Source organism: Metabacillus litoralis (genome assembly GCF_003667825.1).
Taxonomy (GTDB): Bacteria; Bacillota; Bacilli; order Bacillales; family Bacillaceae; genus Metabacillus; species Metabacillus litoralis_B.
This window is the reverse complement of the sequence record NZ_CP033043.1, coordinates 2,201,376-2,259,046: the sequence shown is the minus strand read 5'-3', so window position 1 is coordinate 2,259,046 and position 57,671 is coordinate 2,201,376. Positions and strand designations below refer to the sequence as shown.

Annotated in this window: 65 protein-coding genes (2 of these 65 cut by a window edge); 56 read left to right on the top strand and 9 right to left on the bottom strand. The window is 35.2% G+C overall.

Features of this window, described 5'->3' with window-relative positions; translation table 11 throughout:
* From der to ypjB, 34 genes are all read left to right on the top strand, one after another.
* Positions 1-916, top strand: partial view of a ribosome biogenesis GTPase Der gene (der, locus tag D9842_RS11185; RefSeq protein WP_121662606.1) — the 3' portion only. 395 nt of this gene lie to the left of the window's left edge; only the last 916 of its 1,311 coding nucleotides appear in the window; the start codon falls outside the window, past its left edge; its stop codon occupies positions 914-916.
* A gap of 104 nt (positions 917-1,020) precedes the next feature.
* A complete protein-coding gene (locus D9842_RS11180; RefSeq protein WP_121662605.1) occupies positions 1,021-2,052 on the top strand; it encodes an NAD(P)H-dependent glycerol-3-phosphate dehydrogenase in 1,032 nt (343 codons plus the stop codon).
* Between the two features lie 465 nt (positions 2,053-2,517).
* The gene (locus D9842_RS11175; protein ID WP_121662604.1) at positions 2,518-2,718 is read left to right on the top strand and encodes a DUF2768 domain-containing protein; all 201 of its coding nucleotides are present in this window, start codon (positions 2,518-2,520) and stop codon (positions 2,716-2,718) included.
* Between the two features lie 26 nt (positions 2,719-2,744).
* Entirely contained in the window at positions 2,745-3,467 is a 723-nt protein-coding gene (locus D9842_RS11170) for a hypothetical protein (protein WP_121662603.1), read from the top strand.
* A gap of 225 nt (positions 3,468-3,692) precedes the next feature.
* Complete coding sequence (gene spoIVA, locus D9842_RS11165) at positions 3,693-5,171, top strand: stage IV sporulation protein A (protein ID WP_121662602.1); 1,479 nt, start codon at positions 3,693-3,695, stop codon at positions 5,169-5,171.
* Between the two features lie 480 nt (positions 5,172-5,651).
* Positions 5,652-5,930, top strand: coding sequence for a non-specific DNA-binding protein Hbs (gene hbs / locus D9842_RS11160; protein WP_034332307.1), 279 nt, complete (start codon positions 5,652-5,654; stop codon positions 5,928-5,930).
* 169 nt (positions 5,931-6,099) lie between these two features.
* A complete protein-coding gene (folE, locus tag D9842_RS11155) occupies positions 6,100-6,666 on the top strand; it encodes a GTP cyclohydrolase I FolE (protein ID WP_121662601.1) in 567 nt (188 codons plus the stop codon).
* A 104-nt stretch (positions 6,667-6,770) separates the two neighbouring features.
* Entirely contained in the window at positions 6,771-6,995 is a 225-nt protein-coding gene (mtrB, locus tag D9842_RS11150; protein ID WP_121662600.1) for a trp RNA-binding attenuation protein MtrB, read from the top strand.
* A gap of 282 nt (positions 6,996-7,277) precedes the next feature.
* Positions 7,278-8,063 (top strand): heptaprenyl diphosphate synthase component 1, encoded by a 786-nt coding sequence (locus tag D9842_RS11145; protein ID WP_121662599.1) that lies wholly within the window; start codon positions 7,278-7,280, stop codon positions 8,061-8,063.
* Positions 8,064-8,066: 3 nt separating this feature from the next.
* Positions 8,067-8,783 (top strand): demethylmenaquinone methyltransferase, encoded by a 717-nt coding sequence (locus tag D9842_RS11140; RefSeq protein WP_121662598.1) that lies wholly within the window; start codon positions 8,067-8,069, stop codon positions 8,781-8,783.
* A 142-nt stretch (positions 8,784-8,925) separates the two neighbouring features.
* Positions 8,926-9,888 carry a heptaprenyl diphosphate synthase component II gene (hepT, locus tag D9842_RS11135; RefSeq protein WP_121662597.1) on the top strand — a complete coding sequence of 321 codons (963 nt, stop codon included), beginning with the start codon at positions 8,926-8,928 and terminating at the stop codon, positions 9,886-9,888.
* Positions 9,889-9,998: 110 nt separating this feature from the next.
* Positions 9,999-10,445, top strand: a complete 447-nt coding sequence (gene ndk / locus D9842_RS11130; RefSeq protein WP_121662596.1) for a nucleoside-diphosphate kinase — start codon at positions 9,999-10,001, stop codon at positions 10,443-10,445.
* Between the two features lie 283 nt (positions 10,446-10,728).
* Positions 10,729-11,505, top strand: coding sequence for a CheR family methyltransferase (locus D9842_RS11125; RefSeq protein ID WP_121662595.1), 777 nt, complete (start codon positions 10,729-10,731; stop codon positions 11,503-11,505).
* 78 nt (positions 11,506-11,583) lie between these two features.
* Positions 11,584-12,756 carry a chorismate synthase gene (gene aroC, locus D9842_RS11120; RefSeq protein ID WP_121662594.1) on the top strand — a complete coding sequence of 391 codons (1,173 nt, stop codon included), beginning with the start codon at positions 11,584-11,586 and terminating at the stop codon, positions 12,754-12,756.
* Positions 12,756-13,847 carry a 3-dehydroquinate synthase gene (gene aroB, locus D9842_RS11115; protein ID WP_121662593.1) on the top strand — a complete coding sequence of 364 codons (1,092 nt, stop codon included), beginning with the start codon at positions 12,756-12,758 and terminating at the stop codon, positions 13,845-13,847. The genes aroC and aroB overlap by 1 nt, the downstream gene beginning before the upstream one ends.
* Positions 13,844-14,209, top strand: a complete 366-nt coding sequence (gene aroH, locus D9842_RS11110; protein WP_121662592.1) for a chorismate mutase — start codon at positions 13,844-13,846, stop codon at positions 14,207-14,209. The genes aroB and aroH overlap by 4 nt, the downstream gene beginning before the upstream one ends.
* Positions 14,210-14,594: 385 nt before the next feature.
* On the top strand, positions 14,595-16,136 hold the full coding sequence (gene trpE, locus D9842_RS11105) for an anthranilate synthase component I (RefSeq protein WP_121662591.1): 1,542 nt from the start codon (positions 14,595-14,597) through the stop codon (positions 16,134-16,136).
* Positions 16,105-17,124, top strand: a complete 1,020-nt coding sequence (gene trpD, locus D9842_RS11100) for an anthranilate phosphoribosyltransferase (RefSeq protein ID WP_121662590.1) — start codon at positions 16,105-16,107, stop codon at positions 17,122-17,124. Before trpE ends, trpD begins: the two co-directional genes overlap by 32 nt.
* Positions 17,117-17,881: an indole-3-glycerol phosphate synthase TrpC gene (gene trpC, locus D9842_RS11095; RefSeq protein ID WP_121662589.1), complete on the top strand. Its 765-nt coding sequence runs from the start codon at positions 17,117-17,119 to the stop codon at positions 17,879-17,881. Before trpD ends, trpC begins: the two co-directional genes overlap by 8 nt.
* Positions 17,874-18,524, top strand: coding sequence for a phosphoribosylanthranilate isomerase (locus tag D9842_RS11090; RefSeq protein ID WP_121662588.1), 651 nt, complete (start codon positions 17,874-17,876; stop codon positions 18,522-18,524). Before trpC ends, D9842_RS11090 begins: the two co-directional genes overlap by 8 nt.
* The gene (gene trpB, locus D9842_RS11085; protein ID WP_121662587.1) at positions 18,508-19,704 is read left to right on the top strand and encodes a tryptophan synthase subunit beta; all 1,197 of its coding nucleotides are present in this window, start codon (positions 18,508-18,510) and stop codon (positions 19,702-19,704) included. The genes D9842_RS11090 and trpB overlap by 17 nt, the downstream gene beginning before the upstream one ends.
* Positions 19,701-20,495, top strand: coding sequence for a tryptophan synthase subunit alpha (trpA, locus tag D9842_RS11080; protein ID WP_121662586.1), 795 nt, complete (start codon positions 19,701-19,703; stop codon positions 20,493-20,495). Before trpB ends, trpA begins: the two co-directional genes overlap by 4 nt.
* Positions 20,496-20,661: 166 nt before the next feature.
* On the top strand, positions 20,662-21,744 hold the full coding sequence (hisC, locus tag D9842_RS11075) for a histidinol-phosphate transaminase (RefSeq protein ID WP_121662585.1): 1,083 nt from the start codon (positions 20,662-20,664) through the stop codon (positions 21,742-21,744).
* A gap of 118 nt (positions 21,745-21,862) precedes the next feature.
* On the top strand, positions 21,863-22,966 hold the full coding sequence (locus tag D9842_RS11070; RefSeq protein WP_121662584.1) for a prephenate dehydrogenase: 1,104 nt from the start codon (positions 21,863-21,865) through the stop codon (positions 22,964-22,966).
* 113 nt (positions 22,967-23,079) lie between these two features.
* Positions 23,080-24,375 (top strand): 3-phosphoshikimate 1-carboxyvinyltransferase, encoded by a 1,296-nt coding sequence (gene aroA / locus D9842_RS11065; RefSeq protein WP_121662583.1) that lies wholly within the window; start codon positions 23,080-23,082, stop codon positions 24,373-24,375.
* A gap of 254 nt (positions 24,376-24,629) precedes the next feature.
* The gene (locus D9842_RS11060; RefSeq protein ID WP_162987405.1) at positions 24,630-25,547 is read left to right on the top strand and encodes a hypothetical protein; all 918 of its coding nucleotides are present in this window, start codon (positions 24,630-24,632) and stop codon (positions 25,545-25,547) included.
* A 62-nt stretch (positions 25,548-25,609) separates the two neighbouring features.
* On the top strand, positions 25,610-26,878 hold the full coding sequence (locus tag D9842_RS11055) for a tetratricopeptide repeat protein (protein ID WP_121662581.1): 1,269 nt from the start codon (positions 25,610-25,612) through the stop codon (positions 26,876-26,878).
* Between the two features lie 79 nt (positions 26,879-26,957).
* A complete protein-coding gene (locus tag D9842_RS11050; protein WP_121662580.1) occupies positions 26,958-27,503 on the top strand; it encodes a ReoY family proteolytic degradation factor in 546 nt (181 codons plus the stop codon).
* Between the two features lie 126 nt (positions 27,504-27,629).
* The gene (locus tag D9842_RS11045; RefSeq protein WP_121662579.1) at positions 27,630-28,085 is read left to right on the top strand and encodes a YpiF family protein; all 456 of its coding nucleotides are present in this window, start codon (positions 27,630-27,632) and stop codon (positions 28,083-28,085) included.
* A 141-nt stretch (positions 28,086-28,226) separates the two neighbouring features.
* Positions 28,227-28,733 carry a Rieske (2Fe-2S) protein gene (locus tag D9842_RS11040; protein ID WP_121662578.1) on the top strand — a complete coding sequence of 169 codons (507 nt, stop codon included), beginning with the start codon at positions 28,227-28,229 and terminating at the stop codon, positions 28,731-28,733.
* 4 nt (positions 28,734-28,737) lie between these two features.
* Entirely contained in the window at positions 28,738-29,412 is a 675-nt protein-coding gene (gene qcrB, locus D9842_RS11035) for a menaquinol-cytochrome c reductase cytochrome b subunit (protein ID WP_072579407.1), read from the top strand.
* 64 nt (positions 29,413-29,476) lie between these two features.
* Positions 29,477-30,244 carry a menaquinol-cytochrome c reductase cytochrome b/c subunit gene (locus D9842_RS11030; protein WP_098796136.1) on the top strand — a complete coding sequence of 256 codons (768 nt, stop codon included), beginning with the start codon at positions 29,477-29,479 and terminating at the stop codon, positions 30,242-30,244.
* Positions 30,245-30,351: 107 nt separating this feature from the next.
* A complete protein-coding gene (locus D9842_RS11025) occupies positions 30,352-30,942 on the top strand; it encodes a lipoprotein heptaprenylglyceryl N-acetyltransferase LhaT (RefSeq protein ID WP_121662577.1) in 591 nt (196 codons plus the stop codon).
* Between the two features lie 274 nt (positions 30,943-31,216).
* The gene (gene ypjB / locus D9842_RS11020; protein WP_121662576.1) at positions 31,217-32,008 is read left to right on the top strand and encodes a sporulation protein YpjB; all 792 of its coding nucleotides are present in this window, start codon (positions 31,217-31,219) and stop codon (positions 32,006-32,008) included.
* Positions 32,009-32,054: 46 nt separating this feature from the next.
* Here ypjB and D9842_RS11015 read toward each other — a convergent pair whose 3' ends face one another.
* Entirely contained in the window at positions 32,055-32,927 is an 873-nt protein-coding gene (locus D9842_RS11015; protein WP_121662575.1) for a YitT family protein, read from the bottom strand.
* 143 nt (positions 32,928-33,070) lie between these two features.
* Here D9842_RS11015 and D9842_RS11010 point away from each other — a divergent pair, with 143 nt between their 5' ends.
* From D9842_RS11010 to D9842_RS10930, 17 genes are all read left to right on the top strand, one after another.
* Positions 33,071-33,400: a nucleotide pyrophosphohydrolase gene (locus D9842_RS11010; protein WP_121662574.1), complete on the top strand. Its 330-nt coding sequence runs from the start codon at positions 33,071-33,073 to the stop codon at positions 33,398-33,400.
* A 13-nt stretch (positions 33,401-33,413) separates the two neighbouring features.
* Positions 33,414-34,211, top strand: coding sequence for a 4-hydroxy-tetrahydrodipicolinate reductase (gene dapB / locus D9842_RS11005; RefSeq protein WP_121662573.1), 798 nt, complete (start codon positions 33,414-33,416; stop codon positions 34,209-34,211).
* 14 nt (positions 34,212-34,225) lie between these two features.
* Positions 34,226-34,630 carry a methylglyoxal synthase gene (gene mgsA / locus D9842_RS11000; RefSeq protein WP_121662572.1) on the top strand — a complete coding sequence of 135 codons (405 nt, stop codon included), beginning with the start codon at positions 34,226-34,228 and terminating at the stop codon, positions 34,628-34,630.
* A 62-nt stretch (positions 34,631-34,692) separates the two neighbouring features.
* On the top strand, positions 34,693-35,406 hold the full coding sequence (bshB1, locus tag D9842_RS10995; RefSeq protein WP_121662571.1) for a bacillithiol biosynthesis deacetylase BshB1: 714 nt from the start codon (positions 34,693-34,695) through the stop codon (positions 35,404-35,406).
* Positions 35,403-36,563, top strand: coding sequence for an N-acetyl-alpha-D-glucosaminyl L-malate synthase BshA (bshA, locus tag D9842_RS10990; RefSeq protein WP_121662570.1), 1,161 nt, complete (start codon positions 35,403-35,405; stop codon positions 36,561-36,563). Before bshB1 ends, bshA begins: the two co-directional genes overlap by 4 nt.
* On the top strand, positions 36,544-37,761 hold the full coding sequence (locus tag D9842_RS10985; RefSeq protein WP_121662569.1) for a CCA tRNA nucleotidyltransferase: 1,218 nt from the start codon (positions 36,544-36,546) through the stop codon (positions 37,759-37,761). Before bshA ends, D9842_RS10985 begins: the two co-directional genes overlap by 20 nt.
* A complete protein-coding gene (locus D9842_RS10980; protein ID WP_121662568.1) occupies positions 37,731-38,711 on the top strand; it encodes a biotin--[acetyl-CoA-carboxylase] ligase in 981 nt (326 codons plus the stop codon). The genes D9842_RS10985 and D9842_RS10980 overlap by 31 nt, the downstream gene beginning before the upstream one ends.
* A gap of 429 nt (positions 38,712-39,140) precedes the next feature.
* Positions 39,141-39,980: a 3-methyl-2-oxobutanoate hydroxymethyltransferase gene (panB, locus tag D9842_RS10975; protein WP_121662567.1), complete on the top strand. Its 840-nt coding sequence runs from the start codon at positions 39,141-39,143 to the stop codon at positions 39,978-39,980.
* A complete protein-coding gene (gene panC, locus D9842_RS10970; RefSeq protein WP_121662566.1) occupies positions 39,977-40,822 on the top strand; it encodes a pantoate--beta-alanine ligase in 846 nt (281 codons plus the stop codon). Before panB ends, panC begins: the two co-directional genes overlap by 4 nt.
* Before the next feature lie 69 nt (positions 40,823-40,891).
* Entirely contained in the window at positions 40,892-41,275 is a 384-nt protein-coding gene (gene panD / locus D9842_RS10965) for an aspartate 1-decarboxylase (RefSeq protein ID WP_121662565.1), read from the top strand.
* Between the two features lie 450 nt (positions 41,276-41,725).
* Positions 41,726-44,554 carry an ATP-dependent DNA helicase DinG gene (dinG, locus tag D9842_RS10960; protein WP_121662564.1) on the top strand — a complete coding sequence of 943 codons (2,829 nt, stop codon included), beginning with the start codon at positions 41,726-41,728 and terminating at the stop codon, positions 44,552-44,554.
* A gap of 183 nt (positions 44,555-44,737) precedes the next feature.
* Positions 44,738-44,908 carry a YpmA family protein gene (locus D9842_RS10955; protein WP_121662563.1) on the top strand — a complete coding sequence of 57 codons (171 nt, stop codon included), beginning with the start codon at positions 44,738-44,740 and terminating at the stop codon, positions 44,906-44,908.
* Positions 44,909-44,921: 13 nt separating this feature from the next.
* On the top strand, positions 44,922-45,428 hold the full coding sequence (locus tag D9842_RS10950; RefSeq protein ID WP_121662562.1) for a cell wall elongation regulator TseB-like domain-containing protein: 507 nt from the start codon (positions 44,922-44,924) through the stop codon (positions 45,426-45,428).
* 136 nt (positions 45,429-45,564) lie between these two features.
* Positions 45,565-46,857: an asparagine--tRNA ligase gene (asnS, locus tag D9842_RS10945; RefSeq protein ID WP_121662561.1), complete on the top strand. Its 1,293-nt coding sequence runs from the start codon at positions 45,565-45,567 to the stop codon at positions 46,855-46,857.
* A gap of 168 nt (positions 46,858-47,025) precedes the next feature.
* Complete coding sequence (locus tag D9842_RS10940; protein ID WP_121662560.1) at positions 47,026-47,730, top strand: DnaD domain-containing protein; 705 nt, start codon at positions 47,026-47,028, stop codon at positions 47,728-47,730.
* A 73-nt stretch (positions 47,731-47,803) separates the two neighbouring features.
* Complete coding sequence (nth, locus tag D9842_RS10935; protein WP_121662559.1) at positions 47,804-48,469, top strand: endonuclease III; 666 nt, start codon at positions 47,804-47,806, stop codon at positions 48,467-48,469.
* Entirely contained in the window at positions 48,459-48,986 is a 528-nt protein-coding gene (locus D9842_RS10930; protein ID WP_121662558.1) for a YpoC family protein, read from the top strand. The genes nth and D9842_RS10930 overlap by 11 nt, the downstream gene beginning before the upstream one ends.
* Before the next feature lie 92 nt (positions 48,987-49,078).
* On the opposite strand, the gene D9842_RS10925 is transcribed toward D9842_RS10930, so the two are convergent.
* Entirely contained in the window at positions 49,079-51,712 is a 2,634-nt protein-coding gene (locus D9842_RS10925; protein WP_121662557.1) for a penicillin-binding protein 1A, read from the bottom strand.
* 77 nt (positions 51,713-51,789) lie between these two features.
* Entirely contained in the window at positions 51,790-52,380 is a 591-nt protein-coding gene (recU, locus tag D9842_RS10920; protein WP_121665033.1) for a Holliday junction resolvase RecU, read from the bottom strand.
* Between the two features lie 168 nt (positions 52,381-52,548).
* On the opposite strand from recU, the gene D9842_RS10915 reads away from it, so the two are divergent.
* Positions 52,549-53,505 (top strand): DUF2515 domain-containing protein, encoded by a 957-nt coding sequence (locus D9842_RS10915; RefSeq protein WP_121665032.1) that lies wholly within the window; start codon positions 52,549-52,551, stop codon positions 53,503-53,505.
* Positions 53,506-53,574: 69 nt separating this feature from the next.
* Here D9842_RS10915 and D9842_RS26120 read toward each other — a convergent pair whose 3' ends face one another.
* The gene (locus D9842_RS26120) at positions 53,575-53,673 is read right to left on the bottom strand and encodes a spore protein (RefSeq protein WP_218975609.1); all 99 of its coding nucleotides are present in this window, start codon (positions 53,671-53,673) and stop codon (positions 53,575-53,577) included.
* 174 nt (positions 53,674-53,847) lie between these two features.
* On the opposite strand from D9842_RS26120, the gene D9842_RS10910 reads away from it, so the two are divergent.
* Together D9842_RS10910 and D9842_RS10905 are read left to right on the top strand one after the other, a co-directional pair.
* Positions 53,848-54,102 carry a hypothetical protein gene (locus D9842_RS10910; protein ID WP_121662556.1) on the top strand — a complete coding sequence of 85 codons (255 nt, stop codon included), beginning with the start codon at positions 53,848-53,850 and terminating at the stop codon, positions 54,100-54,102.
* Between the two features lie 58 nt (positions 54,103-54,160).
* Positions 54,161-54,535, top strand: coding sequence for a DUF1798 family protein (locus D9842_RS10905; protein ID WP_162987403.1), 375 nt, complete (start codon positions 54,161-54,163; stop codon positions 54,533-54,535).
* Positions 54,536-54,584: 49 nt separating this feature from the next.
* On the opposite strand, the gene D9842_RS25885 is transcribed toward D9842_RS10905, so the two are convergent.
* Positions 54,585-54,749, bottom strand: a complete 165-nt coding sequence (locus D9842_RS25885) for a hypothetical protein (RefSeq protein WP_162987402.1) — start codon at positions 54,747-54,749, stop codon at positions 54,585-54,587.
* A 171-nt stretch (positions 54,750-54,920) separates the two neighbouring features.
* Between D9842_RS25885 and D9842_RS10900 the strand changes: the two genes are divergently transcribed.
* Positions 54,921-55,364 carry a YppG family protein gene (locus D9842_RS10900; protein WP_121662554.1) on the top strand — a complete coding sequence of 148 codons (444 nt, stop codon included), beginning with the start codon at positions 54,921-54,923 and terminating at the stop codon, positions 55,362-55,364.
* A gap of 170 nt (positions 55,365-55,534) precedes the next feature.
* Here D9842_RS10900 and D9842_RS10895 read toward each other — a convergent pair whose 3' ends face one another.
* The 4 genes from D9842_RS10895 to D9842_RS10880 all read right to left on the bottom strand — a co-directional run bounded on the left by D9842_RS10895 (position 55,535) and on the right by D9842_RS10880 (position 57,003).
* Positions 55,535-55,795, bottom strand: a complete 261-nt coding sequence (locus D9842_RS10895; protein WP_121662553.1) for an Acb2/Tad1 domain-containing protein — start codon at positions 55,793-55,795, stop codon at positions 55,535-55,537.
* Between the two features lie 19 nt (positions 55,796-55,814).
* A complete protein-coding gene (locus D9842_RS10890) occupies positions 55,815-56,063 on the bottom strand; it encodes a sigma-G-dependent sporulation-specific acid-soluble spore protein CsgA (protein WP_121662552.1) in 249 nt (82 codons plus the stop codon).
* Positions 56,064-56,068: 5 nt separating this feature from the next.
* Entirely contained in the window at positions 56,069-56,257 is a 189-nt protein-coding gene (locus tag D9842_RS10885) for a hypothetical protein (protein ID WP_121662551.1), read from the bottom strand.
* Positions 56,258-56,520: 263 nt separating this feature from the next.
* Positions 56,521-57,003, bottom strand: coding sequence for an Hsp20/alpha crystallin family protein (locus tag D9842_RS10880; protein ID WP_121662550.1), 483 nt, complete (start codon positions 57,001-57,003; stop codon positions 56,521-56,523).
* Between the two features lie 211 nt (positions 57,004-57,214).
* Between D9842_RS10880 and D9842_RS10875 the strand changes: the two genes are divergently transcribed.
* On the top strand, positions 57,215-57,671 hold the 5' portion of the coding sequence (locus D9842_RS10875; protein WP_121662549.1) for a DEAD/DEAH box helicase. Its footprint extends 1,835 nt past the window's final position; only the first 457 of its 2,292 coding nucleotides appear in the window; the start codon lies at positions 57,215-57,217; the stop codon falls past the right edge of the window.

Here is a 57,671-nt window from a genome sequence, read left to right as displayed (position 1 = left end):
TTTTTATTCGTTAGGATTTGGAGAGCCATTTCCGATCTCAGGCTCTCATGGTTTAGGTTTGGGGGACTTATTAGATGAGGTTGCAAAACATTTTAAAAGTCCGGGAACTGACGATTACGATGAAACCACAATAAAATTTTCCCTTATTGGCCGACCAAATGTTGGGAAATCCTCCCTCGTTAACGCGATATTAGGAGAAGACCGTGTTATCGTAAGTGACATCGCAGGTACTACTCGTGATGCGATTGATACAGTTTATAAATATGAAGGACAAGAATTTGTTATCATTGATACTGCAGGTATGAGGAAAAAAGGAAAAGTATATGAAACAACAGAAAAATATAGTGTCCTTCGAGCATTAAAAGCAATTGATCGCTCAGATGTTATCTTAGTTGTAATAAATGGAGAAGAAGGAATTATTGAGCAGGACAAGCATATTGCTGGATATGCTCATGAAGCTGGAAAAGCAGTAGTAATTGTTGTGAATAAATGGGATGCTGTAGAAAAAGATGAGAAAACAATGAAGGAATTTGAAGTTAATATACGTGATCACTTTAAGTTCTTAGATTATGCTCCAATTGTATTCCTATCAGCTTTAACTAAAAAGCGAATTCATACGTTAATGCCTCATATCATTCTAGCTAGTGAGAATCATTCAAGAAGGGTTCAGACAAATGTTTTAAATGATGTAGTAATGGATGCTGTTGCAATGAATCCAACTCCAACACATAAAGGCAAGCGATTAAAAATATTCTATACAGCACAAGTAGCTGTAAAACCACCTACTTTTGTTGTTTTCGTTAATGACCCAGAATTAATGCACTTCTCGTACGAACGCTTCTTAGAAAACCGTATTAGGGCTGCATTTGAATTTGATGGTACACCTATTAAGATTTTCGCTAGAGAACGCAAATAATACCCAAATCTTATTGTTTGAAGGGTTGGTTATGATTTAAAAGCTAAAGTAACAGGTAATCCTGTTACTTTTTGTTAAGATTGTTGGTGGAAAGGTGTGATAACATGGAACAAATTACGGTAGTAGGTGCAGGGAGCTGGGGCACAGCACTAGCCATTGTTCTTGCTGACAATGGGCATCGTGTAAAGTTATGGGGACATCGTCCTGAATTAATAAACGAAATTAATTCGACACGAAGAAATGAAAAGTATCTCCCAGGTATTGACCTCCCTGAAAACATTGTTGGTTATTCGAATTTTGAAGAAAGTTTAAAAGAAGTACATACTGTTATATTAGCTGTGCCAACAAAGGCAATACGTCAAGTTCTTAAAGATATGATTAAGGTTAAAAAAGAACGCGTAACGTTTGTTCATGTTAGTAAAGGAATTGAACCGGATACTTTGCTGCGAATTTCAGAAATTATTGAGGAAGAAGTGCCACCTCAGCTTTTAAAAGATATTGTTGTCTTATCTGGACCAAGTCATGCAGAGGAAGTTAGTCAACGCCATATCACAACCGTGACTTCTTCATCGAAAAATATGAAAGCGGCTGAATACATACAAGACCTATTTATTAATCAAAATTTTCGTGTTTATACAAATCCAGATATTATCGGTGTGGAAATTGGTGGGGCATTAAAAAATATTATTGCACTAGCCGCAGGGATCACAGATGGACTTGGCTATGGAGATAATGCGAAAGCTGCTCTTATCACAAGGGGATTGGCCGAAATTGCACGTCTAGGTAGTAAAATGGGAGGAAACCCTTTAACTTTCTCTGGACTAACAGGAATTGGAGATTTAATTGTAACGTGCACAAGCGTTCATTCGAGAAATTGGCGTGCTGGCAATCTTTTAGGTAAGGGTCATAACCTTGACGAAGTGTTAGAAAACATGGGGATGGTTGTAGAAGGGGTAAGAACGACAAAAGCAGCTTATCAGCTTGCTGAAAAATACGATGTGAAGATGCCAATTACTGAAGCGTTATATGAAGTGTTATTTAACGGTAAATCTCCAAAAGAAGCGGTTGATTCGTTAATGGCTCGTGTTAAAACCCATGAAATGGAAGACCTAGTAAATATCATGGAGAATCGTTAATTTAGGTGACGTATAAACATCATTCAGCATATGATAACAAGAAAATAAAAACAAAGAGAACAATATCCTATAAGGTTTATGATTACTTCGTTTATGGATCGTATGATTTTTGTCCATTTAATCCTAAAAGCCTGTACATTATCTAAAGTGAAAGTTTAATGGCGTAACTAGGCATTAGATGATACAAAACATAATACTTCCGCATAAAATGCATGGTAGTCAAATAAGAGTTGTTCTTATAGTTTGGGTACTATTTAGTCGGTTCTGTGGCTGAAGTAAAGTTCGTCCCCTCTTTACTTCAGCTTTTTTTTGTTTAAACATTTCATTAAAGTATTTAAATAAACTTTACCTCCTTGGACAAGCCTCTAAAAGTATAATATAATCAACCATGGAGTTCGACATTATTTATTTTTTTGTTGTTTAGTCTTAATATTTCTTGAGCTTTTTGTATGAGGAGGAGTCTTTATGAGTGTAGCCCTTATGAAGATGTGGATTTCATTTGCATCAATGGCTTTTATGTTTATCTCAATTTTACTCATTTATTTAAGTCGCTTTAAGTTAAAAGGTATAGTTAAAGTAATTGTTTCAGTTTTTGCCTATCTTTTTATGATTCTAGCAGGGTTAATTATCTTATTCGTTGTTTTTACTGGACCTGTATCGGAATAATACTTAATAAAAGGATGTTATTTAGAATGAAACTCTATAAAATTTTGCTAGTGATTTTTGGTTGCATCCTTTTATCTGGATGTCTTTACCCGGAAGAAAAATTACAGAAAAACACCGTACCTTATGATGACCAAATAACGGCTGTGCAGAAGTCTGTAGATCAATATCAACAAGATACAGGTGGGTTGCTGCCAATCAAAACAAAGGATATGTCAACACCTATTTATCAAAAATATCCTATTGATTTTTCTGCAATAACACCTAAATATATGGCTGAGCCACCTGGTACAGCCTATGAAAGCGGTGGAATTTACCAGTATGTGTTAGTGGATGTAGAAGAAGATCCAACTGTTAAATTAATTGATTTACGCATTTCTGAGGAAATACATGAGTTGACGATCAAATTAAATGTCTACCGTCAAGCGAATGGATATCCACCATTTGAAGATCTTATTACAAACGATATCTATACATTAAACTATGAAAAATTAGGTTATAAAGAGCCCCCAATGATTGAGAGTCCATATTCAGGAGAATATTTACCTCTAGTTATAGATAAAGAGGCAAAAATTTATGTGGATTACCGCATCGATCTATCCAAAGCTTTACAAGATAGTCAGCACAGCTTTAAGCCTGGCGATGATATTCGCGGTGTTCTTGTAGACGGGAAACCATTTGTGCCTGCCTATTCCTTACCTTATACAATAAATGATGCTGGCGAGCCGATCTTTGATACGGAAGGCCATTAAATTTAAAAAAATTTTAAAAATAAGTCATGAACCCTTCTTAGGAGAATACACTCTAAAAGAAGGGTTTTCTTTTTTCGCTTTTATGACCAATGCCTAATTTGGTGAATACCTAAAAAAATTTAGAAACAAAGTCATAAATAAATAGGACAATGTCATACATATATAGTGTCCTATAAGAAAACGGATAAGCTTTATCCCAATATTGTATGATCGGGAGGGGATCACTTGGAAAAAGTAGATATTTTCAAGGATATCGCTGAACGAACTGGTGGCGATATATATTTAGGAGTAGTTGGTGCAGTTAGAACAGGTAAATCTACTTTTATTAAAAAGTTCATGGAATTAGTCGTACTACCTAACATTGACAATGAATCTGACAAAGCTAGAGCTCAAGATGAATTACCACAAAGTGCAGCTGGTAAAACAATTATGACTACTGAGCCGAAATTTGTCCCGAATCAAGCAGTTTCTATCCATGTAGATGAGGGGCTTGATGTCAATATTAGATTAGTAGATTGTGTAGGTTACACAGTTCCAGGAGCAAAAGGGTATGAGGATGAAAATGGTCCTCGCATGATCAACACTCCATGGTATGAAGAGCCAATACCTTTTCATGAAGCAGCAGAAATTGGTACACGTAAAGTTATTCAAGAACATTCAACACTAGGATGTGTCATTACGACAGATGGTTCCATCGGTGACATTCCACGCCATGATTACTTAGAAGCTGAAGCTAGAGTTATTGAAGAGTTAAAAGAAGTAGGAAAGCCGTTTATTATGATTATTAATACGGTTCATCCTCATCACCCAGAAACAGAAGCCCTTCGCCAAGAATTAAATGAAAAATATGATATTCCTGTTCTCGCAATGAGTGTTGAAAGCATGAGAGAAACAGATGTCATGAGTGTTCTAAGAGAATCACTATATGAGTTCCCTGTACTTGAGGTAAATGTAAATCTTCCAAGCTGGGTAATGGTATTAAGAGAAGATCATTGGTTAAGACAAAGCTATCAAGAGGCTGTTAAAGATACAGTTAAAGATATTAAGAGGTTACGTGATGTAGACCGTGTTGTAGGTCAATTCAGCGAGTATGACTTTATTAATAGAGCAAGCTTGGCTGGTATCGAAATGGGGCAAGGAATTGCCGAGATTGACTTATATGCTCCAGATGATCTTTATGATCAAATCCTTAAAGAAGTTGTAGGGGTTGAAATTCGAGGTAAGGATCATTTGCTTCAGCTAATGCAAGACTTTGCTTATGCGAAGGCAGAATATGATCAAGTTTCTGATGCACTCCGAATGGTGAAACAAACAGGTTATGGTATTGCTGCGCCAGCCCTTGCGGATATGAGTCTTGATGAGCCTGAAATTATTCGTCAAGGTTCTAGATTCGGAGTTCGCTTAAAAGCTGTTGCACCTTCCATTCATATGATCAAGGTGGATGTTGAATCAGAATTTGCGCCAATTATAGGCACAGAAAAACAGTCAGAAGAACTTGTTAGATACCTTATGCAAGACTTTGAAGATAATCCACTTTCTATCTGGAATTCGGATATTTTCGGACGCAGTTTAAGTTCAATTGTACGAGAAGGTATACAAGCAAAATTATCATTAATGCCTGAAAATGCTCGTTACAAGCTAAAAGAAACATTAGAAAGAATTATCAATGAAGGCTCTGGCGGTTTAATTGCCATCATATTATAAAGATTTGACCTCTATTCTAAGAGGTCTTTTTTTGTTTCCATAGAAAAATACTCTAACATCCTGTATATAGGTGATATGTGAAGATATTTAGGTTTATATAAGCCTCTGATGTCCTACATTTTCTCTACTGAAAATATTTTAAGAAAAGTAACACTACAAAAAAATGTCATAAATTGCCTTGTGTTGAAACGTACGTTCGCGAAAAAAGCGTAAATCCTTGATATAAGTGGTTTTTTTATTCGGTAATTGCTTGATTCACTTGAATGATTGTGTTAATCTTTTTAAAGAAATTGTTTTCTCTATTGGTCGATTCTTCCTAAATAACCAATATTCGTGATGAAAATCATTGAAATATGTAGAAAAATCGTATAAGATAAGCGTGTTGATAGTAATATCACGATATCATGTATACAATTAATCAAAACTGTGAAGAAATGAAGACTAATAAGAGTTCCATCCCTTTGGGAGGAGGTGAAAGGCATGAATAAAACAGAACTTATCAACGCAGTAGCAGAAGCTAGTGAGTTATCTAAAAAAGACGCAACTAAAGCAGTTGATGCTGTTTTCGATACAATTTTAGATGCACTAAAAGACGGTGATAAAGTACAACTTATCGGTTTCGGTAACTTTGAAGTTCGTGAGCGTGCGGCTCGAAAAGGTCGTAACCCACAAACTGGTGAAGAGATTGAAATTGCTGCAAGCAAGGTGCCTGCTTTCAAACCAGGTAAAGCACTTAAAGATGCAGTAGCAGGAAAATAAGTTTAATTTGTCATGTAATTACTATTACATACAAGCTTTCTTCACAGAGCCCCTTATTTAAGGGGCTTTTCATTTGGAAATAAACCAATTCCTCTAAGTTAATCCACTTTGCTTTTCATCCTTTAATTATGCTAGAATCTCTACAAATGAATGTCCAGGAGGTCCCAAAATGGGTGAAGTTAATTTTGAACAGATTGAACACGCTGTTAAATTGATTCTTGAAGCGGTAGGGGAAGATCCTAATCGCGAGGGCTTAATAGATACACCAAAGCGAGTGGCGAAAATGTATGCTGAGGTATTCAGTGGGTTAAATGAAGATCCATCTGAACATTTTCAAACGATTTTTGGGGAAGATCACGAAGAGCTTGTATTAGTAAAGGATATCCCGTTTTATTCAATGTGTGAACACCACCTCGTGCCTTTCTATGGAAAAGCTCATGTATCATATATACCTAAAGGTGGAAAAGTGACAGGGTTGAGTAAGCTTGCACGTGCAGTAGAGGCAGTAGCGAAACGACCACAATTACAGGAGCGGATTACATCGACCATAGCTGATAGTATTAATGAATCACTTGATCCACACGGAGTAATGGTCGTTGTTGAAGCCGAGCATATGTGTATGACAATGAGAGGGATAAAAAAACCTGGAGCTCAAACGGTTACGTCTGCTGTAAGAGGGGTTTTCCGAAAGGATGAAGCATCCAGAGCAGAGGTACTATCTTTGATTAAAGGATAAATATCTATAAATACAGGTTGGAAGCAAAAACATATTAATAGGTTTTACTTAACAGGAATGGTATGATAGGTAGGACAACATTCTGTAAATAGGCAGGTGCAGGGATGAATCAAAAAAATGACTTCGTTGTGATTAAAGCAATTGAAGATGGTGTTCATGTTATCGGGCTGACAAGGGGTTCTGATACACGTTTCCATCATTCGGAGAAACTAGATAAAGGTGAAGTGATGATTGCTCAATTTACTGAGCATACATCAGCAATCAAAATAAGAGGTAAAGCGCAAATTCAAACTGGAATTGGTGAAATAGAGAGTGATTCTCGTAAATAAGCAGGTTCTCCTGCTTTTCTTTGCGTTTAACGGAGTTTAAGTTTACATATCAAAAAATAACAATTACCCATAATTGTGGTATAATGGTACATGCTTAAATTTCTTCTTAAAAATGATATATAATATATAAAGTAACATTGATAAGCAGTATTAGAAAAGTGGAGTGAGAAAGTATGCATATGTCCCCTTTTCTAGATTAGGCAGTACTATGTTTTAGTTTAAGAAACAATGCATGAATTAAATTAGAGATAGAATGTTATTTTGGGGACAAGGGTGATTTATTTGCAGGACATCGAAGTACATTTAGCAAAATTAAAAACAGCACTAGAGGAGAAACTTTCACATCCCTATTTAGCAAAACATTTACCTTCACCTACAATCGACGAAGATAAATTGCTACTTTTTTATGCAATTTTTGATGAGATAGATCTTTCGGAGAACCTAAAAGAAAGCTATATAGTGACAGCTATGCTTGTTCAGATTGCCCTTGATACACATGATGATGTTTCGACAAAGACTGCTATCGAACCTGGAGAATTTGTACAAAGACAGTTAACTGTTCTTGCAGGTGATTATTTTAGCGGATTATATTATTTATTACTATCAGAAGTTAAGGATATTAAGATGGTTCGAACATTAGCCTTGGCTATTAAGGAAATCAATGAACATAAAATAAGACTTTATTATCATGATGAAGGAAAAATGAGTTCATCTATAGATAGTCTTCAAGTAGTTGAAACAAGTCTTTTTCAACGAGTAGCTGATCATTTTAAACTTGACTTTTATAACATGCTCAGTACTCAATTCTTAACATATAAAAGACTATCTCATGAGAAATTTCAGTTAGTACAAGATGGAGGTTGTGATCATTCTGTTAAAAAACCGTCATTTTCTATTCACTTTTTAACAGAAGCATGTAATTTGTACTTCGAGAAAACTGCATCACTACTTGATAAAGGATTCCAAAAGGCTCCTTCTTTAAAAAGTCTGTTGATAGAACGTCTTCATACAATTCGTTTTCACGAAGCACTACTACATGATAATAAGACAGTGGAAGAAGGTTTGTAATATATGAATCAGTCTAAAGAAGAAAGAGTGCATGGGGTATTTGAGAAAATTTATCAAAATTACGATCAAATGAACTCTGTAATAAGCTTTCAGCGCCATAAGGCTTGGAGAAAAGAAACAATGAAACGGATGAACGTTAAACCAGGTCAAAAAGCTCTTGATGTTTGTTGTGGCACAGCTGATTGGAGCATAGCACTATCAGAGGCAGTAGGACCAAATGGCAGTGTCACCGGTCTTGACTTTAGTCAAAATATGCTTAAAATTGGTCAACAAAAGATTATAGACCTTGGTTTACAAAATGTTAACCTTATTCATGGGAATGCGATGAAACTTCCATTTGAAGACAATTCATTTGATTTTGTCACGATTGGGTTTGGACTAAGAAATGTACCAGATTATATGCAAGTGTTACAGGAAATGAACCGTGTCTTAAAGCCGGGTGGAAAAGCAGTATGTTTAGAAACCTCCCAACCTACCTTACCGATTTTTAAACAATTTTTCACGATTTATTTTCGTTATATTATGCCTATTTTTGGGAAGGTATTTGCTAAGAGCTATAAAGAATATTCTTGGTTACAAGAATCAGCACGAGATTTCCCTGGAATGGTTGAATTAGCAAAAATGTTTCAAACAGCAGGCTTTAAACAAGTTGAAGTCAAAGCTTTTACCGGCGGAGTTGCTGCTATGCATTTAGGAGTCAAGGCAAAAGAAAATAATTAAAAATAGATGGCATGACCACTTTTATGTTTAAAGAAATGTGAGTAATATTGCTTCTCTTTTAACATAGTGGTCATTCCTATTTATATATGGTGGAAGTGTGGAAGTTAGGAATTCATTAACTCAGGGTTTAAGGTGAAAACGTATGAAATTAAAAGCAATGTATTCATTTTTAAATAATGATCTAACAATAATTGAAAAAGAGCTTGAGAAGACTACTGTTTCAGAGTATCCTCTTTTAAGACAAGCAAATCTGGAGTTGCTGCAAGCAGGAGGGAAGCGAATTCGTCCTGTTTTTGTCTTGCTTTCAGCAATGTTTGGTAACTATGACATAGAGCGAGCAAAGCATGTAGCTGTTGCACTTGAGACAATACATATGGCATCTCTCGTACATGATGATGTGATAGATGATGCAGAATTAAGAAGAGGCAAACCTACTGTTAAATCCAGATATGATAATCGTATTGCTATGTATACAGGTGACTATCTTTTAGCACGTTCATTAGAAGTAATGACAAACATTGAGGATCCTTTGGCTCATAAAATCTTGTCTCAAGCCATTGTTGACGTATGTTTAGGAGAAATTGAGCAAATAAAAGATAAGTATCAGTTTGATCAAACACTAAGAACCTATTTAAGACGTATTAAGAGGAAAACGGCATTGTTAATTGCCGTTAGTTGTCAATTAGGAGCAGTTTCGACAGGCGCTTCAGAAGATGTACATCGCAAGCTCTATTGGTTTGGTTATTATGTAGGGATGTCATTTCAAATAACTGATGATATTTTAGATTTCACTTCGACTGCGGAAGAATTAGGTAAACCAGTAGGAAGTGACTTATTACAAGGGAATATCACGTTACCAGTACTATTTGCTCTTGAAGATCCTACAATGAAAAGAGAAATAGAAAAAATTTCAATGAAAACAACTCCAGTGGATATGGAACCGATTCTAGAAAAAATATTAAATTCCGAGGTGATAGAGAAATCTGCACAAGTTAGTGAAAAATATCTTCAAAAGGCATTTCGTATATTGGAGGAATTACCTAAAAATCGGGCGCGATCGACTCTTCAAAGTATTGCAAAATATATTGGAAAAAGAAAATTTTAATCTTTTCTAAAATTCTCCATCCCATGATTGAAATATATTACCTCTCATGATATTATTTTTTTGGGGTATGAAAGCCTATACATAAATTTCTATGGGGTGGAGATGTTATTATGGAAAAAACATTTTTAATGGTTAAACCTGATGGGGTACAACGACAACTTATAGGGGAAATTGTCGGTAGATTTGAAAGAAAGGGCTTTCAGTTGGCTGGTGCGAAATTAATGACCATTCCTGTTGAACTTGCTGAAAAGCACTATGGAGAACATAAAGGAAAACCCTTTTACGAAGAACTAGTTCAATTTATTACTTCTGGACCAGTCTTTGCCATGGTTTGGCAAGGTGAAAACGTTATTGAGTTATCAAGAAAAATGATGGGGAAAACAAACCCAAAAGATGCTGAACCTGGAACAATAAGAGGAGATTATACGATGTTTGTTAGCAAGAACATAATTCACGGCTCAGATTCACCTGAAAGCGCAGAACGAGAAATCTCACTTTTTTTCCAAGACAATGAACTAGTGGAATATGATAAGACATTAAATAGTTGGATTTATTAATATGGGGAAGCTGGCATATGCCAGCTTCTTTTTATATACACTAAGAGAGAAAATCAAATAAATGACAAGTTTCAACACTTTTCTTTAAAAATTGAGCAAATTCTTTGAATTTTAAGCTATACTATAAATTATTATTCTTATTTCTAAGGTATTTGAAATCATAAAGTTTTAATAGAGAACCATTATGGTGATTACAGGGTGTTAGATATAGTAATCCCTTATTTATTAGAACGACCTTCAAACATCTACTAGTTAAAAGGAAATGTAATAGGAGAGTTGACCCATGGTTGATCAGGATTACGAACTGTTTATTAAAAACATCAAGGAAAAATCAGGAATTGATCTTTCTCTTTACAAAGAGGCTCAAATGAAAAGAAGATTAATTTCACTTTATGAAAAGAGGGGATTTTCAAGCTTCTCAGAATTTTATGGCGGAATTAGTAAACAAAACGAACTTTACTTTGAGTTCTTAGACCGAATGACAATAAATGTTTCAGAATTCTACCGTAACTATAAAAGATGGCAGGTGCTTGAAGAAAAAATTCTTCCCAAACTATTAGAAAAGAATGCTAATTTGAAAGTGTGGAGTGCTGCATGCTCCACAGGTGAAGAACCATATACAATTGCGATGATTCTTTCTAAGTTACTTCCTCTTTCTAAAGTAAAGGTTCTGGCAACTGACATTGACGAAAATGTCATTGCAAGGGCTAAACTCGGGATTTATCCTGAACGTTCCTTAAATGAGGTACCTGACGATATAAAGCGGAAGTATTTCAAGAAAGAAGGAACAAATTATATCGTGAACGAGGATATAAAAAAAACAGTGACATTTAAAAAACAAAATTTATTATCAGATCCATTTGATTCAAATTTTGATTTAATTGTCTGTCGAAATGTATTGATTTACTTTACAGAAGAAGCTAAAGAGGTATTATATATGAAATTTAGCAACGCATTAAAGCCTAATGGAGTGTTCTTTGTTGGAAGCACCGAGCAGATTTTTAATGCAGACCGTTTTAACTTTACTTCAGTAGATACATTTTTTTATCAAAAGAAGTAAAAACTTGCTATTTTTTTCATGTAACTTATGATATATTTGTACTTAAAAGCGTTAGTGCGTTGAAGGGAGAGAGAACAAATGAGATATTTAACAGCTGGAGAATCTCACGGGCCACAATTAACTGCAATAGTCGAAGGTGTTCCATCAGGTTTAAATTTAACTGCGGAAGCTATTAACATCGATTTAGCACGAAGACAAAAAGGGTATGGCCGCGGAAGAAGAATGCAAATTGAAAAAGATCAAGTTCAAATTTTAGGTGGAGTAAGACACGGGAAAGCGTTAGGATCACCAATCTCCCTTGTTGTTGAGAATAAAGATTGGAAGCATTGGACAAAAATTATGGGTGCGGAACCAATAACTCCAGAAGAAGAGCAGGAGGTAAAACGCCAAATAACTCGTCCTCGTCCAGGCCATGCAGATTTAATTGGTGCTATGAAATATGGACATAGAGATATGAGAAATGTATTAGAGCGTTCCTCTGCTCGTGAAACAACAGTTCGAGTGGCAGTTGGTTCGTTAGCTAAACAAATTCTAGCTGAATTAGGGATTAAAGTGGTAGGTCATGTCCTTGAGATAGGCGGAGTTAGAGCAGAGAACAAAGAATATCAAGATATTGATGATTTATTAGCCGTAACAGAAGAGTCACCAGTTAGATGTTATGACCGTGAAGCTGAAACGAAAATGATGGAAGCAATTGACAATGCTAAAGAAAATGGAGATTCTATTGGAGGAATTGTTGAAGTTGTTGTTGAGGGCTTACCTGCTGGAATAGGCAGTTATGTTCATTATGATCGCAAGCTTGATAGCAAAATTGCAGGTGCCATCGTGAGCATTAATGCATTTAAAGGTGTTGAATTTGGTATAGGGTTTGAAGCAGCTCGTAAGTTTGGAAGTCAAGTCCATGATGAGATACTGTGGAATGAGGAAGAAGGCTACACAAGAAGAACAAATAGATTAGGTGGTTTTGAAGGCGGAATGACAACTGGAATGCCTGTTGTAGTTCGAGGAGTTATGAAGCCAATTCCAACACTATATAAACCATTACAAAGTGTTGATATTGATACAAAAGAACCTTTCACAGCTAGTATTGAACGCTCTGATAGCTGTGCAGTGCCAGCAGCAAGTGTTGTTGCGGAAGCTGTTGTAGCTTGGGAGATCGCAAACGCGATTGTTGAACAGTTTGGTTTGGATCGTATGGATCTTATTAAAGAAAATGTTGAAGAAATGCGAAAATATTCGAGGGATTTCTAATGAAGTCAATTGTCATCCATACACAAGACTCAACTTATCCAGTTATTGTCGGTGAAGGTGCAATAAATGAACTCTTAGGATTACTAGAAAATCTGGAACCCTCTAAAGTACTTGTTGTGACAGATACAAATGTTGATCGTTTATATGGTGAGCTCTTACTAGACAAGATTAGACCTATGTACACAACTAGTAAATATGTTATTAATAGCGGAGAAGAGGCTAAGTCTTTTAATGTTTTTTATGAAGTACAAACCTTTGCATTAAAGCAGCAATTAGATCGTAAATCTGTTGTTATTGCGTTTGGTGGAGGAGTAGTAGGTGATTTAACAGGTTTTGTTGCAGCAACTTATATGAGAGGAATTCCTTATATACAAGTACCAACAACGCTGTTAGCACATGATAGTGCTGTTGGTGGAAAAGTAGCAATCAATCATCCTGAAGGAAAAAATATGATTGGGGCTTTTTATCAGCCTAAAGCGGTAGTATATGATAGTCAGTTTCTACAAAGTCTGCCTGTAACAGAATTGCGATCTGGATTTGCGGAGGTTATAAAACATTCTCTTATTAAAAGTGAATCATTCTATCAATTTTTGGTTAACGAAATACAACAGTTAAAAGACATCACAACTGAAAGGTTACAACGAATGATACTTGAAGGTATTCAAATCAAAGCAGATGTTGTAACAAAGGATGAAAGAGAATTAGGTTTACGTGAAATTTTGAATTTTGGCCATACTCTAGGTCATGCAGTTGAGGCAGAGGCTGGCTATGGAAAGCTTTCACATGGAGACTGCGTAGCAGTAGGGATGTTATTTGCTACCTGGTTAAGTAATAAATTATTACAAGCAGACTTGCCATACCGTGAGTTAAAAACATGGTTTGATACGATAGGTTATCCAGTAGAGGTCCCTGATTCATATGCAACCGAGCAATTAATAGCCAAAATGGTTAAAGATAAAAAAACTAAATCTAATCAAATTAAAATGATTTTATTAGAACGTATTGGAGAAACAACTTCTGCAACTTTCAGCAAAGAGGAGCTACATTCCTTACTTGACGAGTGGAGAGCAGGAACGGGGGGAAAGCGTTGATTAGGGGAATCCGAGGAGCAATAACAGTCGGTGAAGATAATGAGCGTCATGTTATTGATGCAACAGAAAAACTGTTACAAGAAATGATCCAAAAAAACAATGTAGATCCTGAGAACGTCGCACAGGTCCTTATAACGGTAACACATGATTTGACATCAACATTTCCTGCAAAAGCATTAAGAAATTTTGAAGGTTGGGTCTATGTACCGGTCATGTGTATGCAAGAAATACCAGTTCCAGGAAGCCTTGAAAAATGTATAAGAATTATGATGACAGTAGAAACACCTATAAAGCAAGAACAAATTTTTCATGCTTATTTAGAAGGTGCGACAGTGTTAAGACCAGATTTATCAAAGTCCTAACAGTGTATGGCTCCCTTAAAAGTAGTTAGAAAATTTGGAACAGTGTTATATCATTCTTGACAGTAAAGAGAAAGTTATAATAACATAATGTAGAAGATTATGATTAATTAGATGAGTAGAGTTAAATAGTTTAGGGTAGTAGAGAATGAGTCAAGTTTAGCTGAGGTTTTTTTCGTAAAGGCACAAGTCTACCCAAAAACCATCGTGTTTTTGGGTTTTTATTTTCATTCATATAGCTTGCGAAGGTTTTGTTGTTAGTTTAATTTTAACAATTCCTTAGCCTTGTTTAAGTATATATGTCAAGAGATAAGTGCTTAATAATCTTCAACCTTTAATAACCTCCTAAATACTCGTTCTCCAAAACATATTGGAGGAGTGAGTTACTATGAATTTTTCTTCTTTTTCCACTTTTTGTGAAGATAGCAAGCATTATCGCACCATCCCCATCGTAAAAAAATATATCGTGGATACGTTCACGCCAATTCAATTATTTCAACTTTTTAAAGAAGAGGCTGTTTATTTACTTGAGAGTAAGGACTCAGAATCTAGCTGGTCCAGATATTCATTTATTGGTTTAAATCCATTTTTATTTATTGAAGAAAACCACGGAGAGTTTTCTATTCTGAACGAACAAAGAAAAACGATATCAAAATCAAATTCTATTACAACAACCTTTAAACAACTCCAAGATCATTTAGCTATTAAGTTACCAGATTTAGAGATACCTTTTGTTGGGGGAGCCGTAGGATATATTGGATATGACACAGTTTCTATAATTGAAAAAGTTGAAAAGCATGAAACGAATGATTTAAACCAGCAAAATTGTATGTTTTTTGTTTGTGAAACGGTTATTGCGTTTGATCATCAAGAAAAACAGCTTTATTTTATTCACTACGAAAGAGTAAATGGTACCGAAGATGAGTCAAGGTTAAAGGCTACGTATCAACTAGCTGAAGCAAAGCTGAACAAATTTGAAAGCATGCTAAAACAAAAACCTCAATCAGAGCATTTACCACTAGCAGTTTCGGATTCATTTGATGTCAATTTTGATGAAATTCAATCAAACTATGAAAAAGGCAAGTTTTTAGAAGATGTTGAGAAGGTAAAAGAATACATTCGTGCAGGGGATATTTTTCAAGGGGTACTATCACAAAGGTTTGAAATTCCAATTTCAACAGACGGTTTTTCACTTTACCGAATTTTACGTATTGTAAATCCCTCACCATATTTATTTTATATTCGAATTAATGACACAGAGCTTGTCGGCAGTTCTCCTGAAAGACTTATTTATATTCAAAATAAACATCTTGAAATTCATCCAATTGCCGGGACAAGAAGAAGAGGAAAAACTGTTGAAGAAGACTTATTTTTCGAAGAAGAATTAAAGAATGATGAAAAGGAAAGAGCAGAGCATTATATGCTGGTTGATTTGGCACGAAATGATTTAGGTAGAGTTGCTGAATACGGAACAGTTAAAACTCCTACGTTAATGGAAGTTGGTCGTTTTTCACACGTGATGCACCTAATTTCAAAGGTTACGGCTCAATTAAAAGAAGAAGTACATCCAATGGATGCATTATTATCTTCGTTTCCTGCTGGAACTGTTTCAGGGGCTCCGAAAATACGAGCTATGCAAATTATTCAAGAATTAGAACCGACAGCGAGAGGAAGTTATGCAGGTTGTGTTGCCTACGTTGGTTTTGATGGAAATGTAGACTCTTGTATTACGATCCGAACGATTACAGTCAAAAATAATGTAGCCTATGTTCAAGCTGGTGCAGGGATCGTTGTGGATAGTGTACCTGAACTTGAATGGAAGGAAACATGTAATAAAGCGAGCGCTATGTTGAAAGCAATCCAATTGGCTGAAAAAGTCTTTTCTGAGGAGGAGAAACGTGATGAAAGAACTTCTAGCAACGTGTATTGAGGGTCATACTTTGACTGAGGAGCAGGCTGAGGAAGTAATGAATTCGATCATGTCTGGTCAAGCAACACCTAGTCAAATCGCAAGTTTAGTGTCCATTATGCGTCTAAGAGGCGAAACGGTTGATGAATTGGTTGGCTTTACAAAATCAATGAAAAAACACATGTCTTCTATTAACTATGATTTTGATATTGTAGACACCTGTGGTACTGGTGGAGACGGCTCCTCAACCTTTAATATCTCAACTGCAGCAGCAATCGTTGCATCCTCATTAAAGGTGAAGGTAGCAAAACACGGAAATCGTGCTGTTTCTTCTAAAAGTGGAAGTGCAGATGTTCTTGAGAAACTAGGCGTTAATATTCAAACATCAAAGGAGGAAGCGGTAAAAAGCTTAGACGAAAAAAACATGAGCTTTTTATTTGCACCTATGTTTCATTCTTCAATGAAGCATGCAGTGAATCCTCGTAAAGAAATTGGGTTTCGGACTGTTTTTAATCTACTTGGTCCATTATCAAATCCAGCAAATGCAAAACGTCAAATAATTGGTGTTTTTTCTACGAATTATGCAGAAAAAATGGCAGAAGCGTTAAAACGGTTAGGCGCAGAGCATGTTTTACTCGTTACAGGACGTGACGGCTTGGATGAAATATCTATAACAACAGCAACTGATGTCGTAGAGCTTAAAAATGGACATATATCCAGATACGTTCTTCATCCAACTGATGTTGGACTTGTAGAAGGTGTTATGGATGAGATACAGGTCCAAAATTCAGATGATAGTGCAGAGCTTATCGAAAAAATATTTAGAGGTGAAGCACCAGAAAGTGCAGAGAATATTGTGGCTTTAAATGCAGGTGCAGCCCTTTATGTTGCAAATCATGTTCAATCATTAGATATGGGCGTGTTATATGCTAAAGAAGCGATTAAAAATGGTACAGCTTTAAAGCAATTAAAATCATTGCAGCATCAGCAGGAGGAAAATTATGCTTGAAAATATAATTGAAACAAAAAAAGAAGAAGTTAAAAATTTGATTCTGCCGGAAGATGAAGGCTTACCAAATCACTCTTTTCTTGAGGCCCTAATTTCCTCTAACAGGGATATGGCATTAATTGCTGAAGTGAAAAAAGCATCGCCATCAAAGGGTTTAATTAAGGAAAACTTTGATCCAGTGGAAATTGCTCTTGCATATGAAAAAGGAGGAGCAGATTGTTTATCCGTTTTGACAGATTCTCCTTACTTTCAAGGTAAACGAGAGTACTTAACTGCTATCAAGAAAACTGTAAATTTACCTGTTTTGAGAAAAGACTTTATTATCGATTCTATCCAAATTGATGAAGCGAAACGGATAGGTGCTGATGCGGTATTATTAATAAGTGAAGCTCTTGAACCCGCTGTGTTAAAAGATCTTTATCAATATTCTTATGAATTAGGATTGGATGTCTTAGTAGAAGTGCATGACCAGCATAACTTAGAGCAAGTTTTAAATGTTATTACTCCAAAAATACTTGGAGTAAATAACCGAAACCTAAAAACATTTGAAACGAATATTCAACAATTAGAAGGAATGGCTTCTTCAATTCCAGAAGAAACTTTACTGGTAAGTGAGAGTGGAATTTATACAAAGGAGGATTTAGATTTAGTGAAACAGTACGGAGCTAAAGCTGTACTAGTAGGAGAGTCGTTAATGAGAAAAGAAAATCAAACGTTGGCTGTACAACAATTATTTGGAGAGAGTCTTAATGTCTAAGATCGCATTGAAATTTTGTGGAGTCCAAAGTCTTGAAGATCTTCAAGTAGTCTCAGATTCTATTGCTCAATACATTGGATTCATTTTTGCAGAAAGTAAAAGAAAAGTTAATCCACATTTGGTTGGACAATGGTTAAAAGAAGTTAATACAAAGAAGAAAGTCGCTGCTGTATTCGTAAATCCTACTGTAGAAGAAGTTCATTCTGTTTTAAAACATGTTCCAGTTGATGTGATTCAATTCCATGGAAATGAGACAATCGAACAAATTAATCAAGTCCGTGAGATATATCCAGGTTTTATTTGGAAAGCTCTTCACCATCATGACCATACTTTAGAAGAAATGAAAAAGTATGTAGAGTTAGTTGATGGATTTGTTGTAGATTCAAGAACGAAGGGTCAATGGGGAGGTACTGGTGTTAGTTTTGACTGGGATGCGGTACCTGTTTACCTTGAATTTGCTGCAAAATATAATAAAATTTGTTTTATTGCAGGCGGTGTTAATGAAGAGAATATTTCTAATCTCTTAAACTATCATCCACAGGCTATTGATCTATCTAGTGGCATTGAAGTTGACCGAAAAAAAAGTAAAGAAAAGATTAGACTGATAGAGGAAAGGGTGTTACAACATGAACATATATCCTGATAAAAATGGACGTTACGGCGATTTCGGAGGTCGCTTTGTGCCAGAAACATTAATGAGTCCATTAGCTGAAATTGAACAAGCACATAAAGAAGCAATGCAAGATCCAAGCTTTTTAGAGGAATATTCATACTTATTAAAAGAATACTCTGGCAGACCAACAACGGTCACTTTTGCAGGAAATATAACAAGAAAATTAGGTGGAGCAAAAGTATATCTAAAGCGTGAGGATTTGAATCATACGGGAGCTCATAAAATTAATAATGCCATTGGCCAGGTTCTTTTAGCAAAGCGTATGGGAAAAACTAAGGTGATTGCCGAGACGGGTGCTGGTCAACATGGTGTTGCAACAGCAACTGTTGCTGCAAAATTTGGAATGGAATGTAAAGTGTTTATGGGGGAAGAAGATGTTCGCCGTCAGGAATTAAATGTTTTTCGTATGCAGCTTTTAGGAGCTGAAGTAATTCCAGTGACAAGCGGAAACAAAACGTTAAAAGATGCTACAAATGAAGCGATGAGATATTGGGTACAGCATTGTGAAGATCATTTTTACATTATAGGCTCAGTGGTTGGTCCACATCCTTATCCATATATTGTGAGAGAGTTTCAAAGGGTAATAGGGGATGAAGCAAAGGATCAATTCTATCATATTGAAGGCAGTCTACCAACTAAAGTAATAGCTTGTGTTGGTGGTGGAAGTAATGCAATTGGAATGTTCGCTGCTTTTATACCTGAAGACGTAGAATTAGTAGGTGTTGAGGCTGCAGGAAAAGGTGTTGAAACTGATATGCATGCAGCCACAATTACAAAAGGAACAAGGGGTGTCCTTCACGGTTCATTAACCTATCTACTGCAAGATGAATATGGACAAATAACGGAACCTTATTCCATCTCAGCCGGACTCGATTATCCTGGAATAGGTCCTGAGCATGCACACTTAGCTAATACAGGGCGCGTTAAATATGAAAGTGTGACAGATCAGGAAGCGCTAGACGCATTAGAATTTTTAGCACGTGAAGAAGGGATTTTAGCAGCAATTGAGTCAGCGCATGCCCTTTCAGCAGCTTTCGAACATGCTAAAAACATGGGTAATGAGGAAAGCATCTTAATTTGTTTATCCGGTCGGGGAGATAAAGATGTCCACACATTAATGTCTCATTATAAGGAGGTTGGAAAAGCATGACAGCCCTATTTAAGCAACCTATAAATAATCAATTATTCATTCCATTTATAACTGCAGGAGATCCAAATTCTGAGGCAACAATCGATTTAGCCCTTGCCTTACAAGAAGCTGGAGCATCGGCAATTGAATTAGGGATACCATACTCGGACCCTGTTGCAGATGGCCCTGTCATTCAGAAGGCCTCAAGTCGATCACTAAAAAATGGTATGAATATTGTAAAAGCAATCAAACTTGTGCCTGAAATGCGAAAAAAAGGGTTGAATATTCCAATAATTCTATTTACGTATTATAATCCTGTGTTACAATTAGATCAGGAATCCTTTTTCGCTTTACTGCGGGAAAACACGATAGACGGTTTATTAATTCCAGATATTCCTTTTGAAGAAAGTGAGGAACTTCGAGAAAAATGTAAGGAGTATTCTATTCCATTTATCTCTCTAGTAGCTCCAACTTCTTCTAGTAGAATTAAAATGATTGCAGAGGCAGCAGAAGGTTTTATTTATTGTGTTTCATCATTAGGCGTTACAGGAGTACGCAAAAATTTTGATGATTCTATTGCATCCTTTCTAGAGGAAGTAAGAAAGCATAGTAAAGTTCCTGTTGCTGTAGGGTTTGGTGTTTCCTCAAGGGAACAGGTAGAGCAGCTAGCTCATATGTGTGATGGAGTTGTTGTTGGGAGTGCTTTAGTTCGAGAAATTGAACGACTTCAACCTTCTTTAATAGATGAGAATACACGAAGAGATGCTGTAGAAGAATTTAAGAATTTTGCACGTACCTTTGTTTCGCAATGATAAGCAAAATTTTAATTGCTTTAGATGAAATGAAACTTTATGATAATAAACATTAGAAATGTTTACTTATTAAGGGCTAAGTTAAACTTATGGATTTAAATACAAGAGAAATTTAGTATTCATTCTTAAAGTTTAACGAAGCCTCTATTTAAAAGAGGTGTAATTTATGCGTGTAAAAGAACAATTATTAAGTCTTAAGCCTTATCAGCCAGGAAAACCAATGGAAGAAGTAAAAAAAGAATATAATTTAACAAAAGTTGTGAAGCTTGCTTCTAATGAAAACCCATATGGTTGTTCTCCTAAGGCTAAACAAGCTATTGTAGATGAATTAAATCAGCTTGCGATTTATCCAGATGGATATAGTGCTGAACTTCGTACAAAACTAGCGGCTCACGTAGGTGTCAAAGAACAAGAATTAATATTTGGGAATGGGTCAGATGAAGTTGTTCAAATTATTTGTAGAGCTCTATTAAGCCCAGATACTAATACTGTAATGGCCACACCAACATTCCCTCAATATAAGCATAATGCTGTAATTGAAGGATCTGAAATCCGTGAGGTCCCATTAGTAGATGGTAATCATGATCTAGAAAATATGCTACTGCAAATAGATGAAAAGACAACGGTTGTATGGGTTTGTACACCAAATAACCCTACAGGTACATATGTTACTAAAAACAGTTTACTTAATTTCTTAAATAAAGTGCCTAAACATGTGCTTGTTGTAGTAGATGAAGCCTACTATGAATATGTTTTAGCAGAAGATTATCCAGAAACTGTTGAATTCATTAATGACTATCCTAACTTAATGATTTTACGTACATTCTCAAAAGCTTATGGCTTAGCATCCTTAAGAATTGGTTATGGCATTGCAAATGCAGAATTAATCCAAAAAATTGAGCCGGCTAGGGAACCTTTTAATACAAGCAGAGTTGCTCAGGTGGCCGCTATTGCAGCTTTAGATGATGCTGAGTTTGTGGAAGAATGTAGGGGGAAAAATAAGGAAGGATTACAGCAATTCTACCGTTTCTGTGAGGAACTAAAGCTTCCATATTATCCTTCTGAAGGTAACTTCATTTTAATTGACTTTAATCGAGATTCTGACGAAGTTTTTAATGCATTACTGAAAAAGGGATATATCGTAAGGTCCGGAAATGCTCTTGGGTTTCCTACCCACCTACGGATCACTGTTGGAGATCGTCAACAAAACGAAGAAATTATTGAAGCGTTAAGGGAATTTGTTCAATAAACTTTATCTTAAGGGTACTAATTTATATGATAGATTTGATCCTCATATTATTAGTACCTTCTTTCATAGGTAATGATATATAGCCTCAATTTATGATAGGACAAAAAGGTGATATTTTATGGTAAAAAAAGTGTATATAATAGGTCTTGGATTAATTGGGGGCTCAATAGCATTATCAATTAAGCAAAAAGATCCTTCAATACATATATTAGGTTTTGACATAAATGAAGATCAGGCTAATCTAGCGAAAAGGATTGGGGCCATTGATGAAATCGCCACTAAGCTTTTCCCGGATCTATCATCGGTTGATATGATTTTTCTCTCAACTCCTGTTCAACAAACAACTCAAATTATTGAGCAATTAAAATCAGAACAACTGAAGAAAGATGTTATTGTAACTGATGTCGGAAGTACCAAAGTGAAAATTGTTGAATGTGCAAATCAGCATTTAAATGGAAAAATTAAGTTTATCGGCGGTCATCCTATGGCTGGCTCTCATAAATCAGGAATATTAGCAGCAAAACCACATTTGTTCGAGAATGCTTTTTACATATTAACTCCTTCCCAATATGTAACCCAGAACGATGTTGATTTATTAAAAAGTGTTCTTGAAGGAACGAAAGCTAATTTCATTGAAATGACGCCAAATGAACATGATGAAGTTACCGGTGTAATTAGTCATTTTCCCCATATTGTTGCTGCGAGTCTTGTTTATCAGGCTAAAAATCATGAAGAGCAATTTCCACTTGTTAAGAGGCTAGCTGCTGGAGGGTTTCGAGATATAACGAGAATTGCCTCAAGTAGTCCTTCGATGTGGCGTGATATTCTTCTCCATAATAAAGAACCTTTATTACACCTATTTGATGAATGGATCTCAGAGATGGAGCGTGTAAAAGAGTTTGTTGCAAATGAGGAAGCTGATAATTTATTTTCATATTTTCAATATGCAAAGAAGTATCGAGATGGTCTACCAGAGAAGCAAAAGGGAGCTATTCCGTCATTTTATGATTTATTTGTTGATGTACCTGATTATCCCGGGGTTATTTCTGAGATAACTGGATATTTGGCAAAAGAAAAGATCAGTTTAACGAATATACGAATTATTGAAACACGTGAAGAAATATATGGGGTATTAAGGTTAAGCTTTCAAACAGAACGAGATCGTGAACTAGCGATTGACTGTATTAACAAGTATTGTGCTTATGAAACATTTATTATGTAGGATCTAAGAAAAATATTATCTGTATGATCTTTAATTACAAGTTTTTATGGATGACAGGGCTAAAAAAGCTAAGGTGTTGTCATAGTTTTTCTAATAATCGAAGAGGTGGAATTATGTCAGAAGTTCAAAGATTATCAAAAGTCACTAGTTTAACTGGCTCAATTAACATTCCAGGTGATAAATCTATTTCACACCGAGCTGTTATGTTCGGAGCTATTGCTAACGGAAAAACCGAAATTACAAACTTTCTAATGGGTGCAGATTGCCTAAGTACGGTTTCTTGTTTTAAGAAAATGGGTGTATCAATTGATGTATCAAAAGACCTTGTTACAGTCGAAGGAAAGGGGCTGGATGGTTTACAAGAACCATCTGATATTTTAGATGTTGGTAACTCTGGAACAACAACTAGATTAATGATGGGGATTTTAGCAGGGACTCCGTTTCATTCATGTATTATAGGGGATGAATCAATTGCTAAAAGACCAATGTCGAGAGTAACAAAACCTCTATCAATGATGGGTGCAAACATTGATGGAAGAGAAAATGGTCAATATACTCCTATTTCAATTAGGGGTGGTAGCCTAAAAGGTATTCAATTTGAGTCTCCTGTTGCGAGTGCACAAGTTAAATCTGCCATTCTTTTAGCAGGATTAAACACAGACGGTGAAGAAACAACGGTAACTGAACCACATAAATCAAGAGATCATACGGAAAGGATGTTACGAGCTTTCGGAGTTGATGTAAAGGAAGATGAAAGATCTGCAACCGTTCGTGGTGGACAAACTTTACAAGCAACGAATATTTTTGTACCAGGTGATATTTCTTCAGCGGCATTTTTCCTAGTAGCTGGTGCAATTGTTCCGAACAGTGAAATTCTTTTGAAGAACGTTGGAATCAATCCTACAAGAACAGGTATTCTAGATGTTTTAGAAATGATGGGGGCTACAATGGAAATCATTCCAAGCACAGAAGAAACGTTTGAGCCTGTAGCTGATATTAAAATAAAAACATCTTCTCTAAAGGGAACTACCATTAGTGGTGATTTAATTCCAAAATTAATAGACGAAATTCCTGTTATCGCCTTGTTAGCAACTCAAGCTGAGGGAGAAACGATTATTAAGGATGCAAGTGAGCTTAAAGTTAAAGAAACAAATCGCATTGATACAGTTGTAGGTGAGTTGACAAAAATAGGAGCTACAATAAAAGCTACTGACGATGGAATGATAATTACTGGCAAAACAAACTTACAGGGAAATGCAACAGTTTCAAGTCATGGTGACCACCGAATTGGTATGATGCTTGCAATTGCGTCTTGTATAACGGAAGAGCCGATTGAACTATTAAATGCAGAGTCAATCGACGTTTCTTATCCTAACTTTTTTGATCATTTAACTGGTTTAAGTAAATAAGGAAATGAGATTGCTTTTTATTACAAAGGCAATCTCTTTTTTTTGGCTCAATAAAAATCTGACATTGGTTTTTAGGTTTTTAGTGGAGGTGCCCGTACTCCTCAGACCAAGCTGTTGAAACCTTCTCTTTTTTTTAGTTTATAATCTTTCTTACTATCCTTTTAAGGCGTTTTCATCAAGTTAAAACAATGTGAATAAATGCTTATTTTTCATCATAGCTTGTCTTAAGGAGATGGAAGGAGGGACGCCTTATCGTGTGTTATATCATGGACAAAGTAAAGTTGTTGAAAAACGATTCTATTGAAAAAACATCTTTGTTAATCAATCAAGACAAAATTGAGTTTATGCGTCATTCTATGGATAACATAAAGTTTGTAAGGATGGATTTAAGTTCTTATTTGTTAACCCCTGGCTATGTTATGCTGGATTTTTCTCTTCATTCACTACTTCCATTTAAAGAATTCAAACGTACATTTATGCGGTACTTAGCAAAAGGCTGCACAACTCTTCTCACAGTGGTAGATATTGATTATGAAAAGGAATTGTTGTCAAAATTAAAGCAAAGAAGGCATCTTATGATTAACTCGCCAATCGATTACTATATTGGAGTTAAGCTTTCATTAAAAACTCTTTCCCCATCACTTATTAGAAAGTGTAAACAACAAAGTATATCCATTATTTTTGTTGAACTGGGCAAAGGTGATAAGCTAGATTTAAAGTCATGGGGTTGGATAAGAGATGCTATGTTTTCAAATCCAATAACGCTTATCCCTTATATAGCGGATGAGGAATTAACGACTTATAAAAAACAAAAACTGTTGCAGGAATGGGCAAAACAAATGAAAGAAAATCGCCTTTCATCCACGGATACCTGTTTAGAGCCTGGGGTGCCCCTTTCTAAGAATGTTTTGATGAGATTGGGAGTATATCCTGAGAAAGGTGATATTCGCGTAGGCGGACAGCTCAATTATAATCTGTATCTATTAGATGAAATGAACGATCATCCTAATGGGAAGCCAATGTTAAATCATGAACTGAATTCTCCAGCATTTACATCACATCATGGCAAGATCATAAATGTTAATGGTGACATCACCTTCCAACCTGGCACCGGGGAAGAATGTTTTATCCCGATCTCAGGTCGTTTTATACCACAAACTGCTTCCTTTTGATGTATGATAAAGATTGAGTATATAAAATAAATAAACCATTGTTAGAAGAGAAAGGAAAATGTATGTTTAACCAAGTATTAAACGAAGCAATAAATCTTGTAAATAAGGGTCAAACTGAAGAAGGATTAAACTTATTAGAAAATATAACACCTACTCTGCATGATGAGGAAAAACTGCATTTAGCTGATCAATATTATCAATGGGGGATTGTCGACCGTGCACATGAAATGGTTGAAGAACTTCATTTCCTTTATCCCGAGGAAACACAAGTAACCTTGTTTTTAGCTGAACTAAAAATAGATTTAGAAAAAGAAGAAGAAGCCATTGATTTACTTAACACGATCACGAACGATAATGAGTCATATCCACAGGCACTTCTTCTACTGGCAGACTTGTATCAAATGCAAGGGCTAGCAGAAGTAAGTGAACAAAAGCTAAAAGAAGCTAAACTGTTATTACCCCAGGAACCTATTCTTGATTTTGCTCTTGGAGAACTTTATTTTCATCAAGGCAAGTACAAGCAAGCAATTCCTTATTTCGAAATGCTTGTAAACGAACATAATACAGTTTCGGGCGTTATTATTCATCAAAGGTTGGCAGAGTGTTTAAGCGCAAATGGGGAATTTGAGGATGCCATGGAGCATTATAAGGAAGCAATAGACATACAGGAAGATGCAGATACTCTTTTTGGATATGGCTTTACAGCTTTTCAAGGAGGGTTTTACAAAACTGCTATTCAACAATTCCTTGCACTAAAAGAAGCCGATCCATATTATACATCTTTATATTTATACTTAGCGAAAGCTTATGAGCATGAAGAATTATTACAAGAAAGCTTAGAAACTGTACAAGAAGGAATAAAGGTAGATGAGTATAATAAAGACCTTTTCTTATATGGAGGAAAAGTAGCCATAAAATCTGGTCAAATGGAAGAGGCTGAACGATTATTACGTGAATCTCTTGCTATCGATCCTGGACATATTGAGGCTGCAATTACACTGTCACATATTTTTCTTCAAGACGAAAGATATGATGATGTAATTGACCTTATAAATGAAAGTAAACGATATGGAGAAGAAGACCCACAGTTTGAATGGAATTTAGCACGAGCTTTCCATCAAAAAGAAGAGTATACACAGGCATTAAACCATTATCAACTTGCATATAATTTTTTCAAGGAACAACGAGATTTTTTACAGGAATATGGGTACTTCCTATTAGAAGAAGGTTTAAGAGAAAAAGCGAAGATTATTTTTAAGGAATTGTTAAAGCAAGATCCTTCAAATGTCGAATACGGTGAGATTTTGCTACAATTAGAAGATGAGTTTTAATGGAAATGAGAAGGATTTTATTTTTATTTTGTGGAATTATCAAAGTAAGAATAATCTGAACTGCAGAGGAGGGAATTGTATGGTGGCCCCTGTATCTGTCCATGAAAAGAAAGACTTCATCAGGTGGTTTTTAAACCATTATCAACTAAAGAGAAGAGAATGTGTGTGGATCTTAAATTATTTAATGAGTCATGACACTCTTATGGAAAAAGTACATTTTGTTGAGCAAGCTCAATATTGTCCAAGAGGAATTATTATGTCAACTCACTGTGTTGAAGAAGTTCCATTTCGCTTTTACAAAGAGAATGTCATGACAACTGATGCAGAAAAATCGTTTCATGATATTCGATTAAATAAAGAGGAAGAGCTTTTTATTCAGCTGAATTTCAGATCTTCTTACCAATCACCACAATATGCAGCGGTTCTTGAGTCAAATCCTTATATGCCTGAGCATTTAAATGAAAATGAAAAAGACCGGGAAATTGCAGAAAAAGTTCTTGAACATTCTATTCAGAGCTTTCAAAAAGAAAAGCTTCTAAAATTAATTGATGAGGCTTTGGATCGACAAGACAAAGAGAGCTTTCAAAAGTTAACTCATCAATTAAATCAATTAAACAGCAAGTAGTTTGTACAAATACAGGCCCTCTCTAGAAGAGGGTTTTTTTCTTGAGCTAATTCAATATTTAACAATTTATTATATAAGCATTATAATATGTACATAGTAAAAGAATATTGTAGGGAGTTGAATGAATTGAAGTGGAATTCAAGTGATGTAGATTTATATAATCAATCAAAAGAGTATATTGATACGGCCATTATTCCTTTAATATCAGTTTCAGTAGATTCAGATTTTAAACACACCGTATCTAAGGGAGAATTTATTAGTCTTGTTAGTACTGAATTAGAGAGACAATTAAAAGGCAGAGTGTTTCTCTTTCCTAGTTTTTCATATCTGCAAAACGCATCTACCGTTGCTGATGACTTATCGAAGTGGGCAGAGGAGTTACAAAAGGAATTTAAACATGTCATTTTCCTAACTAGCGATGAAAAATTAAAAGATAGCGGAGGGGCCGATCAAAATGGACAACTTATTTGGCTCCCTTCTATGCCGTTGGAACATATGGATGATCAGTTAAAAAGGAAGCTCTTACAAGACCAAATCGAACAAATTTTGAACATTTTATTACAATCTTGGAATAAATCATAAAAACCTTTTCATTTCCAGGATTAGAAATCAGGATTTTATTGACCTCATGAGAAGATTGATATATCATGAGTATGTCCTAGTTTTATATGTTATTTCCGTATGTCCGTACCGGACAGAGCTTAAGATAGAGGGGGGAAAATGATGAGCGAGAAAAAACATCGAGTTTCTAGACGTCAATTCTTAAACTACACGCTTACTGGTGTAGGCGGTTTCATGGCTGCAGGTATGCTTATGCCAATGGTTCGCTTCGCACTTGACCCTGTGCTCCGACCAGCAGAGGAAACAGACCTAGTTCAAGTTGTAAAGGTTGACGAAATAACGGAAGAACCTCAACGCTTTGACTTTAAAATCAAACAAAAAGATGCTTGGTACGAATCAGAAGAAACAAAATCAGCTTGGGTTTTTAAAGAAGGTGACAAAATTACGGCTTTATCACCAATCTGTAAGCATTTAGGCTGTACCGTCGGTTGGAACAATGATCCTTCAAATCCGAACAAATTTTTCTGTCCGTGTCACTACGGGCTATATGAAAAAGATGGCACAAATGTTCCAGGAACACCGCCTCTTGCACCACTTGATGTCTACGTATCTGAAGTAAAAGATGGCTATTTATTCTTAGGTAAAGCAAAACCACGAGGGGAGGCGTAATCAATTGCTTAACAAAATTTATGATTGGGTTGACGAACGTTTAGATATTACGCCTATGTGGCGCGATATTGCTGACCATGAAGTTCCTGAACACGTAAACCCTGCACACCACTTTTCTGCCTTTGTATATTGCTTCGGCGGATTAACATTCTTTGTTACAGTTATCCAAGTTTTATCTGGTATGTTCCTAACAATGTACTATGTTCCGGATATTAAAAATGCTTGGGAATCTGTATTCTATTTACAAAACGAAGTAGCATTCGGACAAATTGTACGTGGTATGCATCACTGGGGAGCTAGTCTTGTTATCGTTATGATGTTCCTACATACACTACGTGTCTTTTTCCAAGGTGCTTATAAAAAACCACGTGAATTAAACTGGGTAGTAGGCGTACTTATCTTCTTTGTTATGCTTGGTCTTGGTTTAACAGGTTATTTATTACCTTGGGATATGAAAGCTCTATTTGCAACAAAAGTTACACTGCAAATTGCAGAATCAGTACCACTTATCGGACCAACGGTTAAGACATTGCTTTCTGGACATCCGGAAATTGTAGGTGCTCAAACACTTACTCGTTTCTTTGCAATCCACGTCTTTTTCTTACCGGCTGCTCTATTTGGTTTAATGGCAGCACACTTTGTAATGATACGTAAACAAGGTATTTCTGGTCCTCTATAAGATTTACTGATTAGAATCTTTTTGTAACGTTAACGGGAAACCACCTTAGTAAGGAGGGGAAATCATGCATCGCGGAAAAGGTATGAAATTTGTTGGTGACTCTCGTATTTCAGCTGAGAGAAAACCAAACATTCCGAAGGATTATTCTGAATATCCTGGGAAAACAGAGGCATTCTGGCCAAACTTCCTTCTTAAGGAGTGGTTAGTAGGTGCTGTTTTCTTAATCGGTTTTTTATGTTTAACAGTAGCGCATCCATCACCACTTGAGCGTGTTGCAGATCCTACTGATTCAGGTTATATTCCATTACCAGACTGGTACTTCTTATTCTTATACCAATTATTAAAATACTCTTTTGCATCTGGTCCATACACAGTTATTGGGGCAATTGTTATTCCAGGACTTGCTTTTGGTGGATTAATGCTGGCACCATTTTTAGATCGTGGTCCTGAGCGTCGTCCTGCAAAGCGTCCTGTTGCAGTAGGTATGATGATTCTTGGTATTGCAGCAACGTTTTTCCTTACTTGGGAATCTGTTGTTACACATGACTGGGAAGCAGCAGCTGAACAAGGGAAAATTAAAGCTGAAGCAGAAATTGATAAAGAATCTGAAGGATATGCTATTTACCAAGAGCAAGGCTGTATTTCATGTCATGGTGATAATCTAGAAGGTGGAGCTGCAGGTAAGGCTCTTGTTGATAACGGATTAGAACCGGATGCTATAGCTGATATTGCTAAAAATGGTCAAGGTAGCATGCCTGCTGGAGTCTTTAAAGGTACTGACGAAGAATTAAAAGTATTATCAGAATTTATTTCTGGTGTTACATCTAAGTAAAAAGCTGACTTATGTCAGCTTTTTTTGTTGAGAGCTTTATTGTGTTATATTATTAAAAAAACGATCTATACTAGCTATCGAAATCTAATAAGTCTGGTGTGTGAAAAATGAAATGGTTTCAATATTTATTAGGTCAAAAGCCGATTATTTTCATAATGGTACTTATTAATTTTTTCGGGACAGTTTATGGATATTATTGGTATAGGTATCAATTAGCAGATACTCCTGCCCATTTCTACATATTCGTTCCGGATAGTCCAACAGCAAGCCTATTCTTTTTAATCGTTGTGGCAGCTTTTATAATGAAGAAAAATCTACCCTTGATTGAAGCCTTGGCTATTGTTACATTATTTAAATATGGTATCTGGGCTGTTATTATGAACCTTCTTGTTCTGATAGTAAATGGCTCACTTCCGTGGGAAGGATATATGTTAATTGCTTCTCACTTTGGTATGGCAATTCAAGGTTTACTTTATGCTCCATACTATCGTTTTAAAGCTTGGCACTTAATTGTTGCCGCGATATGGACTTTACATAATGATGTAATTGATTATGTGTTTGGGATGATGCCACGGTACAGCACGTTAATGGATTATATCAATCAAATTGGTTATATGACATTCTGGCTAAGTTTAATTTCTATTTTCCTAGGCTATTATTTTGTTATAAGAAAAACTTCAAGAAAACTTCAATTGTAAGGAGTAATACTCATATAGCCAGGCTAAGACTGTAGACAAACTTCGATACAACATCGGAGCTTGTCTAGAGTCTTTTTATTTTGGTTTGAGGAAGGTTGGCTGTTGATTTCGTTCTAGGCGCTTCGTTGTCCGTGGGGATGGCGGTGAGTCCTCAAAAAAAATCATCAAACTAGCAATAATCAATAACTAGGGTTTATAAAAACAAGTAAAAAATAGGTCTATCCTTGTCCACACTGTCATACGATTTTTAATAGAAGTTCTAGGGGGGACAAGGATGAAGAAATTATTACTCACTATTATTATTGGTATGTTGCTGTTTCATATAAAACCAGCATTTGCAGCGGAAACATATGATTGGAAGTCTTTAAATAAAATTTCCGATACGGCCCTACAACTAGCTAAGCAAGAGCGCTTTGAAGAGTCTGCCCAATTACTTAATTATTTTACTGTTAAATTCGAAGAAATACCTATTGATCGAAATGTTATTTCTTTAGACCATTACCGTACCATAACTAATACACAAAAAACGGCTCAAGATCTATTGTTAAACGAAAAAGTAAGTACGATTGAGAAAGTCAGATCATTAACCAAATTTCGTTTAGTAGTTGATGCGATGGTTTCAGAGCATCAACCATTATGGGGTTCAATGGAAACATCAATCATGGAAACTTTTTCACAAATGAAAAGTGATGTTGAACAAGGTGATAAGGAGTCATTTCAACATGATTTTAACGAGTTCTTATCTCTTTATGAGGTAATTTATCCAAGCATCCAAGTTGATCTAGACTTTCAACGAATTAAGCGTATGGATGCCCATATATCGGTAGTTGAGGATCGGTTATTTCATGAAATACCAGTTACAAGTAGGGTGAAGCAACTCACTGTAATGGAGGAAGAGTTAAAAGCTATTTTTGATAGAGTGAAAGAAGATGAAGCAGATCCGTCCTTACTTTGGGTTATGATATCAACAGGAAGTGTCATTTTATTAGCCCTATCATATTCTGGCTGGAAAAAGTACCGAGGTGAGAAAGCGAAGCAACCAAAACGTGAAAAAGAGAAGCAATAAAAAAAGAAGAGCGTAGGAGTTTCTACGCTCTTCTTGTCTATTAAATCTATCTTGAAATCGGCTTTTTATTTTCATCTAATGTAAATCCTTCACCTAAAACATCATGAACATCACTTACGGCGACAAAGGCATGAGGATCAACGGAAGTAATAACATTTTTTAATCGGACAATTTCGTTTTTGCCTACAACACAATAAAGAACATTTCGATCTTGCTTTGAGAAAGAACCTTGTCCTTTCAATATTGTTACCCCACGATCCATTTCCTTCATAATTCTAGAAGAAATTTCGTCAGGGTAATTTGAGATAATTGTAGCACCTTTTGCAGCATATGCTCCTTCTTGCATAAAATCTATTACACGTGCACCTACAAATACAGCCACAAGTGTGTACATTGCCTCCTTATAAGATAGATAAGCAATCCAGGAAATGGTGATTACACAAAGGTCAAATAAAAACATTGTTTTACCCATACTCCATCCTATATAACGATGAGCTAATCTGGCAATGATATCTACTCCACCAGTTGTTCCTCCATACCGAAATATCGTACCTAAACCAATACCAAGGGAAACTCCAGCAAATAGGGCCGCAAGAGTTAAATCGTCATTTAAAGGCATATTAATTTGAAAGCGTTGAAAAATCCATAAAAAAACGGACAAACTGACTGTTCCGATAACCGTGTAGATAAAAGATGTTTTACCTAAAACACGCCAACCTATAATAAATAATGGTATATTTAGAATTAAGTTAGAAATGGATGGATCAAAATTAAATAGAAAGTAAAGCAAAAGTGTAATCCCTGTAAATCCACCTTCTGCTAAATTGTTTTGAATATTAAAATGAACAAGACCAAATCCAAAAATACCCGAACCAATTAGTATAAAAATAATATTCTTTAATCTTAAATCATGTAACATGTTTCACCTCTATAATTCATTCTTAGCGTTAATATTATAGTTGATAGAATGTCAAGGTGCAAATTTTGATAAAAACGTGACGAAATAATTGTAAATTTATTTTGTATTAGCTAACATTGAATAGTAAAGATGAGGTGAATAAAATGGAACATAAAACAATGAAGGTCCTTCAAAAGGATGTTGACGATTACATTGGTCAATTTAAAGAAGGATATTTTTCACCATTAGCCATGATGGCTCGGATTACAGAAGAAGTAGGTGAACTTGCTAGGGAAATTAACCATAATTATGGTGAAAAACCTAAAAAGACAACCGAGGAAGAGAAAAAGATCGAAGAGGAAATCGGAGATGTTTTGTTTGTTCTTATTTGTCTAGCAAATTCATTAAATATAGATTTAGAAGAAGCTCATGATATGGTGATGAACAAATTCAATACTAGAGATAAAAATCGATGGACAAGAAAAGAAAAATAAAGGAGATTTAAATATGTCAGAAATAAAAATTGTTATTGCAGGTGCTCGTGGGAGAATGGGGAGCGAGGCTGTAAAACTTGTTGAAGAAACTGAACATTTTCAGCTAGTGGGTGTTGTGGACCATAAGTATGAAGGTATGAGACTTAGTGAGCTTGAAGGTTTCAATGCTGATGTACCAATTTATACAGACATTGATAAATGCTTTTTTGAGACAAACCCCGATGTACTCATTGATTTGACAACACCTGAGATTGGGAAAGTACATACAAAAAAAGCATTACAGAATGGTGTTAGACCAGTTGTAGGTACGACAGGTTTTTCTGAAAATGATCTAAATGAACTACAACAATTAACAGAAGAAAAAGGGATAGGTGCAATTATAGCTCCTAATTTTGCCATTGGAGCTATTTTGATGATGAAATTTTCACAGATTGCGGCAAAATATTTTCTAGATGTTGAAATTATTGAACAACATCATGATCAAAAGTTAGATGCTCCTTCCGGGACAGGCATCAAAACTGCAGAAATGATCTCAGCTGTACGTCAGGAGAAGCAACAAGGACATCCAGATGAAAAGGAAATTCTTGCAGGAGCTCGTGGAGCTAATTTAAATGGTATTCGTCTACATAGCGTTCGTCTTCCAGGATTAATTGCCCATCAAGAGGTTTTATTTGGAGGGGACGGACAAACGCTGAAAATTCGTCATGACTCATATAATCGGGCTTCATTTATGTCTGGTGTAAAATTAGCAGTTGAAAATGTGATGAAAATCGATCTGCTAGTGTATGGACTAGAAAATATTATTGAGTAAAAGGGGAAATATAAATGAAAATTGCGCTAATTGCTCACGATAAAAAGAAAACAGATCTTGTACAATTTGTTATGGCATATCAACCGATTTTTAAAGATCATGAATTGTTTGCAACAGGTACTACAGGTCTCCGCATTCAGGAGGCTACTGGTTTATCTATTCACCGTTTTCAGTCTGGTCCGCTTGGAGGAGATCAGGAAATTGGTGCATTAATTGCAAAAAATGAAATGGATATGGTTATTTTCTTTCGAGATCCTTTAACTGCACAACCTCATGAGCCGGATATTACAGCACTAATTCGTCTTTGTGATGTATATTCGATTCCACTAGCAACAAATATGGGGACAGCCGAAATATTAGTACGAGGTTTAGATCGTGGGGATTTTCAATGGCGTAATGTCATTCATGATAAAAAGTAATTCAAATAACCGGAATGATTTGAAAAATAATCATTCCTTTAGATATGAATAGGGAGAAGAAAATGAGTAATAGACTAGATATTCTTGCAATTGGTGCTCATCCTGATGATGTCGAGATAGGTATGGGTGGTACAATTGCTAAGTATGCCAAAGCTGGCTTAAAAATTGGAATCTGTGATCTGACTAAAGCGGAATTATCTTCCAATGGTACTATAGCCATTCGCCAAGAAGAAGCAAAAAGAGCTGGAGATATTATCGGACTATCAGAGAGAATTCAGTTGTCACTTCCTGATAGGGGTTTATATATGCTGGATTCCTCTATTAAAGAGATTGTAACGATTATTAGAAAATATGAGCCAAAAGTTGTTTTTGCCCCATATTTTGATGATCGTCACCCGGACCATGCACATTGCTCTAGGCTAGTTGAAGAGGCGGTTTTTTCAGCGGGAATTAAAAATTATCAAGATCTTTTAGGACAGTCGTCTCATCGAGTAAAGAATCTCTATTTTTATATGATCAATGGATTTCATAAACCAGATTTTGTTATTAACATATCAGAAACAATTGAACAAAAAATAGAAAGCTTAAAAGCATATTCCAGTCAGTTTGAAAAAGCTCAAGGTTCAACAGAAACACCCCTTACAAATGGCTATATAGAAGCTGTTGAAAGTAGAGAAAGATTATATGGAAAAGAGGTTGGTGTAATGTACGCAGAAGGATTTATGACGAAAAAACCAATCTTGCTTTCAAAGGATTTAATAGGTGATAACGAATGAAACAAAAATTAAAAATAGGAATTACTTGTTACCCTTCTGTTGGAGGCTCTGGAGTTGTTGCTACCGAGCTTGGAAAGCTCTTAGCTGAAAGAGGTCATGAAATTCACTTTATCACCTCAAGCTTACCATTTCGGTTAAATAAGGTGTATTGCAATATCACGTTTCACGAGGTGGAAGTAAATCAATATTCGGTATTTAAATACCCTCCATACGACTTAGCGCTGGCAAGTAAAATGGCTGAAGTTGCAAACCGTGAAGATCTCGATATATTACATGTGCATTATGCAATACCACATGCAATTTGTGCTTACTTAGCTAAGCAAATGGTTAAAAAAGATTTGAAAATAGTTACTACACTTCATGGTACAGATATTACTGTATTAGGCTATGATCAATCGCTTGCAGATATGATTCGCTTTGGAATTGAGTCATCAGACAGAGTGACAGCTGTATCTAATGCACTCGTTCAACAAACCTATGAACTACTTCAACCTAAGAAAGAAATAGAAACAGTGTACAACTTTATCGATGATCGTGTTTATTATAAGAAGGATGCCGCTTATCTAAAGGAAGAGTATGGGATCCTAGAGGAAGAGAAAGTCATTATTCATGTTTCAAACTTCAGAAAGGTGAAGCGTGTTCAAGATGTGATTTATTCTTTCCAGAAAATCCAAAGAAAAGTAAAAGCAAAGCTTCTTCTTGTTGGTGATGGCCCAGAAATGTCTTTTGTAAGTAGGCTAGTGAGGGAATTGGGGTTATCTGGAGAAGTTCTTTTCTTGGGAAAACAAGATAGCTTGGAAGACTTATATTCAATTAGTGATCTTATCTTATTACTTTCTGAAAAGGAAAGCTTTGGTTTGGTTTTACTTGAAGCAATGGCATGTGGTGTTCCTAGTATTGGAACAAATGCTGGAGGAATTCCTGAAGTGATTAAAGAAGGCGAAACAGGATACATCTGTGAAGTAGGTGACATTGATACAGTTGCTTTTCATGCTATACATCTTTTATCAAATAGTGAACTACATAAGTCTATGTCAGAAAACGCAAAGAATAGTGCCACACAATTATTTCATTCAGATAAGATTGTTTCACAATACGAATCAATTTACTATGAACTATTAAATGAAGGTGTAAAAAGTGGAGACCCCATTTTATGAAGCAAAACCCATACTAGAAAAATTACATAACTCAGACTTTGAGGCATTTTATGTTGGTGGAGCTGTTCGTGATTACTTGCTAAAAAGACAAATTGGAGATATTGACATTGCAACCTCAGCTAAACCTGATGAAATCAAACAAATTTTCTCTAAAACGGTTGATGTTGGGGCAGAACATGGAACGATTATCGTGCTACATAATAATAAATCATTTGAGGTCACTACTTATAGAGCTGAAACAGGCTATGATGATTTTCGTAGACCAAAATCTGTTTCATTTATATCTTCATTAAAAGAAGATTTAAGACGCAGGGATTTTACCATCAACGCGATGGCAATGGATATTGAGGGCACTATTTATGACTATTTTGATGGAAGGCAGCACTTAAAAGAAAAAGTAATTATGACCGTTGATTCTCCGTCAGAAAGATTTTCAGAAGACGCACTTCGAATGCTTAGAGCAGTTCGTTTTGTTAGTCAATTGGGGTTCACCTTATGTCCAGAGACAAAAGAAGCCTTAAAAGAGCTTGTTCATCTATTAAATGCAATCTCAGTAGAAAGAAAAACAGTAGAAATTGAAAAGCTTTTTCAAGGTGCTTATTATAAAGCTGCCATTCAGACACTAATTGATTGTCAGGTGAATAACTATTTGCCTGGTATGGCTGAAAAAGAGCATCAGTTAGAAATTTTAGCATCTTTTCAGTTAGACCTTCTTACGACAAGAGAAGACTTATGGACAATGATTACATATAAGGTCGAACCTCCCTCAGTAGAGAAATACTTAAGAAAATGGAAACTCCCGGTTAAGCTGATCAAGATAGTTGAAAAAAATATAAGATTTCTAATGTTACTTCAACAAGAGAAATCATGGACAAGCTTATTATTGTATGAAGCTGGATCTGACTGTGCACTTTCTGTTGAACGTATTCGCTCTGTTATAGATGACCCGAATATGGTAAACGAAAATATTAATGCTGTCAAAGACTCACTCCATAGGCTGCCTATTCATAATAAGAGTCAATTAGATATTACAGGACATGAATTAATTAAAATCATGAAAAAGAAACCAGGTCCTTGGGTAGCAAAACTTATTTCAGAAATAGAAAAAGAAATTATACTAGATAAATTAGAAAATGAAAGGTCAGCAATAAAGGAGTGGGTATTAAAGTGCAATCAGAACTTCGAACAAAATTACTAGAAGCCTTTTCAAATGCAGAGGGAGAATTCGTATCTGGTCAAAAAATAAGTGAATATATTGGTTGTTCAAGAACAGCTGTTTGGAAACATATAGAAGAGTTAAGAAAAGATGGATATGAGTTAGAAGCTGTAAGGCGCTTAGGATATCGCATCACAAAAAAACCGAACAAAATAAGTAGCAATGAAATTCAAATTGGATTAAAGACAAAAACATTAGGGCGTCACGTTCATTTTGAAGAAACTGTTACATCAACACAGAAGATTGCTCAAACATTGGCAGGTAATGGAGCTCCGGAAGGGACTATTGTTGTTGCTGATCAACAAACAAATGGAAGAGGCCGTATGGCTAGAGAATGGTATTCTCCAAGTGGTACAGGTATTTGGATGAGTTTGATTATTAGACCAAACATTCCTGTTCATTCTACCCCGCAACTAACTCTTTTAACAGCTGTAGCTATCGTTCAAGCAATTGAAGAACTAACTCCAGTTAAGCCGGATATTAAATGGCCTAATGATATATTAATTAACGGGAAAAAGGTTGTGGGGATTTTAACTGAGCTGCAAGCGGAGGCAGATCAAGTTCACTCCGTAATTATTGGAACGGGTATTAATGTGAATCAAAAGGTTGAAGACTTTCCTGAGGAACTACAGCAAATTGCCACATCAATAGGAATTGAAACAGGAAAGCATTGGGAAAGAGCTCTATTTATTCAAACGATATTATTGAAATTTGAAGGGCTATATTCGTTATACCTTTCACAGGGCTTTCTTCCAATTAAACTGTTGTGGGAGGGCTATGCCATTAGTTTGAATAAGAAAATGGTGGCTAGAACTCTTAATGGATCAGTAGAAGGAAAGGCAATTGGTATTGATCATAACGGCGTTCTACTAATTGAGACTAGCGATGGAAGTATTAAAGAAATTTATTCAGCTGATATTGAGTTGAAATAATGGGTGACTGTGTGATTTGCTATGATAGATAACGATAGTAATTAGTAAAATTTTCTGCTATACTTTTTTTGGGTAGTATCTTATGAACTACACCTTGTGATAAAGAAAAGTTTGTTGAAGACCTTTATTAATGTAAATAGTAATAATAAGGTCAAATGAAATTTTTGAAAATTATCTGCCTTGATCCAAGAAGGACTAGGACAGAGGGATGAAACCGAACGAATAGTCTACAATCCTTCTATCTTTGTCGATAAGAAGGATTTTTTATGTTTAATGATTGAGGTAAGCAATCATGATAAATTTAAAATCGGATAATTCATTCTCTCTCCTACCATGCTTTTCTCATTATGAACTACCCATTTATCATAAGTAATCCAATGTTGTTCCTATACAAGAATGGATTTACATGCTAAATCTGGAGGGGAAATTATGAAAACAAGACAAGATTTTATGAAAATGAAAGAAAAAAGTGAACCAATCACAATGCTGACAGCTTACGATTTTCCAAGTGCCAAACAAGCCGAGATCGCCGGAGTTGATATGATTCTTGTTGGGGATTCATTAGGAATGGTTGTGTTAGGGTATGACTCCACAATACCTGTTACTGTTAACGATATGATTCATCATACGAAAGCAGTAAAACGAGGAGCAAAAGACACATTTGTCGTAACAGATATGCCGTTTATGTCTTATCACCTTTCTAAAGACGAATCTTTAAAAAATGCTGTAAGAATTATGCAGGAAGGTGGAGCAGATGCTGTTAAGGTGGAGGGTGCAGATGGTGTTACTCCTATAATTGAAGCGCTTACTTTTGGTGGAATACCAGTTGTTGCTCATCTTGGGTTGACACCTCAGTCAGTTAATGTATTAGGTGGATACAAAGTACAAGGAAAAGATGCAGAGGCAGCTCGAAAGCTAATTGAAGATGCTAAAAAATGTCAAGCTGCAGGGGCAATAGCTCTAGTTTTAGAATGTGTTCCACAGCAGTTAGCGCTTGAGATAACAAGGTTACTTTCAATACCAACAATTGGTATTGGTGCAGGCCGTCAAACTGACGGTCAAGTGTTAGTTTATCATGATTTAGTAGGTTACGGTTCAGGTTATGTTCCGAAATTTGTAAAACAGTATGCCTCTATAGCAGAAACAACAATATCTGCAATTTCGCAATATGTTGCAGAAGTGAAAAGTAGAAGCTTTCCAGAGGAGAAACACTCCTTTAACATGAAGGAGGAAGAGCTACACAGCTTATATGGAGGATTAAAGAAATGAACATTGTTAGTACAATCCAGGAACTAAGAAAAGAAATTCGTTCATTTAAACAAGAAAACCTAACAATCGGGTTTGTACCAACAATGGGTTATCTACACGAAGGTCACTTAAAGCTTTTAGAAGAAGCAAGAAAAGAGAATGATGTTGTCGTATTAAGTATATTTGTTAATCCTCTTCAATTTGGCCCAAATGAAGATTTTGATTCGTACCCAAGAAATGCAGAAAGAGATCAGAAACTAGCAGAGCAGGCAGGGGTTGATCTTATATTTACTCCGCCTGTGAATGAGATGTATCCAGATGAACCTGCATATACAGTCATTGTTAAAAAAAGGATAGATGTATTATGTGGAAGATCAAGAAAAGGACACTTTGATGGAGTTGCAACAGTCCTAACGAAATTATTTAATATGGTTCAACCTGACAGGGCTTATTTTGGAATGAAGGATGCCCAACAAGTAGCGGTTATTGACGGGTTAATTAGTGAATTTAATTTTCCAATGGATTTAGTGGCAGTTCCAACAATAAGGGAAGAAGACGGATTAGCAAAAAGCTCACGAAATGTTAACTTAAATGATCGTGAAAGAAAAGAAGCAACAGCTTTATATAAAAGCTTAAGCCAAGCAAAGGACTTCATCCTAACTGGGGAACGAAATAAACAAAAAGTAATAGACCTTGTTTCCGCCATCATTACAACTAATACATCAGGAACGATTGATTATGTTGAAATTCTGAGCTATCCAAAATTAGAGGAAATTGAGGTGCTTCATGGAAAGATCATCCTTGCTGTCGCTGTGAAGTTTACAAATGCAAGACTAATTGATAATATAACGATTGAAGTTTAATTGCATGAAAAAATAGCTCAGTTAGAGTGTTAAAAATAAAGATATATAGATGAAAAGAGGGAGAGCCAAATGTTTCGTACAATGTTGAATGCTAAAATACATCGTGCTCGTGTAACAGAGGCTAATTTGAATTACGTTGGTAGTATTACTATAGACGAAGACATTATCGATGCTGTCGGTATGGTTGCAAATGAAAAAGTACAAATTGTTAATAATAACAACGGCGCACGATTTGAGACCTATATTATTCCGGGTAAAAGAGGCAGTGGGGTTGTATGTTTAAATGGTGCTGCTGCAAGGCTTGTTCAAGAAGGAGACGTAGTCATCATTCTTACTTATACAATGGTACAAGAAGAGAAACTATCTACTCACCAACCAAAAATTGCTATTATGGATGAAAATAATAAAATTGTAGAAATTTTAGGTCAAGAACCAGCTGCAACAATTTTATAATAAAACAAATAAGACCTGACTCAAAATGACTTTCAATATTTCCGCTTTTTCCATGAGAGGAGTCATTATAGAGTAGGTCTTTTTTATTTTCTTTTAAGTGAGTTAATTTCATAATTATGACTCTTAAATCAAAAAACGAACATTTTTCCTCACCTTGAACATGTTAATAAACAGTACACGGATAAAAACATTATTAGATGTGAAATTTATACGTTTTTTGGTAACAAATTATACATTTTGAAATTGATTCCAGTAACTCATACTTTTTGGAAAGTGTAAATATTGTAACATACACATCTTACTCTACGGAATAGTGTGAAAAAATGAATGGTATTAGCCTAGTATATTGTAAAGTTATTTAAAACTTACACGTATTGGGGTAAACTAATAGTCAGCAAAGAGTATGAATAAAACAGTTTTTCGTTTTTGAAATAAATTGAGGTGTTATTTATGAAAGAACAACGTTATGTTGTGATCGATATAGAAACAACTGGTAATTCACCCAAAAAAGGGGACAAAATCATTCAAGTTGCTGCTGTGACAATTGAGAATGGGGAAATTGTTGATCGATATATGAGCTTTGTTAATCCTATGCAAGAAATACCACCTTTTATTGAACAGCTAACAGGAATTTCAAATCATATGGTGGAAGATGCTCCTACGTTTGGTGAAATTGCCGAAGAACTACATAACATGTTAACGGATGCTTTTTTTGTCGCTCATAACGTCTATTTTGATTTGTCTTTTTTACAAGAGGAGTTTAAAAGTTATGGTTATTATTTTTCAGGGCCAATTCTAGATACAGTGGAATTAACGAGAATGGCTTTCCCGACTGAAAAAAGCTATAAATTATCCGATTTAAGTGACGAATTTAATATGCTTCATGTTAATCCACATCGAGCTGATAGTGATGCAGAAGCAACAGCTTTATTATTACTACATATTTTTAAAAAGTTAAATGACTTACCAATTATCACTCTACAACAGCTAATAAAACTGGCAGGCTCTTTTATAAGTGATGCAGAGGAAATACTTGAAGAATTACTATCTAAGAAACTTATAACGTTAAGGGAACAAGGAAATCCTGACGTAGAAATTGTTCGTACACTTGCAATCAAAAAGCAAAATGACACGATAGAGCCTGAGGGGAAAAGCGTTGAATTAGAGCCCGATACCATACTTAATATTTTTATGAATGGACGGGAAAGCATTACAAAAGTATTACCAACCTATCATGTACGATCAGGGCAGCTAAAAATGATGAATGAAGTGTTGGACGCATTTTCTACTCATCAGCACAGTATGATTGAAGCTGGTACCGGAAGTGGAAAAACAATTGGATATCTTGTACCAGCTTTAATACACTCAATAAAAGAGAAAAGACCGTTAATCGTCAGCACACATACGAATCATTTACAAACTCAAATACTTGAAAAAGAAATTCCTTTTTTACAGAAGGTTTTACCGTTTCCTTTTACAGCAACGATTTTAAAAGGGCAGCGCCATTATTTATGTTTGCAGAAGTTTGAACAATCACTAAAAGACTTAGATGATAATTATGACTTTATATTGGCGAAGGCCCAAATATTGATTTGGTTAACACAAACAGAAACTGGTGATGTAGACGAGTTAAACCTTCCATCTGGGGGAAGGACTTTATGGGAGAATCTCCATGTAGATAATTCTTCCTTTCATAATAACCCGTTTTCCTCGATATGTTTCTATCAAAAAGCAAGGAAAAAAGCATCAGAAGCGAATATTATCATAACTAATCATGCTATGCTTTTATCTGATGTTGAGAGAGAACAAAAAATCTTGCCTGATTATCAGGAAGTCATAGTTGATGAAGCACACCATTTTCAGCATGTTGCTACTGAACAACTTGGTATAAAATTACACTATTTAGAGCTTAACTACATGATGAACTCACTAGGTTTTTTGCATACAAATGGCCTTTTAAAGAAATTTATTCAATGTCAGCAAAAGTTTCATCTTGAAAGCTCTACTTTTTCACAAAAACTAGAGAAGATCTTAATGGAGCTACAAGAAGAAACACAACAATTTTTTTCAGGTCTTCACGCCTATGTTCTAAAAAGAAAAAAAGATTCCTTTTTAAATCGTACCTCCTATCGACTTCAATCTGAAAAAGAGAATAATCGAACATGGAACTCAATCCTAGAGTTGGCAAACAGAATTCAATTTATGATCCATGATCTTTTGAAGTTAATGGAAACAGAACTTGCAAAATTTGATAAAATTTCAACAAATGAATTATCGATTACAGAGAAGCTAACGATTGAAAACATGAGAAAAGTAATCGTAAAAATGAATGTGTATAAGAAAAATATTGAATTCTTATTTTTTGAGGAATATGATTCGATTGTTAAATGGATTGAAATTGAGTCAAAAGGTGCTAAAAATGCCGTTTATATTTACGCTCAACCTGTACAGGTTTCTGAATACTTAGCAGATAAGTTCTTTGCTCACGTACAAAGTGCAGTGCTTACTTCTGCCACTTTAACAGTAAAAAAATCTTTCTCCTATTTCATTCATAATATTGGACTAGCTGATTTTTTCCCGAAGCAGGTTGTATTAGATTCATCGTTTGACTATGAAAAACAAGTGAAATTGTTTGTACCAACTGATATGCCTGTAGTAAATGAGGTTTCTATCGAAGAATACTCAGAGGCGATTGCAGCACATATTGGGACCGTAGCTCAAATTTCAAATGGAAAAATGCTCGTTTTATTTACTTCTTATGAAATGTTGAGAAAAACGTATCAAATTGTTAAAGAAGATGTGACATTAGAGGATTTTGCCATAATGGGGCAAGGAACAGGAAGTGGAAGTAGATCTAGACTTACGAAAAATTTCAAACAATTTGATAAGGCCATTTTGTTGGGGACAAGCAGCTTTTGGGAAGGCGTTGATTTCCCAGGAGAAGACCTAAAGGCTCTTATGATTGTTCGACTTCCATTTGCTTCTCCGGATGACCCTATCGTGGCTGCCACAAGTGAATACATGGAAGAACAGGGTGCGAACTCATTTTACGATTATTCACTTCCAGAGGCTATCCTAAGATTTAAACAGGGGTTCGGGCGCTTAATTAGGCATGAAGATGATCGTGGTATTCTGTTTGTATTAGACAATCGCATTATTACGTCAAGATATGGAAAAGATTTTTTAGCGTCAATTCCATCTATCGATATAGTGTCAAAACCAATGCATCATCTTACACATTCTATTGATGATTGGATTAGTAACAAAAAGGGTGGCTGATTATACTGAATCAGCCACGAAGATTTGGTGTGAGCTAGGAGAAATTTATTTTCACGTTACTTAATGACACCTGTTATAATAAATCGTGGTTACAACAAATAGATGTTGTTGTAATGTTATTGTATCCAGACTAGGCAGACATATAAGTTACAATATTTGTTTTTAAGTGGGAGGAAAAAAGCTATGGAAAGTAAAATTGAAATTGTATCAACCGTAACTGTAGATCATTCTGATGATTTATATAAAATCGTTGACTTGCTGAACAGAACATTAAAAAGAGATGATTTAATGTTTGGTCTTGCTCTTGATCAGGAAGATAAATCAAAAGCAGTATTTACTATATACCGTACTTAGAAAGGGTTACGATATGGGTAGAAAAACTTGGACATTCATTGCCGTCTTCTCAATTTTGTTTATTGCAGCTGTATGGATTTTTACAGCAACATATCAGGCTGCAAGAGAACAATACACGAATGGTCATGAGCAATCGAAGAAAATAGCTATGGAATCAGCAAATCTTTCGACTATAACGGAAATTAAGACTTTTAATAGTGATAAACAATATCATGTATTAACAGGAGAAAAAACAAAAAATGAGAGTGTATACGTCTGGGTGTACAAAAAGGATAAAGAAGATAAAATGTTAGTGAAAAAACAGTCTTCTGGAATTACAAAGGATGAAGCACTTAAAAAGGTTAATAAGGAATACAGCCCAGTAGAAATCATAAGTGTTCGGTTAGGTATGGATGAAGAAATACCTATTTGGGAAGTGAAATACAAAGACAAATCTGATCGATATACATTTGATTATGTGAATTTTTATGATGGTGAAATTATTAAACATATGGCATTAAAAACAAAAACTTCATCTTAATAAAAAGGTGTAGAAATAATCGGAAAGTTTCGGCTTATTTTGGAAACATTGCGACCATATTATAAAAAACGTATAATTATATGATGAAGAAAATACATAAAAAGTAGACATCGCAGCTGATGGAGGGAATTTATACGTGAAAACAACAATTGCAGAAGTTGGAAAATATGTTGGACAAGAAGTAACAATAGGAGCATGGCTTTCAAATAAACGCTCAAGTGGAAAGATTGCTTTTCTTCAATTAAGAGATGGTACAGGCTTTATCCAAGGAGTTGTAGTAAAGGCTGAGGTTGCAGAAGAGGTTTTCCAAAATGCAAAGTCTATTACTCAAGAAACATCTCTTTATGTATCTGGAATCGTTAAGGTAGATGAACGTTCTCCCTTTGGTTATGAATTAGGGGTTACGAATATTCGCGTTATTTCTGAATCTGTTGATTATCCTATAACACCAAAAGAGCATGGAACTGAATTTTTAATGGATCACCGCCATTTATGGCTTCGTTCTAAACGTCAGCATGCAGTAATGAAAATTAGAAACGAAATCATTAGATCAACATATGAGTTTTTTAATAAAGAAGGTTTTGTTAAAGTTGATCCGCCAATTTTAACTGGAAGTGCACCGGAAGGAACATCTGAATTATTTCATACAAAATACTTTGATGAGGATGCCTATTTATCTCAAAGTGGCCAATTATACATGGAAGCAGCAGCTATGGCGTTAGGGAAGGTATTTTCGTTTGGTCCTACGTTCCGAGCAGAAAAGTCAAAAACACGCCGCCATCTTATAGAATTTTGGATGATTGAGCCTGAAATGGCTTTTTATGAATTTGAAGATAATCTTCAAGTACAAGAATCGTATGTATCATATATTACCCAAAGTGTCTTAGAAAATTGTTCACTTGAACTAACTACATTAGGTAGAGATACATCTAAATTAGAAAAAATAAAGGCGCCTTTCCCAAGAATTACGTATGATGATGCAATCAAGTTTCTTCAAGATAAAGGATTTACAGATATTAAATGGGGAGACGATTTTGGTGCTCCACATGAAACAGCAATTGCAGAGAGCTTTGATAAACCTGTCTTTATTACACATTATCCAACAAGCTTAAAACCTTTTTATATGCAACCGGATCCTAGCCGAGAAGACGTTGTGCTCTGTGCTGATTTAATTGCACCAGAGGGCTATGGTGAGATCATTGGTGGTTCTGAGCGAATTCATGATGAGCAGTTGCTTAAACAACGTTTAGAAGAGCATCAATTGGATGAACAAGCTTATGAGTGGTATCTACAACTTAGAAAGTATGGTTCTGTACCACATTCTGGATTTGGCTTAGGACTTGAGAGAACGGTAGCATGGTTAAGTGGAGTTGAACATGTTCGTGAAACAATTCCGTTCCCTCGTTTATTGAACAGACTTTATCCATAAGAAGGTAAAAAAACTGACTCTGTTGAGTCGGTTTTTTTATTCTTATCCAACAGGTACAAAAACATAGTGTAAGTAGTTGATTCCCTTATATGGCAAAAACAACCGAAGTTATTTTATACAATGTAGTAGCTTGGCATGGTATACTACACTAAGGTAAGGGGTGTGAATATGAATAAAGAACAATTCATCTTTCTCCAAGAAGCAGGACATGTTTCCATTCCGGTTATGCTTTTTAATTATTATGCAAAATTGGGCTTAAATGAACTTGAATTTATGCTCATCCTACAAGTAAAAAAATATAAGGAGAACGGAAACCAATTTCCTACTCCAACTGAACTATCGCAGCATATGTCAATTTCAACATCTGAATGTACGTCTATTTTAAGAACATTAATACAAAAAGGCTTCTTAATGATTGAAGAGAGTGAACAAGACACAATTTTATTTGAATATTACTCGCTTAAACCACTATGGGATAAGTTATACACATATTTAAGTAATGAAAGCCAGAAAAAAACTCAGGAACAAAGCCAAAAAGAGGATGAGAGTTTATATACAACTTTCGAGAATGAATTCGGGCGACCACTATCACCATTTGAGTGTGAAACTCTAGCTATTTGGATTGATCAAGACGATTATGACCCTGTTATTATTAAAGCGGCATTAAGAGAATCTGTTATGTCAGGAAAATTGAACTTTAGATACATTGATCGGATTCTTTTTGAGTGGAAGAAGAACGGAATTCGTACAATTGAACAAGCAAGAAACTATGCTAAAAAGTTCCGTCAAAATCAGGCTACGCCATCAAAAACTCAAAGTAATCCAGAAAATTATCAAAGAAAAGTTCCTTTTTATAATTGGCTTGAGAGCTAAAAATTTAGCTCTTTTTTCTTATGTTCTAGTGTACTAATAAATAAAAAATGAATGTTAAATAGTAGGTGAGAAGATGTTAACAAAAGTTCAAATCCGTGAGTGTCTAGATACAATGACAGAGATGTTCCCTGATGCTCATTGTGAACTAATTCATGACAATCCTTTTGAATTAGTGATAGCTGTAGCATTATCTGCTCAATGTACGGATGCTTTAGTAAATAAAGTTACGAAAAATTTATTTCAAAAATATAAAAAACCTGAGGATTACTTAGCTGTCTCGCTGGAGGAATTACAGTCAGACATCAGGTCAATTGGATTATATCGAAATAAAGCTAAGAATATTCGTAAGCTTTGTGAAACATTGCTCGAACATTATAATGGAGAAGTTCCAAATGATCATACAGAGTTAACGAAGTTAGCTGGAGTTGGTAGAAAAACAGCAAATGTTGTAATGTCTGTTGCATTTGGTGTTCCTGCAATTGCTGTTGATACCCATGTAGAAAGGGTAAGTAAACGTCTTGGCATTTGCAGATGGAAGGATTCAGTATTAGAAGTAGAGAAGACCTTAATGAAAAAAGTTCCAAAAGAAGAATGGTCAGATACACACCATCGATTAATTTTCTTCGGAAGATACCATTGTAAAGCTCAATCTCCACAATGTGAAAGTTGTCCACTGCTTCACTTATGTAGAGAAGGGCAAAAAAGAATGAGAAATGGGAAGGCTAAACATGCCAAATAACATGTATATGATACCTGATGTTTTTCGAGGTAAGCCTTTTTTTCAAAACCAAACACATTTTTACGAGCTACAAAATGATACAAAGAAAACTTTACTACAAGAACCTTTTTATTTTGACATGCTTTCCATACAACAGTCACAGCATGTAGAGAATTTACCTTGGGATAATCCGGAAGAATTTGTTCCGGTTTTGCTTAATGTTTGGAAACAAATGATGTTAAAAGCTAAGGAAGGATTTATGAAACGAGATAGAAGTGATTCGCAAAAGAAATCACTTTTAAAATGTATATCGCTTTTTATTGTGGGTTTACATTGGGTGAATAGAAGATCAGTTCAAACGATTATAGTTAATTCAATGCGTATAAATACAATGCAATTTAAACCGGTAAATTGTGAGGAGAGACTTCAATTTATAGTAGATAACCCATTTCAATATCATGCCTTTGTCCAGTTAGAACAACTTTTTGAAGAACTTGAAAAATCCTTTTTTAAGGCACTTGCAATGAGTAAACTTTAGGAATTATTCGCGGTAAAACGGATAATTCCTTTTTATTATATAGAAAAGAACCGATCAAAATGAACGGTTCTTTTTTGTAATTATCAATTAACCTATTGTCCAGTATCTTCAGTAGGAGGTACCGTTGTTTCTACATCAGGATTGGTTTGTTCCCCTTCAATATCCTGATCAGTGTCATCTTCCGTCTCACCATCGTTTCCGTTACCATTCCCATTCCCACTTCCGTTACCATTGCCATTGCCATTGCCATTGCCATTGCCATTCCCGTTTTGCTTTCCGTTGCCATTCCCATTACCTTCTCCAGAATCTTCATCTTCTTGTTGGTCGTCCTCGTTCTGATCTTCCTCGTCATCTCCTGGAAGCTCAGGTACGTCAACATTTGGCTCTGGTACTTGTAGTTGAGTGGCAGCTGCATCACTTCGATTATTGCCACTAACAGCAACTACTTGGAAAGCATAGGTAGATCCTGGTGTAACATCTGCAATTTGATATGAAGTAGATGATGATTGACTAACAACTTCATATGCTCCTCCGTCAATAGACTGTCTTACTTCAAAGGATACACCATCTAATGCATCTTCATTATAACCCCAATTTATGCTTATTGAATTTGTTACCTGGTCATAGTTAATGTTTAAATTAGAAGGCTTATTGAGTTTTTCGTATTTTTTAGAGACTTTTTTAGGTTCGAAGCCTTTAACGAAATATTCATAAGCAATCTGATTAGAAGGGGTATACTCACTTGCTAGTACTTCATCTGAGCCTTTTTCAACTGCTAATCGAACAACACTGTTAGGTTGTTCAAAATCAGAAGTATCACCTTTAGCAACTTCTAAAAAGACCTCTCTAAACATAGCTCTTGCTAGTTTTTGATCACTAGAATCTAAATAAACCTTTTCGCTATCTGCTGATATATTGTATCCGGTCCAAACTGCTGCTGTGTAATTAGGATTATACCCTACAAACCAAGCATCCTTTGCTGCACCAGAAGGCACATTATATTTTGCTTTATCATCTTCACTAAAGTTAGTTGTTCCAGTTTTTCCAGCAATATTTACACCTGATATTTGAACAGACTTACCAGTTCCATATTCAACAACAGACTTCATCATATCTGTGACCATAAATGCTGTATAATCACTCATAGCTGCCTCAGGCTCAGGTTCTAAGCTGATTTCAGTTCCATCACTTAAAACAATTTTCTTAACAGCATGTGGTTCAATATAAATTCCATTATTCCCGAATGCACTAAAAGCACCTGCCATTTGAAGAGGGGAAACTCCATCTCTGAATCCTCCAATTGCATAAGGCTCATAAATCTCATCAAGTGGAATGCCGAGGCCTTTTGCAAATTCCTTCGCTTTATCTAACCCAACTTCTTGTAATGCTTTTAAAGCCGGAATATTTCTTGAATCGGCTAGTGCTTGACGGATTGACATCTTTCCTTTGTAGGAGCGATCCCAGTTATTAATTTTTGTTCCATCACTATAAGTATATGGTTCATCGACGATTTGATGGAAAGTAGACCATTTCTTATCTTCAATAACTGGTCCATAATCAAGTACAGGCTTAATTGTAGAGCCAGGCTGACGTCTTGTATCTGTAGCATAATTATAGCCACCAACTGGTTGATTGCGTCCGCCACCAATTGCGCGAATTTCTCCTGTTTGTGTATCTAGAAGAGTAATCCCTGCTTGAAGCTCATCATCAGGGAAGTTCATAACATCGCCGTTTAAAACATTTTCTACCGCATCTTGTGCTTTTGGATCAAGAGTTGTATAGATTTCCAAACCTGCAGAACCAGCATCAAGATCCGTTTTTTCTTTTACTTCTTCAATTACTTCTTCTACAAAGGCGTGATAAGGATTTGCTTTTTCTGTAGGTTCAATCACAGTGGATTGGACAGGAACCTGCTTCGCTTCCTCAGCCTCAGCTTCTGTAATAAATCCGTGTTTTGCCATTAAGGTTAAAACAATATTACGTCGTTTTTCAGCTTTTTCAGGATTTGTTCTCGGATTATAGTTATTCGGACTCTGTGGAATCCCAGCAATCATCGCAGCTTCATGAAGCTCTAATTTATTTAAATCTTTTCCATAGAATGATTCAGCTGCTTGAGCTACGCCGTATATATTACCAGGAAAGTATATTTTGTTAAGATACATCTCAAGAATTTCTTGTTTAGAATATTTTTGCTCTAATTGAAAGGCAAGCCATAATTCTTGTACTTTACGGGTAACAGTTTTATCTCTCGTTAATAAAGAGTTTTTGATTACTTGTTGCGTAATTGTACTACCACCCTCGGCACCAAAGCCTTCTTGAACGTTTGCAACAAACGCGCCACCTATACGAATAAAATCAACACCACTGTGCTCATAAAAACGTGCATCCTCTGTTGCTAAAACGGCATTTTCAAGTACTTTAGGTATATCATCGTATGGGACATAGGTTCTTTTTACTTGACCAAACTCGGTAATTTCCTCCCCATTCATATCATATATTTTTGATGAAAATGAATCTTTTAATTTTTTATCATCAAGTGGGGGAGCATCCGAAACAATGACTGCAAAAGTAATTCCTCCAGCAACCATTCCAACAATTCCTATTGCCAAAAGACTTAATAAAATTTTCTTCCATAGTCCTGGTTTCTTTTTCTTTGTTTTTTTCTTCGTATTTTTTTGAGTCTGCTTTTTTCTTCGTTCTTCACGACTCTTATATTGTTCAGTCATGTAATACCAACCTTTCATCTTAAGCTTTTCGAAAAAGCTTCTTGCTACAATTCAACTATGTTTAAATTTAAAGTTTCTTAAAAATATAGTTTATCTATAATCTTAAGATAGTCAATCCTTGCTTGATATCCAATAGGAATAATATGACCTTTTTCTTTAATTTCCTCCATAGTGATTGACTTTCGACCACCATTTTCCTGTCGCTCCCAAAAAACCAACAAATGCGTTGCATCAAGGTAATAATAATCATTAAAAGCGGATAAAATGACAAAGCAAATTCCATTTTGCTTTATTACACTTTTCATATGTTCAATTTGATGAGAATGAAAATTCTGTAATGGAAAAGATGTCTTGTTCTTCGTTTCCTTCGCTTCAAAATCTATATATTTTCCTCTATAAATTCCGTTATAGTCAGTTGTTGAGCTTTGTTTAAAGTACGCTTCTTTTATAACAGCTGCACTTCGTCGTGGATAATCTACGTTTACAATCTGAACAGGTGTTGGTTTTTTATGTATGACAGCTAATTGGTTTTCTAAATAGTATTTATTCGTTTCATTTAAGTCTTCTTCAAGAGTCATACCTCTGTTGCTATATACGATAGAAGGCTGTTGCTTTTGCTTAGTTGTATTCTTAGGCTGATAGGGCTTTCCGTTAGGATAACGAAAAATCATATTTTACCTCCTCCTCAAAACTACTTCTTATCATACCAAAAAAAATTGAAAAGGAATGATTAAAAAGTTTCAATTTTGTTAATGTGTGTACTTTGTGCTATTTAGGATACGCTAGTAATATGAGGTGTACCAATGTTTAATAAGTCTAAAACAAATAATATTAATATGGATCTTGATGAACAAAAATTAGTTTCAGAAATTTTACAAATAACAAAAACAAAAAATATTGATAATATTTCCAGAACCAAAGCATATGAAGAATTTTATTTTAAACATCCTGAGATAAAGTGGTCGTTTTTAGCTAGCATGGTTTCCAGAAATGCAGGTTGGAGTATGACAGACCTACAGGGTAGATGGTTTCGGAAAGCGTTAAATCAAGAAAAAAGAAGTCTGCTCTTTATGACATATGAAAGAGCAAATTGGACAATATTTTATGATGCTTTTCCTCAATTACTTATTTACCAATTATCAAAGAAAATAAACAAACCACTTTTTCACCTTTTATCACATTTTCAGGTTTCGAAATTTATGGAAAAAGAATGGTGGCTTTTTTGGGAAGAGCGTCAAAAAGATCGATTAATGACTGCTTTAATCATTAATGAACAAAATGTGATTCATCATCCCGTTATTATGAACGAAACATACAGACGACTAGTTTTCAAATCTGCCTCCTATAAATTTCAAGATCTTTTTCATTTTAGTACAGTTATTTTCCCAACTTTACAAGGAAAGTTATTTGGATTTTCTGTTTACAACTTTGAAAAGCTAACAAACCGAATTGAATTAGGAAAACGTTTAGGATGGCTTTTATTTGATTCGGGAATGTATCAACACTTTGTAAACTTTGCTAGAACAGTTCCACATACAGGTTCCAGATATGATTATGAAAAGTACTTTGCTGATAAAAGAAAACGAGAAACACCATTATTACGAACCGCTTATCCCATTATCCCTCATACATTAGACGGATTTAGAAAGGATTGGTTTCATGGTCAGAATACAAAACATTTGTTTAAGAGAAGAAAAATACCAAAAAACTATGAGATAACAGATTGGTTTAAGCATAAACAGGATCAACTTCATCTATTTACGGTTTTGCAGGAATATTGGAGAAATGGATGAAAAAAGAGCAAGGACCTTTTGTCCTTGCTACCTTAAGTAATTTTGATAATGATGGTTTCCTGTGATCGTTTAAGTTGAAGGGCGATTCGGTCCATCCAGTTTTTTATCACTAGGAATGTTTGCTTTTTCTTGAGCAGTTTGTTGTTTATCTTTCGGTTTTTTAGCCATTATTAGCACCTCCTACTATTATTTTGCACGAAACCCATCATTTCCATTCAACACACAGGAAGTTGTCGAAAACTGTATTTTTTCATTTTCTTTGCCGAATGAAAACTAGTTTTGTCAGGTGTGAAGGGTATGGGAGAATGAGAGCGAATATTAGCTTTAAGAGGAGGGAGAATATTGAAAAATATCATTGAAAAAAGTGTGATCGAAGAGAAGTTAGAGGAGTTAGAACTAGAGCTAATGAAATTGGAACAAGAGCTGGATAACCGGATTTTATCTAAAAATATTGAAGAAGATTTGATGAAACAAGCGGTTCAGATTGATTGTCAATTATCAAATGTAATGTCAAAAGTCCCTACCAATCAAGAGACACCTTTGAAAAATGATAAATATCAGCATTATCCATTCCCTATCATTGCGACAAATTTATAAGGAGTTCTTATGTGCTTTATCCTGAGAGTTTTGATATGATAAGTTCGAGGTGAAAGCTTTGGAACTACTATTAATATCCTCTCAACAACTTCTTCAGCATTTAGAGGAATGCAAAAAGCGATTTGAACAATTAAACGAAAAACCTGAAAAAACAGAAGAATATTTTTATGACGATGTTAAACCAAATTTTGAACTGGTTATGAATAAAGCAAATGAATGGAAGCCTTTGGCCGTCAAGTGGGTCTCAGAATATAAACCTAAGTATATTCATCTTACTCAAATTGACTCAGCAATGGAGAATATTGAACAAGTTGTTCTTCAATCATTTTACAAAGACGTTAATAAGCAGCGTTTTCATAACCTTCATCATTCTGTTGAATATATTTTAAACGGAATGATCGAGCAAATGGATAGAAAGGACGCCTCCAAATAGGGACGTCCTTTTGTGTTTATAATGAATTTGTTATTAGTTAAAAGCCCTTTTACTCCTCAACTTTTATACTAACAGGACGCTCCGTTTCAGTTCCAACGATTTCAATATCATAACCAACACGTTCTGTTTCTTTTCCAGCCACTTCTTGACCATGCTTTGGAATCGTCGGCTCGTGTCCTTTTTCTTTATGATTAAAATGTTTTCCTCTAGCCAAAGTCAAAACCTCCTTTAATGTCTCATTTCTAATATGAGCAAAATTGTAACTCTTCATGTATGGATCAATATTCAAGATGAAATGGATAGTATTAGAAATTATCACCTTATAGGCGTTTGAATCATATGATGTAATAACTTTTGATGAAATAACTGGGAGGAGGTTCCATGGATGCAACAACAATATCCATATTTCAATAGGAGATCTCGGAGGAGAGATAATGAGTATTTTCAAACGTTTCCACCATATGGACAGCAAATGTCTGGTTACCAAAATTCATATAGCAGTAATCCATATTCAAATCCGTCAGCAAATCCTTACTTTCAAGGGTTTCAACCAGGCTTTCAACAATCTTATCAACCCTATGGAGGTGGATACGGAGGAAGCATGAATGGCGGAGGATATATGAATAATCCATATCCAACTCCGTATCCCAAACCAATGCCACATTTTAAACAGCATCAGCCATCAGGTTTTCAAAATATTCTTTCACAATTCAAAAAATCTGACGGACAATTAGATTTTAACAAAATGATGGATACAGCCGGACAAATGATGAATGCTGTCAATCAAATGGGTGGGCTTTTTAAAGGGGTAACGTCTATGTTTAAATAATATAAAAAGACCCAGTTTTATGAACAAACTGGGTCTTTTCTGCTTATGTTCATTTGTTCTCTTTCTGATATTGCTGTGCTAGAAGCTGCTTAACTTCATTATATGATAAACCCGACTGAGCATTTAGACGCTTGACCTCTTCAACATTTGTATTAGAATATTTTTTTGTGCTAAAAGGTTTCATGGATTTCAGTTTCTCCATGGTTATTTTCCAGTCTTTCTTTTCTTACTTTTAATGCATAATTTGCTGTTTGAAGATTTGAAATGGCTATCGAGTTTTCTGGACAAGCAAATTCACCATTTTGATGCGATTTAAGCTTGTCAACAAGAACACTAATAACATCTTCAACTTGGCAACCATTTACACCTTCACGGTCAATGGCACCTGTTTGGAATTTAATGTTGATGTAATGATTGCTGTTTCTGTTCATAAGGGCCTCCAGTGATCTTCTATATTAACTGTTCATAAACCTCATTTAATTGATTTCCGCGTATAAAGTCCTGTTCGTCAAACGCATATTTTATTTCATCAGGTAGGATGTTGTTTAGGAATTGAACTTCATCGTCCTCAAGTGTTAAAACGAAGTCCTTTTCACTCTCATACGAACCTTTTTCCAACTTTTGATAAATTCTATGACATACTGAACTTCTGTCATAGTTCGATAATGCTTCTCGCAAATATCCTAATGTGAAATCCATTTTCATCATTCCTTAAAAAAGTTTTTAAATTCTTCAGAGTTACCTGTGTTCTCATTTGAATATGGATTGTCTATTGACACATCCTCTTGATCCAAATTAGTTTTAATGACAATGGAAGGAGAAGACGTTGCTTCGGCGATAATGCGATCATTTAATTCTTTAAAATCAGGTAGTTGTTGATTTTTTTTCGTCATTTGTAAACACCTCCACTCTTATTGTTTCTAATCAACACTAATAATTTCTCGTAAATTTTTGGTTTTTCTTTGGGTAAACTTTTAAAAATTAAGTCATCATAAAAGAGAGGTGATAAAGGTGAAGCAAAATAAAAGTGGAAGTAAAGCGGAAGTTACTGCATCAGCAAAGGATTTAGCAAAGGATCAAACACCAGAAGAGAATCCAAAGTATGGAAGTAAATCACACAAAAATAGTTAAGGTCATCAAGACCTTAACTTTGTTCTTATTTTGTATCATCTTCTATTAAAATTTGCTTTGTTTTCTTAGGAATTGTAACAAGTAATGAACCATTTCTATAAGTAGTTTTTATTTCATGTTCTTTAACAGGGTATGGTAGGAGAATCGTTTTAGACAGACTATCTAACGATGTATAATTTCTAAATGTTGAAGCATGTTCATTATATTCTTTAATTTCCTCACGATTTGTAATAGAAATTGTTAAATATTGATCATAAAGCTCAAGCTTTATCTGTTCCTTTTTAACAGGAGGAATTTTTAAATCAATAACACATTTATTGTCTGTTTCAAAAGTGTTTACGTGAATAGCCTTATGCGGAAAAGCTCCCTCAAACATAGAATCAAACTCATTCATAAATTGCTTCAATGGTTCCGATCGAAAAAAATGATCAACAATTTGGAAAAAATCCAGCTGTTCTAGAGGCTGTTCATTTTCATTATTCCTATTTAATTCATTTTTCTTTCTCATCAATACTCCTCCTTACCACATGTGATGACAGAGTATTATATGAAAAGGGAATAAGAAACGTTATATTTAAAATGTAATTATTTACCTTTTTTAAGTTAGAAAATTAGCAAACAGCTAGAAATATAATTTCAAATCAATACCACTTTAATTCCGAACGTTTATTCGCTAAAATAGAAGTGAAGCTACAGACTTTAGAAGGTAGTGAATAAAAATGGAATTTAGAAAATCATTAGAAACGATTTTAAATGTGTTAAAAACAAATGACGATTTTAGAGATCAAATTGTTCATTGGCATTCGATTCCTCCTAAAGAAGGGGAACTTGTTGATATGCCGGTTGACCTAGATCACCGCTTAAAATTAGCATTAGAAAACAGAGGAATTTCACAATTGTATACACATCAAGGTGAAGCCTATAAACTCGCAAGTGGAGGTCATAACTTTGTAGCTGTTACTCCAACTGCTTCAGGAAAAACATTATGCTATAACTTGCCTGTCATCCAAAACATATTGAAAGACGAAAATAGTCGGGCATTATATCTTTTTCCTACGAAAGCACTGGCTCAAGATCAAAAATCTGAGATTAATGAAATCATCGAAGAAATGGGAGTTCAATTGAACTCTTATACATACGATGGAGATACTTCACCGGCAATCCGTCAAAGGGTAA

Excerpts from the sequence above, each read along its gene's own strand:
- D9842_RS11180 (WP_121662605.1), top strand. The coding sequence starts at position 1,021 with ATGGAACAAATTACGGTAGTAGGTGCAGGGAGCTGGGGCACAGCACTA.
- D9842_RS11175 (WP_121662604.1), top strand. The coding sequence starts at position 2,518 with ATGAGTGTAGCCCTTATGAAGATGTGGATTTCATTTGCATCAATGGCT.
- D9842_RS11170 (WP_121662603.1), top strand. The coding sequence starts at position 2,745 with ATGAAACTCTATAAAATTTTGCTAGTGATTTTTGGTTGCATCCTTTTA.
- hbs (WP_034332307.1), top strand. The coding sequence starts at position 5,652 with ATGAATAAAACAGAACTTATCAACGCAGTAGCAGAAGCTAGTGAGTTA.
- folE (WP_121662601.1), top strand. The coding sequence starts at position 6,100 with ATGGGTGAAGTTAATTTTGAACAGATTGAACACGCTGTTAAATTGATT.
- mtrB (WP_121662600.1), top strand. The coding sequence starts at position 6,771 with ATGAATCAAAAAAATGACTTCGTTGTGATTAAAGCAATTGAAGATGGT.
- D9842_RS11140 (WP_121662598.1), top strand. The coding sequence starts at position 8,067 with ATGAATCAGTCTAAAGAAGAAAGAGTGCATGGGGTATTTGAGAAAATT.
- hepT (WP_121662597.1), top strand. The coding sequence starts at position 8,926 with ATGAAATTAAAAGCAATGTATTCATTTTTAAATAATGATCTAACAATA.
- ndk (WP_121662596.1), top strand. The coding sequence starts at position 9,999 with ATGGAAAAAACATTTTTAATGGTTAAACCTGATGGGGTACAACGACAA.
- D9842_RS11125 (WP_121662595.1), top strand. The coding sequence starts at position 10,729 with ATGGTTGATCAGGATTACGAACTGTTTATTAAAAACATCAAGGAAAAA.
- aroC (WP_121662594.1), top strand. The coding sequence starts at position 11,584 with ATGAGATATTTAACAGCTGGAGAATCTCACGGGCCACAATTAACTGCA.
- aroB (WP_121662593.1), top strand. The coding sequence starts at position 12,756 with ATGAAGTCAATTGTCATCCATACACAAGACTCAACTTATCCAGTTATT.
- trpE (WP_121662591.1), top strand. The coding sequence starts at position 14,595 with ATGAATTTTTCTTCTTTTTCCACTTTTTGTGAAGATAGCAAGCATTAT.
- trpC (WP_121662589.1), top strand. The coding sequence starts at position 17,117 with ATGCTTGAAAATATAATTGAAACAAAAAAAGAAGAAGTTAAAAATTTG.
- D9842_RS11090 (WP_121662588.1), top strand. The coding sequence starts at position 17,874 with ATGTCTAAGATCGCATTGAAATTTTGTGGAGTCCAAAGTCTTGAAGAT.
- trpB (WP_121662587.1), top strand. The coding sequence starts at position 18,508 with ATGAACATATATCCTGATAAAAATGGACGTTACGGCGATTTCGGAGGT.
- trpA (WP_121662586.1), top strand. The coding sequence starts at position 19,701 with ATGACAGCCCTATTTAAGCAACCTATAAATAATCAATTATTCATTCCA.
- hisC (WP_121662585.1), top strand. The coding sequence starts at position 20,662 with ATGCGTGTAAAAGAACAATTATTAAGTCTTAAGCCTTATCAGCCAGGA.
- D9842_RS11070 (WP_121662584.1), top strand. The coding sequence starts at position 21,863 with ATGGTAAAAAAAGTGTATATAATAGGTCTTGGATTAATTGGGGGCTCA.
- aroA (WP_121662583.1), top strand. The coding sequence starts at position 23,080 with ATGTCAGAAGTTCAAAGATTATCAAAAGTCACTAGTTTAACTGGCTCA.
- D9842_RS11055 (WP_121662581.1), top strand. The coding sequence starts at position 25,610 with ATGTTTAACCAAGTATTAAACGAAGCAATAAATCTTGTAAATAAGGGT.
- D9842_RS11050 (WP_121662580.1), top strand. The coding sequence starts at position 26,958 with ATGGTGGCCCCTGTATCTGTCCATGAAAAGAAAGACTTCATCAGGTGG.
- D9842_RS11040 (WP_121662578.1), top strand. The coding sequence starts at position 28,227 with ATGAGCGAGAAAAAACATCGAGTTTCTAGACGTCAATTCTTAAACTAC.
- D9842_RS11030 (WP_098796136.1), top strand. The coding sequence starts at position 29,477 with ATGCATCGCGGAAAAGGTATGAAATTTGTTGGTGACTCTCGTATTTCA.
- D9842_RS11025 (WP_121662577.1), top strand. The coding sequence starts at position 30,352 with ATGAAATGGTTTCAATATTTATTAGGTCAAAAGCCGATTATTTTCATA.
- ypjB (WP_121662576.1), top strand. The coding sequence starts at position 31,217 with ATGAAGAAATTATTACTCACTATTATTATTGGTATGTTGCTGTTTCAT.
- D9842_RS11015 (WP_121662575.1), bottom strand. The coding sequence starts at position 32,927 with ATGTTACATGATTTAAGATTAAAGAATATTATTTTTATACTAATTGGT.
- D9842_RS11010 (WP_121662574.1), top strand. The coding sequence starts at position 33,071 with ATGGAACATAAAACAATGAAGGTCCTTCAAAAGGATGTTGACGATTAC.
- dapB (WP_121662573.1), top strand. The coding sequence starts at position 33,414 with ATGTCAGAAATAAAAATTGTTATTGCAGGTGCTCGTGGGAGAATGGGG.
- mgsA (WP_121662572.1), top strand. The coding sequence starts at position 34,226 with ATGAAAATTGCGCTAATTGCTCACGATAAAAAGAAAACAGATCTTGTA.
- bshB1 (WP_121662571.1), top strand. The coding sequence starts at position 34,693 with ATGAGTAATAGACTAGATATTCTTGCAATTGGTGCTCATCCTGATGAT.
- bshA (WP_121662570.1), top strand. The coding sequence starts at position 35,403 with ATGAAACAAAAATTAAAAATAGGAATTACTTGTTACCCTTCTGTTGGA.
- panB (WP_121662567.1), top strand. The coding sequence starts at position 39,141 with ATGAAAACAAGACAAGATTTTATGAAAATGAAAGAAAAAAGTGAACCA.
- panC (WP_121662566.1), top strand. The coding sequence starts at position 39,977 with ATGAACATTGTTAGTACAATCCAGGAACTAAGAAAAGAAATTCGTTCA.
- panD (WP_121662565.1), top strand. The coding sequence starts at position 40,892 with ATGTTTCGTACAATGTTGAATGCTAAAATACATCGTGCTCGTGTAACA.
- dinG (WP_121662564.1), top strand. The coding sequence starts at position 41,726 with ATGAAAGAACAACGTTATGTTGTGATCGATATAGAAACAACTGGTAAT.
- D9842_RS10955 (WP_121662563.1), top strand. The coding sequence starts at position 44,738 with ATGGAAAGTAAAATTGAAATTGTATCAACCGTAACTGTAGATCATTCT.
- D9842_RS10950 (WP_121662562.1), top strand. The coding sequence starts at position 44,922 with ATGGGTAGAAAAACTTGGACATTCATTGCCGTCTTCTCAATTTTGTTT.
- D9842_RS10940 (WP_121662560.1), top strand. The coding sequence starts at position 47,026 with ATGAATAAAGAACAATTCATCTTTCTCCAAGAAGCAGGACATGTTTCC.
- nth (WP_121662559.1), top strand. The coding sequence starts at position 47,804 with ATGTTAACAAAAGTTCAAATCCGTGAGTGTCTAGATACAATGACAGAG.
- D9842_RS10930 (WP_121662558.1), top strand. The coding sequence starts at position 48,459 with ATGCCAAATAACATGTATATGATACCTGATGTTTTTCGAGGTAAGCCT.
- D9842_RS10925 (WP_121662557.1), bottom strand. The coding sequence starts at position 51,712 with ATGACTGAACAATATAAGAGTCGTGAAGAACGAAGAAAAAAGCAGACT.
- D9842_RS10915 (WP_121665032.1), top strand. The coding sequence starts at position 52,549 with ATGGATCTTGATGAACAAAAATTAGTTTCAGAAATTTTACAAATAACA.
- D9842_RS26120 (WP_218975609.1), bottom strand. The coding sequence starts at position 53,673 with ATGGCTAAAAAACCGAAAGATAAACAACAAACTGCTCAAGAAAAAGCA.
- D9842_RS10900 (WP_121662554.1), top strand. The coding sequence starts at position 54,921 with ATGCAACAACAATATCCATATTTCAATAGGAGATCTCGGAGGAGAGAT.
- D9842_RS10895 (WP_121662553.1), bottom strand. The coding sequence starts at position 55,795 with ATGAACAGAAACAGCAATCATTACATCAACATTAAATTCCAAACAGGT.
- D9842_RS10890 (WP_121662552.1), bottom strand. The coding sequence starts at position 56,063 with ATGGATTTCACATTAGGATATTTGCGAGAAGCATTATCGAACTATGAC.
- D9842_RS10885 (WP_121662551.1), bottom strand. The coding sequence starts at position 56,257 with ATGACGAAAAAAAATCAACAACTACCTGATTTTAAAGAATTAAATGAT.
- D9842_RS10880 (WP_121662550.1), bottom strand. The coding sequence starts at position 57,003 with ATGAGAAAGAAAAATGAATTAAATAGGAATAATGAAAATGAACAGCCT.